Annotated in this window: 46 protein-coding genes (1 of these 46 running past the window's edge); 20 read left to right on the top strand and 26 right to left on the bottom strand. The window is 68.9% G+C overall.

Annotation, left to right across the window (positions count from 1 at the left end; translation table 11 throughout):
• From R5W23_RS08115 to R5W23_RS08085, 7 genes are all read right to left on the bottom strand, one after another.
• On the bottom strand, window positions 1-572 hold the 5' portion of the coding sequence (locus tag R5W23_RS08115; protein ID WP_320685896.1) for a phytanoyl-CoA dioxygenase family protein. It extends 241 nt beyond the left edge of the window; the window shows 572 of its 813 coding nt (coding positions 1-572); the start codon lies at window positions 570-572; its stop codon lies beyond the left edge, outside the window.
• A 31-nt stretch (window positions 573-603) separates the two neighbouring features.
• Complete coding sequence (locus R5W23_RS08110) at window positions 604-1,635, bottom strand: class I SAM-dependent methyltransferase (protein ID WP_320685895.1); 1,032 nt, start codon at window positions 1,633-1,635, stop codon at window positions 604-606.
• 34 nt (window positions 1,636-1,669) lie between these two features.
• Window positions 1,670-2,584, bottom strand: a complete 915-nt coding sequence (locus R5W23_RS08105; RefSeq protein WP_320685894.1) for a glycoside hydrolase family protein — start codon at window positions 2,582-2,584, stop codon at window positions 1,670-1,672.
• A gap of 109 nt (window positions 2,585-2,693) precedes the next feature.
• The gene (locus R5W23_RS08100) at window positions 2,694-3,380 is read right to left on the bottom strand and encodes an acetyltransferase (RefSeq protein ID WP_320685893.1); all 687 of its coding nucleotides are present in this window, start codon (window positions 3,378-3,380) and stop codon (window positions 2,694-2,696) included.
• A gap of 13 nt (window positions 3,381-3,393) precedes the next feature.
• Entirely contained in the window at window positions 3,394-4,140 is a 747-nt protein-coding gene (locus tag R5W23_RS08095; RefSeq protein WP_320685892.1) for a class I SAM-dependent methyltransferase, read from the bottom strand.
• Window positions 4,141-4,204: 64 nt separating this feature from the next.
• The gene (locus R5W23_RS08090; RefSeq protein ID WP_261187564.1) at window positions 4,205-5,215 is read right to left on the bottom strand and encodes an NAD-dependent epimerase/dehydratase family protein; all 1,011 of its coding nucleotides are present in this window, start codon (window positions 5,213-5,215) and stop codon (window positions 4,205-4,207) included.
• 746 nt (window positions 5,216-5,961) lie between these two features.
• A complete protein-coding gene (locus tag R5W23_RS08085; protein ID WP_320685891.1) occupies window positions 5,962-7,671 on the bottom strand; it encodes an amidase in 1,710 nt (569 codons plus the stop codon).
• A gap of 213 nt (window positions 7,672-7,884) precedes the next feature.
• Between R5W23_RS08085 and R5W23_RS08080 the strand changes: the two genes are divergently transcribed.
• Window positions 7,885-8,856: a hypothetical protein gene (locus R5W23_RS08080; RefSeq protein ID WP_320685890.1), complete on the top strand. Its 972-nt coding sequence runs from the start codon at window positions 7,885-7,887 to the stop codon at window positions 8,854-8,856.
• A 3-nt stretch (window positions 8,857-8,859) separates the two neighbouring features.
• Here the strand turns inward: R5W23_RS08080 and R5W23_RS08075 are convergent, their stop codons facing one another.
• The 3 genes from R5W23_RS08075 to R5W23_RS08065 form a co-directional block, all read right to left on the bottom strand.
• Window positions 8,860-9,831: a DUF1559 domain-containing protein gene (locus tag R5W23_RS08075; RefSeq protein ID WP_320685889.1), complete on the bottom strand. Its 972-nt coding sequence runs from the start codon at window positions 9,829-9,831 to the stop codon at window positions 8,860-8,862.
• A 92-nt stretch (window positions 9,832-9,923) separates the two neighbouring features.
• The gene (locus R5W23_RS08070) at window positions 9,924-10,946 is read right to left on the bottom strand and encodes an NAD-dependent epimerase/dehydratase family protein (RefSeq protein WP_261187568.1); all 1,023 of its coding nucleotides are present in this window, start codon (window positions 10,944-10,946) and stop codon (window positions 9,924-9,926) included.
• Between the two features lie 65 nt (window positions 10,947-11,011).
• The gene (locus R5W23_RS08065) at window positions 11,012-11,362 is read right to left on the bottom strand and encodes a c-type cytochrome (protein ID WP_261187569.1); all 351 of its coding nucleotides are present in this window, start codon (window positions 11,360-11,362) and stop codon (window positions 11,012-11,014) included.
• Window positions 11,363-11,908: 546 nt separating this feature from the next.
• On the opposite strand from R5W23_RS08065, the gene R5W23_RS08060 reads away from it, so the two are divergent.
• Window positions 11,909-12,262 carry a hypothetical protein gene (locus R5W23_RS08060; RefSeq protein WP_261187570.1) on the top strand — a complete coding sequence of 118 codons (354 nt, stop codon included), beginning with the start codon at window positions 11,909-11,911 and terminating at the stop codon, window positions 12,260-12,262.
• Between the two features lie 25 nt (window positions 12,263-12,287).
• On the opposite strand, the gene R5W23_RS08055 is transcribed toward R5W23_RS08060, so the two are convergent.
• The 3 genes from R5W23_RS08055 to R5W23_RS08045 all read right to left on the bottom strand — a co-directional run bounded on the left by R5W23_RS08055 (window position 12,288) and on the right by R5W23_RS08045 (window position 15,119).
• Window positions 12,288-12,566, bottom strand: a complete 279-nt coding sequence (locus R5W23_RS08055) for a hypothetical protein (protein WP_320685888.1) — start codon at window positions 12,564-12,566, stop codon at window positions 12,288-12,290.
• Window positions 12,563-12,832, bottom strand: coding sequence for a hypothetical protein (locus R5W23_RS08050; protein WP_320685887.1), 270 nt, complete (start codon window positions 12,830-12,832; stop codon window positions 12,563-12,565). The genes R5W23_RS08055 and R5W23_RS08050 overlap by 4 nt, the downstream gene beginning before the upstream one ends.
• Window positions 12,833-12,935: 103 nt before the next feature.
• Entirely contained in the window at window positions 12,936-15,119 is a 2,184-nt protein-coding gene (locus tag R5W23_RS08045) for a glutamine synthetase III family protein (RefSeq protein ID WP_261187573.1), read from the bottom strand.
• A 206-nt stretch (window positions 15,120-15,325) separates the two neighbouring features.
• Here R5W23_RS08045 and R5W23_RS08040 point away from each other — a divergent pair, with 206 nt between their 5' ends.
• Window positions 15,326-16,300 (top strand): ParA family protein, encoded by a 975-nt coding sequence (locus R5W23_RS08040; protein WP_320685886.1) that lies wholly within the window; start codon window positions 15,326-15,328, stop codon window positions 16,298-16,300.
• A gap of 92 nt (window positions 16,301-16,392) precedes the next feature.
• Here R5W23_RS08040 and R5W23_RS08035 read toward each other — a convergent pair whose 3' ends face one another.
• The gene (locus tag R5W23_RS08035) at window positions 16,393-16,698 is read right to left on the bottom strand and encodes a hypothetical protein (RefSeq protein ID WP_261187152.1); all 306 of its coding nucleotides are present in this window, start codon (window positions 16,696-16,698) and stop codon (window positions 16,393-16,395) included.
• A 60-nt stretch (window positions 16,699-16,758) separates the two neighbouring features.
• Complete coding sequence (ilvN, locus tag R5W23_RS08030; RefSeq protein WP_261187151.1) at window positions 16,759-17,265, bottom strand: acetolactate synthase small subunit; 507 nt, start codon at window positions 17,263-17,265, stop codon at window positions 16,759-16,761.
• Between the two features lie 502 nt (window positions 17,266-17,767).
• Between ilvN and R5W23_RS08025 the strand changes: the two genes are divergently transcribed.
• Window positions 17,768-20,002, top strand: coding sequence for a methyl-accepting chemotaxis protein (locus tag R5W23_RS08025; protein ID WP_320685885.1), 2,235 nt, complete (start codon window positions 17,768-17,770; stop codon window positions 20,000-20,002).
• A gap of 38 nt (window positions 20,003-20,040) precedes the next feature.
• On the opposite strand, the gene R5W23_RS08020 is transcribed toward R5W23_RS08025, so the two are convergent.
• From R5W23_RS08020 to R5W23_RS07990, 7 genes are all read right to left on the bottom strand, one after another.
• On the bottom strand, window positions 20,041-20,370 hold the full coding sequence (locus R5W23_RS08020) for a phage regulatory CII family protein (RefSeq protein WP_320685884.1): 330 nt from the start codon (window positions 20,368-20,370) through the stop codon (window positions 20,041-20,043).
• Between the two features lie 111 nt (window positions 20,371-20,481).
• A complete protein-coding gene (locus tag R5W23_RS08015; protein WP_320685883.1) occupies window positions 20,482-21,597 on the bottom strand; it encodes a hypothetical protein in 1,116 nt (371 codons plus the stop codon).
• Window positions 21,594-21,944, bottom strand: a complete 351-nt coding sequence (locus tag R5W23_RS08010) for a PadR family transcriptional regulator (RefSeq protein ID WP_261187148.1) — start codon at window positions 21,942-21,944, stop codon at window positions 21,594-21,596. Before R5W23_RS08010 ends, R5W23_RS08015 begins: the two co-directional genes overlap by 4 nt.
• A gap of 342 nt (window positions 21,945-22,286) precedes the next feature.
• On the bottom strand, window positions 22,287-23,030 hold the full coding sequence (locus R5W23_RS08005) for a DUF4058 family protein (RefSeq protein WP_320685882.1): 744 nt from the start codon (window positions 23,028-23,030) through the stop codon (window positions 22,287-22,289).
• 61 nt (window positions 23,031-23,091) lie between these two features.
• Window positions 23,092-26,442 (bottom strand): efflux RND transporter permease subunit, encoded by a 3,351-nt coding sequence (locus R5W23_RS08000; protein ID WP_320685881.1) that lies wholly within the window; start codon window positions 26,440-26,442, stop codon window positions 23,092-23,094.
• Window positions 26,443-26,666: 224 nt separating this feature from the next.
• Window positions 26,667-27,902, bottom strand: a complete 1,236-nt coding sequence (locus R5W23_RS07995) for an efflux RND transporter periplasmic adaptor subunit (RefSeq protein ID WP_320685880.1) — start codon at window positions 27,900-27,902, stop codon at window positions 26,667-26,669.
• A 242-nt stretch (window positions 27,903-28,144) separates the two neighbouring features.
• On the bottom strand, window positions 28,145-28,783 hold the full coding sequence (locus R5W23_RS07990; protein WP_320685879.1) for a TetR/AcrR family transcriptional regulator: 639 nt from the start codon (window positions 28,781-28,783) through the stop codon (window positions 28,145-28,147).
• Between the two features lie 235 nt (window positions 28,784-29,018).
• Between R5W23_RS07990 and R5W23_RS07985 the strand changes: the two genes are divergently transcribed.
• Both R5W23_RS07985 and R5W23_RS07980 read left to right on the top strand, forming a co-directional pair.
• Window positions 29,019-29,996, top strand: coding sequence for a DHH family phosphoesterase (locus tag R5W23_RS07985; RefSeq protein WP_320685878.1), 978 nt, complete (start codon window positions 29,019-29,021; stop codon window positions 29,994-29,996).
• A gap of 509 nt (window positions 29,997-30,505) precedes the next feature.
• Complete coding sequence (locus R5W23_RS07980; RefSeq protein WP_320685877.1) at window positions 30,506-32,269, top strand: MFS transporter; 1,764 nt, start codon at window positions 30,506-30,508, stop codon at window positions 32,267-32,269.
• A 22-nt stretch (window positions 32,270-32,291) separates the two neighbouring features.
• On the opposite strand, the gene R5W23_RS07975 is transcribed toward R5W23_RS07980, so the two are convergent.
• Window positions 32,292-34,712, bottom strand: a complete 2,421-nt coding sequence (locus R5W23_RS07975) for a serine/threonine-protein kinase (protein ID WP_320685876.1) — start codon at window positions 34,710-34,712, stop codon at window positions 32,292-32,294.
• A 36-nt stretch (window positions 34,713-34,748) separates the two neighbouring features.
• Window positions 34,749-35,447: a sigma-70 family RNA polymerase sigma factor gene (locus R5W23_RS07970; RefSeq protein WP_010043632.1), complete on the bottom strand. Its 699-nt coding sequence runs from the start codon at window positions 35,445-35,447 to the stop codon at window positions 34,749-34,751.
• A 125-nt stretch (window positions 35,448-35,572) separates the two neighbouring features.
• Between R5W23_RS07970 and R5W23_RS07965 the strand changes: the two genes are divergently transcribed.
• Complete coding sequence (locus R5W23_RS07965; protein WP_320685875.1) at window positions 35,573-36,376, top strand: hypothetical protein; 804 nt, start codon at window positions 35,573-35,575, stop codon at window positions 36,374-36,376.
• A 149-nt stretch (window positions 36,377-36,525) separates the two neighbouring features.
• Here R5W23_RS07965 and R5W23_RS07960 read toward each other — a convergent pair whose 3' ends face one another.
• Window positions 36,526-38,874, bottom strand: coding sequence for a serine hydrolase (locus R5W23_RS07960; RefSeq protein WP_320685874.1), 2,349 nt, complete (start codon window positions 38,872-38,874; stop codon window positions 36,526-36,528).
• Window positions 38,875-38,978: 104 nt separating this feature from the next.
• On the opposite strand from R5W23_RS07960, the gene R5W23_RS07955 reads away from it, so the two are divergent.
• The 4 genes from R5W23_RS07955 to R5W23_RS07940 all read left to right on the top strand — a co-directional run bounded on the left by R5W23_RS07955 (window position 38,979) and on the right by R5W23_RS07940 (window position 44,814).
• Window positions 38,979-41,492, top strand: coding sequence for a PSD1 and planctomycete cytochrome C domain-containing protein (locus tag R5W23_RS07955; RefSeq protein WP_320685873.1), 2,514 nt, complete (start codon window positions 38,979-38,981; stop codon window positions 41,490-41,492).
• A gap of 11 nt (window positions 41,493-41,503) precedes the next feature.
• Window positions 41,504-41,905, top strand: a complete 402-nt coding sequence (locus R5W23_RS07950) for a hypothetical protein (protein WP_320685872.1) — start codon at window positions 41,504-41,506, stop codon at window positions 41,903-41,905.
• Between the two features lie 217 nt (window positions 41,906-42,122).
• The gene (locus R5W23_RS07945) at window positions 42,123-43,553 is read left to right on the top strand and encodes a DUF1501 domain-containing protein (RefSeq protein ID WP_320685871.1); all 1,431 of its coding nucleotides are present in this window, start codon (window positions 42,123-42,125) and stop codon (window positions 43,551-43,553) included.
• A gap of 340 nt (window positions 43,554-43,893) precedes the next feature.
• Window positions 43,894-44,814 carry an HDOD domain-containing protein gene (locus R5W23_RS07940; RefSeq protein ID WP_261187134.1) on the top strand — a complete coding sequence of 307 codons (921 nt, stop codon included), beginning with the start codon at window positions 43,894-43,896 and terminating at the stop codon, window positions 44,812-44,814.
• Between the two features lie 46 nt (window positions 44,815-44,860).
• Here the strand turns inward: R5W23_RS07940 and R5W23_RS07935 are convergent, their stop codons facing one another.
• Complete coding sequence (locus R5W23_RS07935; protein WP_320685870.1) at window positions 44,861-46,102, bottom strand: TolC family protein; 1,242 nt, start codon at window positions 46,100-46,102, stop codon at window positions 44,861-44,863.
• A 290-nt stretch (window positions 46,103-46,392) separates the two neighbouring features.
• On the opposite strand from R5W23_RS07935, the gene R5W23_RS07930 reads away from it, so the two are divergent.
• From R5W23_RS07930 to R5W23_RS07890, 9 genes are all read left to right on the top strand, one after another.
• Window positions 46,393-47,106: a TetR/AcrR family transcriptional regulator gene (locus R5W23_RS07930; RefSeq protein WP_261187132.1), complete on the top strand. Its 714-nt coding sequence runs from the start codon at window positions 46,393-46,395 to the stop codon at window positions 47,104-47,106.
• Between the two features lie 3 nt (window positions 47,107-47,109).
• Window positions 47,110-48,477 (top strand): HlyD family secretion protein, encoded by a 1,368-nt coding sequence (locus R5W23_RS07925; RefSeq protein WP_320685869.1) that lies wholly within the window; start codon window positions 47,110-47,112, stop codon window positions 48,475-48,477.
• Between the two features lie 39 nt (window positions 48,478-48,516).
• Window positions 48,517-49,221, top strand: coding sequence for an ABC transporter ATP-binding protein (locus R5W23_RS07920; protein WP_261187130.1), 705 nt, complete (start codon window positions 48,517-48,519; stop codon window positions 49,219-49,221).
• An 85-nt stretch (window positions 49,222-49,306) separates the two neighbouring features.
• On the top strand, window positions 49,307-50,773 hold the full coding sequence (locus R5W23_RS07915) for an ABC transporter permease (RefSeq protein WP_320685868.1): 1,467 nt from the start codon (window positions 49,307-49,309) through the stop codon (window positions 50,771-50,773).
• Window positions 50,774-50,923: 150 nt separating this feature from the next.
• Window positions 50,924-53,071 (top strand): ABC transporter permease, encoded by a 2,148-nt coding sequence (locus tag R5W23_RS07910; RefSeq protein WP_261187128.1) that lies wholly within the window; start codon window positions 50,924-50,926, stop codon window positions 53,069-53,071.
• A gap of 291 nt (window positions 53,072-53,362) precedes the next feature.
• The gene (locus R5W23_RS07905; protein ID WP_320685867.1) at window positions 53,363-54,259 is read left to right on the top strand and encodes an EF-hand domain-containing protein; all 897 of its coding nucleotides are present in this window, start codon (window positions 53,363-53,365) and stop codon (window positions 54,257-54,259) included.
• A 619-nt stretch (window positions 54,260-54,878) separates the two neighbouring features.
• The gene (locus tag R5W23_RS07900; protein ID WP_320685866.1) at window positions 54,879-55,796 is read left to right on the top strand and encodes an aldo/keto reductase; all 918 of its coding nucleotides are present in this window, start codon (window positions 54,879-54,881) and stop codon (window positions 55,794-55,796) included.
• A 36-nt stretch (window positions 55,797-55,832) separates the two neighbouring features.
• The gene (locus R5W23_RS07895; RefSeq protein ID WP_261187125.1) at window positions 55,833-56,012 is read left to right on the top strand and encodes a type II toxin-antitoxin system HicB family antitoxin; all 180 of its coding nucleotides are present in this window, start codon (window positions 55,833-55,835) and stop codon (window positions 56,010-56,012) included.
• A gap of 505 nt (window positions 56,013-56,517) precedes the next feature.
• Window positions 56,518-57,021 (top strand): GNAT family N-acetyltransferase, encoded by a 504-nt coding sequence (locus R5W23_RS07890; protein ID WP_320685865.1) that lies wholly within the window; start codon window positions 56,518-56,520, stop codon window positions 57,019-57,021.
• Window positions 57,022-57,079 lie beyond the last annotated feature (58 nt).

Genomic DNA, 57,079 nt, shown 5'->3' with positions numbered 1-57,079 from the left:
ACGTCGCCCGGGTCGCCGACCGCCCCGCGCTCGTGGGCGCGGACGTAGTCCGCGGACGGGAACTGCTCGCTCTTGTGGGACCCCGGCAGCACGCACGTGCCGCCCGTCTCGGCGGTGAACGGGTCGATACACACCAGCGCGCTGAGCGCGAGCGGGCGCGACGACACGAAGTGCTGGTACGGCAGGTCCCGGTGCCAGGCGGCCTGGTAGTTGTCCCCGGCCGGCGGGTTGATGACGCCGTTCTGCTGCTGGAGCACGAAGTACTCGCCGAGCAGCGCGGCGGCGACGGCCAGCAGCCGCGGTTGGGTGACCAGCTCCAGGAACAGGTCGTCCTGGGCGAGCGGGCACCGGACGATGTTGGCGTCGTTGATGCGGGCCAGCCGGTCCGCGCCGCCGGCCGCGGCGGCCTGCTCCGCGTACAGCCGGTCTAGCCCGGCCCGCGCGGCGTCCAGGTGTTCCGCCCGCACCACCCCGCGCAGCACCGTGAAGCCGCACAGCCGGATCTCCTCGGCGTGCCGCTCCGCCTCGGTCCCGACCGCGGTCGTCTCCCGCACGCCGTACGATTTGATCATGCCCCCTCCGGCCCGTGTGGGCACCCGCGGCTCACGCCGCCTTCGTCTGAGCCGCCGCGGCCCGCACCGCCCGGTCCAGCCAGTCGTGGATCGACAGCCCGGCCCGCGCCGCCGCCTCCTCCGCCAGGTGCTTGGCCTCGACGGTCACGCCCTCCATCACGCCGTAGTAGCGCGAGCGGTGCGTGCCGCCCCGGCGGCCCCGGATCGGCAGGTCCAGGTCGAGGTACGGGGCGCCCTCTCCGACGCGGAAGTCGACCACGTAGTAGGCGCTGCCCAGGAGCCACCGCACCCCGGCGTCGCGGGCGGTCTCGGGCAGGCACTCGAGCGGCGGGGCGTAGCAGTACAGCTTGCTGGAGTTCATCAGCACCTTGCCGTGCGGCGTGCCGCGCAGCCACGGGGCCACGCCCTCGTCGCCGAACACGACCTTGCCGCCCACCCGCACCACCCGGGCCATCTCGGCGATGGCCTTCGTCTTGTCGGTGAACAGGTTCAGCCCGCCGAAGTGGAACGCCGCGTCGAAGTGCCCGTCCGGGAACGGCAGGTTGGCCGCGTTCCCGACCGAGAACTCGACCCGCGGGCCGTCGGGCCGGGCCGCCGCGGCCACCCGCTCGCGCCCCAGCTTGAGCATGTGCGAGGACAGGTCCTGGACGTAGAGCTCGCCCCCCGCCCCGAGCCGCTCGGCGATGTGGACCGAGTCGCGGCAGGTGCCGGCGCCGGTCTCGAGCACCTTCGAGCCCGGCTTCAACTCCAGCAGGTCCACCATCTTGCCGCGGACCGTCCGTTCGTCCTCGCGGAAGCTCTCGAACACCCAGTCCAGGACCGCGTCGTACCCCTGGTACGACGCCTGGTAGTAGGCGTTCTCCTGCTTCTCCTCCTCGCAGAACAGCTCGTCGTTGAGGTCGATCAGGTACGGGATGCCGCCCTCGACGGCGTAGGCGCGGCCGGAGCCGGACACGAGCCGGCCGGCCGCCACGTCCTCGCCCGCGGCCCCGCCCGTGGGGTCGAGCGCGAGGGGCTCCTTGGTGTACGGGCACCGATAGACCGCAGTCGCGCTCCGCCGCATGATCGCTCCCTCCCGTTGAGGCGCCCGCCCCGGTTCAGGCCGCGCCCAGGACCGCGTGGCCGAACCCGCTGCGGCCGTGGCCGTTGCCGTTGTAGAACATGAGCCACCGGCCCTTCCACGGGATCACGTTGGCGTAGCAGATGATCTCGCCGTCCCACCCGGCCGGGGAGCGCTCGATACCGTAATCCGGGTCGCGGGTCCAGGTCAGGCCGTCGGCCGAGCGGGCGTGGCTGATCGCGTACAACTGGCTGTGCGACCGGGACGAGTACCACATGTGGTACTCGCCGCCGAACCGCACCACCCAGGGGCGGCCGACCGAGTACTCGTCGGGCTGGAGCGGCTCCAGGCACGGGACCGGGTCGGCCGCCCAGCGGAGCCCGTCGGGCGAGGTGGCGTGGCGGATCACGTTGTTGTAATGGAGCTTGCCGCCGGTCTCGGACCAGTGGGTACACGACACGTACCACATCCGGTAGCCCCCGCCCTCGGCGAGCACGCACGGCGCGCCGCGCAGGAACGGCTCGTCCGGGGTGCGGTCGAGCAGCGGCACGCGGGACCGGCGGGCGAACGTTCCGCCGCCCGCGTCCCCGTCGGCCAGCCCGGTGAAGATCATGTACGGGATCCGCTCGGTGCGCTGGAACCCGTGGTAGTACAGCCGCAGCCCCTCGGGCGTTTCGACGACCGACGACGGCACCACCCCCGAGTCCTCGAACGAGCCCAGCTCGCCCAGGTCCAGCACCGGCTCCGCGGATTCGGCGAGCACCCGCGCCGGGTCGTCGCCGTCCAGGTCGACGTAGCCGATGCGCCCGAACTTGTTGTCGTCCAAGGCGGCGAAGTACACGCGGATCGACCCGTCGGGGCGCGGCAGGGCGGTCGGCAGGTGGGCGTAGCCCTTCGCCCACCAGCGGTCGCCGGCCGGGGCGTAGATCAGCCCCTTCTTCTCCCACCTCATGCCGCATCCGACCTTTCACAGTTTCGAAGCGCGCCCGCTCGGTTCAACGCCGGGCGCGCGGAACGGTCCCCGGCGAACGCCCCGAGCGCCTTCGTGCCGTGGGTCCAGGTTAGGCCGCCTCGGGCACCTTGGAGAACCGGCGCGCGCTGATGGGCTTGCTGAGGTCGCTCAGGGTGCCCCGCACCAGCGTGTCCGCGGGCACGTCTTTTACGACCGTAGCGCCGGCCCCGAGCAGGCAGTCCGCGCCGACGGTCACGTTGTTCCCGAGCGTTGCGTTGACGCCGAAAAAGCAGTGCGCCCCGACGGTGCAGAACCCGGACACCACGACGTGCGAGGAGATGAAGCAGTGCTCGGCGATGGCGGAGTGGTGGCCGATGTGGTTGCCGCTCCACAGCACCACGTTCGCCCCGATTTTGACGAACGGCTGGATCACGTTGTTCTCGAACACGAAGCAGTGCTCGCCCAGCTCGACGTTCCGCCACACGAATGCCCGCGGGCTGACGTACGATGCCGGCCGGTAGCCCATCTCCTTGGCGGCCCGGTACAGGCGCGCCCGCAGCCGGTTGAGTTGTGTGTACACGAGGGCGGCGTAGAACGAGTGGTCGGCCGGCGCGTACCGCTCGGGCAGCTCCTCCAGCGGCACCACCGGCTTGCCGAACAGCTCGGTGCGAGTCAGGAACGCCCGCTCCACCGCGAACGCCACCACCTCGTAAGGGGAGTCGTGGGTGAAGTACTCGTGGGCCACTTCCGCGAACGCACTGTCCCCGATGAGGATCAGCTTCCGGTCCTTCTGCATCGGTCCGTCCTCGTCAGGGGCGCACGATCAGGATGTCCTCGCGCCGGTTCGCCATCGGCAGCTCGGCCGCCTGCGGCACCACGTACGCGTCGAACCCGGCGGCCCGCGCCCGCGCGACCAGCGCGAGCACCGCCGCGTCGTCGATCTTGCCCCGGTCCGGCGCGTTGAACCGCACCTCGGGCGTTTCGTCCGTGCCGGTGAACGCGCGGTGGCACCGGACCCCGGCGTCCGAGGCGAAGAACCGCTTCCGCTTGCTCACGTTCGGCACGTCGCCGATGAGGAGCTGGCCGCCGGGGGCCAGCAGCGCCAGGCACGCGTCCAGGAAGTCGAACACGGACGCCTCGACGAACACGTACTGGAGCACCGAGTACACGAGGACGACGTCGACCCGGCCCGCGTGCGCCGCGAGGTCGCCGTCCTGCGGGAACCGCCCGGGAAACTTCCGCACCCGCGGGTCGTCCGGGATGTGCGCGAGCATCTCGGGCGAGTCGCACAGCAGCAGCTCGTGGCCCTGCTGGCGGCACGTCTCGAGTAGCAGGTGCGGGAGGTCGCTGCACCCCGGGCCGATGTCGAGCACCCGTTGGTCGCGCAGGTCGAGGTTGGTCAGCTTCCGCCGCACGTCCCGGTAGATGTTCGCCTCATGCCCCGCGCGGTAGGAGTCGGGGAACCCGATGCGCTCGTAGCGGCTGAGCCCGTCGGTCGCCGCGAGCGCGCGGAACCCGTCGAAGGTGAGCGCCGCGAACCGCTGGTGGTCGGTCATGGTGGAGGGCCTCCGTGCCGGCTCCGGGTGGTTCGGGTTCACGCGCGACGGGGCGGCCCGCGCCTCAGGCCGCGCGCCGCACGCCGGCGGGCTGCCAGTAGTGGTCGCGGTGCCGCGCGTAATAGTCCAGCGTCTGCCGCAGCCCGTCCTCGAGCGCGGTCCGCGGCTCCCAGCCGACGGTGGTGCGGATTTTGGTGATGTCCGAGTAGAAGTCCCCCGGCTCCTGGGCGGCGCGCTCGGGGGTGAACGGCGCGAACCCCCACACGCACCCGGGGCACAGCCGCTCCAGCGTCTGCGCCAGCTCCAGGAACGACGCGGGCCGGTCGCTGCCGACGTTGAACACCTCGCCCACCGCGGCCTCGCTCGTCGCGCACGCGAGCAGCGCGTCCACGCAGTCGTCCACGTACACGAAGTCGCGCAGGATGCGGCCGTCCCCGAACACCTTGATCGGCACCCCGTCGAGCGCCTGGCGGACGAACCAGTTCACCACCCCGTACTGGGAGTGCTTCATCTGGGCGCGCGGCCCGTAGATGTTGGTGAGCCGCAGCATCACGGCCCGCAGGCCGTGGATCTGGTGGTACACCTGGATGATCTTCTCGGCCGTCAGGTTCGAGATCTCGTAGATCGCCTTCGGGTTGGTGGGGGCGGTCTCGGCGACGGGCAGCCGCAGCGCCGGCCCGTACTGCCCGCGGGTGCCGGTGAACACCAGCTTCGCCGTCGGGTTGTGGTGCCGCAGCGCCTCCACCACCACCGCCGTGCCCTTGATGTTGAACTCGATGTCCGGGAACGGGTCGGTCATGCTCATGACGTGCGACACCTGCCCGGCGAGGTGGAACACATAGTCCTGCCCGCCCACCAGCCAGTTCATCGCCAGCCGGTCGCAGATGTCGCCGAAGTTGACCGTCACGCGGTCGCGGACGTGCTTGATGTTGAACAGGTTCCCGCCGTACTCGGGGATCACCGCGTCCACAATGGTGACCCGGGCGCCGGCCTCGGCGAGCCGGATCGCCAGGTTCGACCCGATGAACCCGAGCCCGCCGGTGATAAGCACTCGCTGGTCGGTCCAACCGCTCATGGGCGCCCCCGTCGTTCCACGACCCGCTCGCCCGGCGGTCCCGGGGCCAAGCGCCGGCGCGCACGCCCACCGGCCGCTTCACGTCACGTTCGGTTAATCTGCGGGGGTGTACCGTCGCGCGGCGCACCGGTCAAGCCGAGTTTCGACCCTTCGACCCCCGTGTCGTGCTCGCCGCTGCCCAACCGCGCGGCTCACCTGCCGCCGCGCTGACATCGAACCTGACGACCGGTCAGCCGTCGTCAGGTCCGCAAGTCATAACGTCACAAGGCTTTTTCCCTAATAAATTTGCGACGTTACGACTTTCGACGAGCGGCCTTGGGACCGGAAGCCCTTAGCGTCTGACGAGTTGGTCGGCCATGTCGATGGTGACACGGTAACGGACGTGGCCGTGGGCACCGGTGAGGGCGCCACGGCGTGGGTTAAGTGACAAAGTGGATATTGTGAATTTCGTTAGTAATGAATCGAGGTTGACTCTCCCCGCTCACGACGCATAATATGCTCATCGCGACAGGTCGTCTTCAAATGGCGAGTTCCCCTGTCAGCACAGTGGTGTAATCACCGACCGGCGAATCGCGCTGAGGGGAGAGGCGGCGCGAGCGAAACCGGGCGGACAGACACACCGCTGATCCCATCCGGGTGGGTTGCCAGTTCGGGAGGCTGGTAACTCATCCGGATGTGCGTTTTTGTAGCCCGACTCCAACCGTTCTGGTTCCCACTTCACGGCGGGGGAGCCGCGTAACGCGCCTTCAGCGAAGCGGGTGGACGGTTCCGGCGCTCTCGTCTTTCGTGTCACCCTTCTTCTCCGGCACCCACGCGTCTTGCGGCGGGCGCTTGCGGTGGCCGGTGGCGTCCTGGTACGCTTTCGCCACCGTTAGCAGCGCCCCCTCCCCGAACAGCTTGCCGGTGAACGTGAGCGCCGTCGGCGTGCCCGCCTTCGTGAACCCGTTCGGCAAACAGACGGTCGGGTGGCCGGTCAGGTTCGTGAGCGCGAGGTCGTTACCGTTGGCGTACAGGTCCACCTTCTCGAACACCTGCGTCATCTCGCGCATCAAACGGGTGCGGGCGCGCTGGGCGCGCAGGTAGTCCACCGCCGACACGAACCGGCCGCGGCGGAACGTGTTGGGCCACAGCCCGATGTTCTCCTTCACCCCCTCGCGGGTGATGTCGTCGAACGCCGCCGCCGACTCCACGTCCAGAATCATGCTCATGAGCGCGCCGGCCGGCCCGGCCGGGAGCGTGATCGGCACGAGCTTCACGCCAAGGCCGGCGAGCACCTTCCGGTCGTCGTCCGACAGCCCGCCGGACCGCCCCTCGACGAACCCGACCCGCAGCTCCTTCAGGTCCGTCTTCGCGGGCCAGTCGAACGGGCGGTCCTGGGCGGTCGGGTCCTTGCCGTCGAAGCCGTGAATCGCACCGAGCACCAGGGCGCAGTCTTCCGCGCTGCGGCACATCGGGCCGACCTTGTCGAGCGACCAGCACAGCGCCATGCACCCGTGCCGGCTGACGCGCCCGAACGTCGGCCGCAGCCCCGTCACCCCGCACCGCGTGGACGGCGACACGATGCTGCCGTGGGTCTCACTCCCGAGGCCGAACCCGACCAGCCCGGCCGCGACCGCCGACGCCGTGCCCGCCGACGACCCGCTGCTCCCCTGTTTGATGTTCCACGGGTTCCGCGTGGTGCCGCCGAACCACACGTCGCCCCACGCCAGCGCGCCGAGGGTGGTTTTGCACGCGAGCACCGCGCCGGCCGCGTCCAGCCGGGCCGCGACGGTCGCCCGCTCCTCGAACGTCTGCTCCTTGAAGTGCCCGGCGCCCCACGTCGTCGGGTGGCCCGGGTACGCGATCAGGTCTTTCGCGGCCCACGGGATGCCGTGCAGCGGGCCGCGGTACTTGCCGGCGGCGATCTCCTTATCGGCCTCGGCCGCCTGCTTGAGCGCCACCTCCTCGGTCAGAGAAACCACGCACAGCAGGGCCGGGTCGTACTTCTTGAGCCGGGCGAGGTAGAGCTTGGTGAGTTCGGTTGATGAGACGAGCTTGTGTCGCACCTGCTCGGCGAGGTCGGCTAGCGGGGCGAACGCGAGGTCGTCGCCGTCGAGCTTATTCACGCCCTCCGGTTTACGGTTCAGTTCCACCGTCCCGCGCCCGCCCTTCGACGGCGGCTCTCCTGGCACCGCAGTGAAGTGAACCGCCGGCCCGACGGCGTTGCTGATCGGGAGATTGTTGAGCGCGGCGACGGTCCGGAGCGTGTTCGTGAGCGCCGCCGCGACGGCCTTTCGCTCCGGCTCGGTGAGTGTGATCCCGGCGACCCACTCGGCGGACTGCACCATTTCCGGCGTCACCGCCTCGACCTTCGGCTGCGCCGCCGCGGCGACCGCCGCGCGCTGGAAGGCGGCCCCCCCGACCCCGACGGCCGCCACCGCGGCGAGCAGCTCCCGGCGCGAAACTTCAGCAGACATGTCAACGTCCTGTGAACCGGTTTCGGAAGTGTGAGTTCGGCACGCGGGGCAATTCTACCGGGCCGGGCGGCCCGGTTCAGGCCCGGCGAAAATCCGCCCCCGGATCGACGATCATTAACGGGGAGTGTGCCCGCCCCGTTCGCGAGCCCGACTACCGTGCGAAGCGTGAGCGAATTGACCGAACGATCACGGGCCGGGGGCCGGCTGGCCGCAATGACCAACTCATCCGAAGAGAGCTGGACCACCGCGACCAACCCGCGGCACCTGCTGCGCCTCTCGCGGGTGCAGCCGAACGGGGGGCGCAAGTACCTGCTCCTGACGTGCGCGGCGGTGCGGCACATGGTGCCGGGGCCGCGCACCGACCTCGGCGAGCGCGTCCTCGCGGCGCTCGAGCAGTTCGCCTTCCGCCCGTCTGCGGACAGCGAGACGACGCACCTGTGGCGCGAGGTGGTCCGGGCGCACGCCCCCGAGATCCCCGATCCGCTCCCGTTCGACTGGAGCTTCGGCGTGGACAGCGCGTGGGCGCGGCTGTTCGCGCACCGGCTCGGCGTGATGGCCCAGGTCCACACGGAAGAGGTGAAGCGGGTCTTCGACCTGGGGGCGGCGTCGGTGCGGTCCGCCGCGCGCCAGGAGGCGTACCAGGAGGCGCAGGCGCTGGCCGCGCGGATCGCGCTGGGCTCGCCGGCGGCGCCCGTGGGGTGGTTCGCGCAGATGCTGCGCCAGGTGAACCTGCCGGACGCCAAGAGCCGGCTCGACGGGGGGCGGTTCCGCGAGGAGATCATCGCCCGGCTGCCCGAGGCGAAGCGGGCGCGCGTGGAAACGGAGTGGCCGAGCGGGGCGGGCGGGTTCTCGCCCTGGCAGCGGGGGCTGACGTACCTGACGGCGGACCGCGAGGACCTGCGGTCCGCGGAGTCGAACCTGCGCGCGTGCGGGCTGGTCCGCGAGGTGTTCGGCAACCCGTTCCGCCCGCCCGGCGTCGACCCGGCGTGGCTCGATTGGAACCACGGCGCCGTGCCGTCGATCGCCACCCAGGTCGCCGCGACCGGGGACTTTTCGGCCCTGCCGATCCTGGCCGACGCGCTCGAGGAGGCGGGGTGCCAGGACGAGCACCTGCTCACGCACTGCCGCGAGCCGCACCTCCACATTCCGGGGTGCTGGGCGCTCGACGCCGTGCTCGGGCGGTGAGGCTCAAAACTCCCCGGCGATTACCTCGCCGGCGGCGCGGGTGCTGAGCGCCGCGAACGTCGCCAGCGGCACCGAGTCGCGGACGAACTGCACGTGCCCGTCCGCGAACACCACGTTCGCCCCGCCCGGGTGGAACGCGAACGGCTCGTTGTCGTTCTTGCGGTTCATCGCTTCCGTACACCCGCCCGCCGGCCCGCACCCCTCGGCCGAGCCGTCGGCCGCCGCGCCGTCGAAGCTGAACGGCCCCTCGCTGTCCGCCCACCCGATCCCCTGGTCGTTGCTCAGGTCCGCCCGGGCGGTGCGGTTGCGGTACACCCGCGGGCGCCCCGCGGCCTCGACCAGCATGATTGTCGTCGAGGTGCCGTCGGTCACGTCGGTGACCCGCACCCGCGAGTTCCGGTGCAGCACCGCGAACCGGTTGTTGGCGTCGTAGAGCGCGGCCGGCAGGTGCGGGTTGACCGCCGACGGCTGCACCCCCATCAGCGCCTCGTAGTCGGTCGGGGCCAGCGGGTTGGCGAACGTCACGGCCGGGCGCGGGGCCTTCGCCACCGCGCTGAGCACCTCCGCGCGGCCGGGCACCGACGGGCACTGGAACACCTTCACCGGCACCGCGGCGGCGGTCGGGTTCGTGCCCTCCCACCAGTTCGAGCCGAAGTCGTACAGCTTTTGCAGGTTCCCCTGTTCGATGTACGGGAGCGTGAGCGGGCGCCAGCCGACGTACTTGCCGCTCGGGTTCCCGGGGCCGCCGGTCGTCCACCCGGACGCGGGGAAGGCGTCGTTCGCGTCGTGGAAGTTGTGCAGCGCCAGCCCGAGCTGCTTGAGGTTGTTCTGGCAGCTCATGCGGGCCGCCGCCTCGCGGACCTTCTGCACGGCCGGCAGCAGGAGCCCGATCAGGATCGCGATGATGGCGATCACCACCAGCAGCTCGATCAGTGTGAAAGCGGAGCGGGCCGACAACGGTGGGGTGCTTTTCATCCCGCCATTGTCAGCCCGTTGGCACTTCGTCGGCCAGCGAAAAGGCGGGTCGTTTCGCCTGCCCGCGGTTGATTCGGTCCGGATGTGCGGCCTCAGGCGTACCGCTTCTTGATGCTCGGGATCAGGTACTCGCCGAACGCGGGGGCGAACCCGTACACCGGGCGGTGGCCCCAGTCGTTCCGGGCGGCGGAGTCGTCGACGTCCGCGGGCCACGAGTCCACGATCCCCTGGCGCTTCTCGTCCACCTGCGTGGCGATCTGCGCCCGCGGGAACGCGGCCCGCACCACCTGCTCGATCTCGGCGGCGCTGGGGGCGAACGCGCCGATGTTGTACACGGTGCGGGTCAGGCGCGCCCGCGGGGCCTCCATCAGCCGGAAGATCGCGTCCACGGCGTCGGGCATCGCCATGAACGGGATGCGGGTGTCCGGCCGCACGAAGCACGCGTACGGCTGCCCGGCGGCGGCGGCGTGGATCATCTCGGGGGCGTAGTCGCTGGTGCCGCCGCTGGGGACCGTTTCCGCCGAGATCAGCCCCGGGAACCGGATGCACCGGAAGTCCACCTTGCCGCTCATGACCTCGGCGGCGAGCTGCTTATAGTGCCGCGCGTAGTACCGGCCCAGGTGCTCGCAGTACAGCTTGTTGGCGCCGTACATGGTCGTGGGCACGTTGTAATCGTCTTCCTTCAGCCGGCCGGCGCGGGCCTTCGCGCCGAGGTCCGGGAGCCCGAACGCCGCGATGCTCGACGGGTAGAAGAACGCGACCGGGCGGCCGTGGCTCTCGCCCTGCTTCTGGGCGAACTCCAGGAGGTTGAGCGTCCCCTCCACGTTCACCTTGTGCGCCAGGGCGGGGCTGAACTCGCTCCGCGTGGAGAGCAGCGCCGCGAGGTGGTACACGTGGTCCACCTCGTACTGCGCCAGCAGCCCGTCGAGCAGCGCGGGGTCGAGGATCGACCCGGACACCGCCTGCCGGACCAGCTTCGCCGACTCGGGCGGGAGCGGGTTCAGGTCCAGGGTGACGATGGGCCGCTCGGGGTCGGTGCGGGACAGGCGCGAGATCAGCGCGTGCCCGATCTCGCCCGACGCGCCGGTGATGAGGACAGAAGGTTTGCGTGACATGAAGCGTGTTATACGCCCCCGCCGACCGGCGACAGCGGGCCGCGCCCGGGTGTGCGCGTTTCGGGCTACTTCTGGGCGGCGAGGTGTTCGGCCAGGGCCTGAATCTGCGCCTCGGTGAGCGTCCCCTCGAACGCGGGCATGAGCCGCGCGTCGGGCCGCACGCTCTTGGGGTTGCGGATGTAGTCGGCGAGCCACTTCGCGTCGTGCTCCCGGCCGGTCTTCGAGATGTCGGGGCCGCGCGAGCCGCCGATCCCCGGGCCGCCCGGCTGCCCGGCGCGGGCGTGGCACTTCGCGCAGTGCTGGTCGTACAGCGCCTGCGGAGAGGTCTCGTTGGGATCGGCCTTCGGCCCGCCGCAGCCGAGCAGGGCGTGGGCCGAAGCGAACACCAGGTACGCGACCACACACCGACGGAACATGCGCGAGCCCCTCCCGAACAAGAATCCGACGGTGCTAGTGTAGCGAAGCGAGGCCGCCGGCGCCGGTGGCCAACCCTTGAGGGCCAAGATCTTTAGGTGCCCGAATCGGCGCTGGATGAAACGCGGGCCGCGGACCGGGACCGCGGAAAACAGTGCGGCGCCGACCGCGGGGCGCGTCCCCGGTGGTGAACGCGGGTCCCGGCGCGTCGGGGCGTTCCGCTGCGATGAGGGTGTCGGGCGCCCGGTACGACACTCCCGGGAACGCGGGCGGCCGCGCGGCCCACTCGTCGGCATGTGCGTCCCGCAACTCGTTGTCGCGCATGAGAAGCGGGGCGTAGCCAGCCGGCGTACACGAGCTCGGCGAACGTGTCGTCCGGGTCCGCGGCCGTCGCGCGCAGCCGCGCGGCTTCTTCGCGGCCCACGGGCGCTTCTCGGTGACGGTCCCGGCCCGTCGATCGTAGCCGCTCCCCCGCGCAATTGACAAATTTTGCAGCGTTGTTATCGTCCACACGGGAGACGATCGGAACAACCGCCGTCGAGGCGCAAATGAGCACGATCACGATCGCCGGGCTGTGCGTTCTGTTCGGCGTGACGGGGCCACAGCCCAAACCCGATTACGTTCCGGTCCCACCGGGTCTCGTTGACCGGGAGGACGTTGCCCGCCGGATGGACACGTACCAGCGCCTGTTGCACCACTACCGCACGCAGCGAGAGCGCTACGAGCAACGGAACGACGGTGCCGATCACACCGAGCAGATCCAGAGGTTGAAGCGCGAAGAGTTAAGGGTTCAGGGGATGATCGCGAGCGCCGAAGAATCGCTGAAGCCGAAGCCCTGGATGCCCGTGATGCCGCCGGCACGACTGCCGGGCGCGCGACACCGGCCGAAAGTGTGGGACTGAGCGCGCTGAAGCCGAATCGCCCCGATTACAGCCGCTGCCGTGAGTCATACACGGCGTCGTAGATCAGCACCGTGCCGCGGTCCTCGAACACCTCAAACACGACGGGGAGCGGACGGACTATCAGCGCCCGTTCGGCGCCCCCGCGCGATTCGCCTTCGGTCGCTGGTTCGCCGCTCCGCCTTAACTCGATGTTGGCGACCGCCTGCGACAGCGCGCCCGCGTCCCCGCCCGTTTCGTAAGCGACGTGCGCCACGGTGTAAATGTTGTCCCTAACGGTCCGCCGCCAGACGACGCGGTAGCTCATCGGCGCGATTCCCATTCGCGCTTGATCGCATCCAGTCCGGCAAGCAGTTCGGCCGAAGTCACGCCACCGTGCGCGAGCATCTCCCGTCGCGCCGCGGCCAGTTCTTCTGACGATAACGGGGGCAACAGCCGGGCCATGATCCGTTCAAGAACCTCGTCCGGAACGTAACGTCCGACGACGTTGCCGGCTTCGTCTGCGACTTCAACGACCGCGGTCGCGCCGTTGAGTTTGGCGCGAAGTTCGGCGTCCAGAACGATACGACGCATAACCGCACCTCCGCAGGATGTGAACACGATACCACCGCGCCACGAAACGAAGTGGCCCGCGGGGTTTTCACCCCGCGGGCCACTTCGTTTCACTCACTCTTGCTTACTTGATGAACAGCATCTCGCGGTAGGTCGGGAGCGGCCACAGGTCGTCGGCGACCATCGTTTCGAGCTTGTCGCCCAGCTCGCGCAGCGCCACCATCTTCGGCAGCACGGCGTCGCGGGCCGTCTTGGCGTCGGCGTACGGGTCGCCCGAGTGCGGGTGATCCAGCGCGTGCTCCAGGTCGCGGATCGCGGCCTGGAACTGGCCCGTCGTGGTCACCAGCTCCTTCAGGTGGTCGAACTGGGCGCCCGCGTCCACCCCGGCGGCCTTGGTCGCGTTCACCGCGGCGGCCACTTCCGCCTGGTACCGCAGCGCCGCCGGCAGGATCATCGTCTTGGCCATGTTCACCATCGTTTTGGCCTCGATGGAGACTTCCTTGACGTACTTCTCGCTGAAGATGTTGTACCGGCTGGTCAGCTCGCGCTCGGTGAACACCTTGTACTTGGTGAACAGCTCCACCGAGTCCTTGCGGACGATCACCGGGAGCGAGTCCACGGTGTTCTTCAGGTTCGGCAGGCCGCGGCGCTCCGCCTCCTTGTGCCACTCCTCAGAGTACCCGTCGCCGTTGAAGATGACCTTCTTCGATTCCTTCAGGATACCCGGCAGCAGGTTCTGGATCGCGGTGTTCAGCGGGGTGCCGCCCTTCACGGCCGCCTCGAGCTGGGTGGCCACGAAGTCGAGCGACTCGGCCACGATGGTGTTGAGCGCCGTGTTCGGGCCGCCGATGCTGAAGCTCGACCCGACGGCGCGGAACTCGAACTTGTTGCCGGTGAAGGCGAACGGGCTGGTGCGGTTGCGGTCCCCGGCGTCGCGCGGCAGGTTCGGCAGCACGCTGGCGCCCACCTCCATGAACCCGCCCGGCAGGGTCTTCTCGGGCTTGCCCTTCTCGAGCTGGTCCATGATGTCCTGGAGCTGGTCGCCCAGGAAGATCGAGATGATGGCCGGCGGGGCCTCGTTGGCGCCGAGCCGGTGGTCGTTGCCCGCGCTGGCGACCGTGACGCGGAGCAGCTCGGGGTACTTGGCCACGGCGCGGATCACGGCGACGCAGAACACCAGGAACTGCGCGTTGTCGTGCGGGGTCTGGCCCGGCTCGAGCAGGTTCTCGCCCAGGTCGGTGGACATGGACCAGTTGTTGTGCTTGCCCGACCCGTTGATGCCGGCGAACGGCTTCTCGTGCAGCAGGCACACGAGGCCGTACTTCTCGGCGGTGCGCCGCATCACGTCCATCGTGAGCTGGTTGTGGTCGGTCGCGAGGTTCGAGTCCTCGAAGATCGGGGCGATCTCGTACTGGCTCGGGGCCACCTCGTTGTGCCGGGTCTTCACCGGGATGCCGAGCTTGAACATCTCGGCCTCGCACTCGGCCATGCACGCGATGACCCGCTCCGGGATGGTGCCGAAGTACTGGTCCTCGAGCTCCTGGCCCTTCGGCGGCTTGGCGCCGAACAGGGTGCGGCCGCAGTTCAGCAGGTCCGGGCGGGCGTACAGGAAGTTCTTGTCGATGAGGAAGTATTCCTGCTCCGGGCCGACGGTGGTGAACACCCGCTTGGCTTCGGTGTTCCCGAACAGCCGCACGATGCGGAGCGCCTGGTGGCTCAGGGCCTCCATGCTGCGGAGCAGCGGGGTCTTCTTGTCGAGCGCCTCACCGGTCCACGACACGAACACGGTCGGGATGACGAGGGTGGCGCCGTTGGGGGTCTCGCGGATGTACGCCGGCGAGGTCGGGTCCCACCCGGTGTACCCGCGGGCCTCGAACGTGGCGCGGATGCCGCCGCTCGGGAAGCTGCTCGCGTCCGGCTCGCCCTTCACCAGCTCTTTGCCGCTGAACTCGGACACCGCGCTGCCGGTGCCGGTGGGGGCCAGGAAGCTGTCGTGCTTCTCGGCGGTCAGCCCGGTCATGGGCTGGAACAGGTGGGTGAAGTGCGTGGCCCCGTGCTCGATGGCCCAGTCCTTCATGGCGCTGGCGACGGCGTCGGCGACGGCCGGGTCGGTGAGCTGCGCGCCCTGCTTGATGGTCTTCTGGAGGGCCTTGAACACCGGCTTCGGGAGCCGCTGCTTCTGCACCTCTTCGCTGAACACCAGCGTGCCGAACAGTTCCTTCAGGTGCGCGGTGCGGAAGTCGATCTGGTTCAGGTCGTACTCGGTCGTCGCGATGGCTTGAATCGCGGCCTGACGGGGGTTCGACATCGGGAGGAGGCTCCTGTTCCGCGCCGCGCCGCGGCGCACGTCGGTGAAGGTGGTGGGCCGCACGCCGCGGGCGGCCCGTGTGCCGATTACGGGCCGCGCGGTTGGGCTGGTCGGGGAGAGGTTACTCAGGTTATAAGCGTGATAAGAGTTGCGGCAAGAAGCACGTTCCGCGCCGGCGGGCGAATGCCGCGTCAGGAGGACACACCATGCGGACCATCGCGGTCATCAATCAAAAGGGCGGGGTCGGGAAGACGACCACCACCGCGAACCTCGCGGCGGCGCTGGCGCTGGCGGGCAAGCGGGTGTGCGTGATCGACCTGGACCCGCAGGCGCACGCCAGCACCCACCTCGGGGCCGAGCCGGACGGCACGCTGCCGTCCCTGTACGACGTGCTGGTGTCCAACAAGCCGGTCGCCGAGGTGCGCCGCACGGTGGGCGACAACCTGAGCCTGATCCCGTCGGACATCAACTTGGCGGCGGCCGAGGTGGAACTCGCGGGCATCGTGGGCCGCGAGGTGATCCTCCGCGAGGCGCTGGCGGCGGACGCGACCGCGTTCGACTACGTGCTGATGGACTGCGGCCCGTCGCTGGGGGTGCTGACGCTCAACGCGCTGGCCGCCGCGGACGAGGTGTTCATCCCGCTCCAGCCGCACTTCCTCGCGCTGCACGGGCTCAGCAAGCTGCTCGAAACGACGGCGCTCGTGGCCCGGCGCATCAACCCCAAGCTCACGGTCACCGGGGTTGTGGTGTGCCTCTACGACGCCGCCACGAAGCTCGCCCAGGAGGTGGTCACGGACCTGACCACGTTCCTCGCGCAGAGCCGCGGGGCGAACGTGCCGTGGGCCAACGCCAAGGTGTTCGGCACCCGCATCCGGCGCAACATCAAGTTGGCGGAGTGCCCGAGCTTCGGCAAGAGCGTGTTCGCCTACGCGCCGAAGAGCAGCGGCGCGGCCGACTACGCCGCCCTCGCGAACGAGGTGATGGGCGTGGCCGCCCCGGTGGTCGTGGGGCCGCTGAAGCTGACGGTCGAGGTGCCGGCGGTTGCGGTTGCGGCTCCCGCGCCCGTGGCGCCGGTGGTGACCGAGGTGGCGGCAATCGAACTCCCGGTCATCGAAACCCCGGTCCTTGAGGCGCCGGCCCGCCAAACGACCGTCGAGGTGCCGGAACCCACCGCGGCGTGACCGCGGCGCGGGTTCCGCGCGTGAACGCAACGAGGGCCGGGCGGGACAGACACGTCTGTCCCGCCCGGCCCTCGTTGCGTTCACCCCGCCCGTCAGGCGCGCTCGATCTTGGTGTTCTCGTCGATGCTGATGGACGCGAGCTCGCCGTTCGGCTTGGTGAACCGCACCACCGGCACCACGAGGTCGTCGTCCTTCACGCGCTCGGTGGTGACGCCGGTTTGCAGGTACGCCAGCCCGCGGAACGCGCCGCCGGACTCCGCGGGCCACGTCTTCGCGCCGACGCGGACGGTCTGCGTCACCTTGATCGTGTCGCCCGGCTTCAGCGCGCGGAGCAGCTCGACCACGGCCGGGGCGAGCCGGCGGGTCGGGAGGACGATCTTCTCGGGGGCGGTGCTCATGTCGTGCGGGTCCCAAGTCAGAAAGTCACAGGTCGTAAGCGACGCGGGCGCGGGCCGGGCTCAGGTCCCTTCCGCCGCGACGGGCGGCTTCGCCTCGCCCCGGACCAGGGCGATCCGCCCGGTGCGGGCCAGCTCGAGGATGCCGTAGGGGCGCATCAGCTCGATGAACGCCTCGACCTTCCCCTCGGTGCCGCTGATCTCGATCAGCACGTTGTTGTGCTGGATGTCCACCACCCGGCCGCGGAAGCTCTCGGCGAGCTGGAACACCTCGGGGCGCTGCGGGGACGCGCACGTCACCTTGATCAGCATCAGGTCGCGCTCGACGAAGTTCTCCGAGCTGATGTCGTCGACGCGGACGACGGTGACGATCTTGTCGAGCTGCTTCCGCACCTGGTCGAGCACCTGGTCGTCGCCGTGAACGACGAACGTCATGCGCGACAGGTTGTGCGTCTCGGTCTCGCCGACGGCGAGGCTGTCGATGTTAAACCCGCGCGAGTGGAGCATCCCGGCGACGGTCGCCAGAACGCCCGGTTGGTTCTGCACCAGAGCGGAAAGCACGTGCCGCATGGATCAAACGCCCCCCGGAGAGAGAAACCGTTGCGGAGGTGATGATACGGAGCGGGCGGGCCGGAACCTACCCCCCACTTCGACGAGCCGCGTCCGGCGGCCCGAACGCGGCCCGCTCTCGTCGCCCGAACGTCGGGCGGCACCGGGCCGGACGCGCCCGCTGGCTGATGAATTAAACATGTGTCTAAATGATGTTTGCGGCCGCACGAAAATTTGCCAGATGTTAATCGATAAGAGTGATGCGGCGGCACTCGAAAAGTCCAACGTGTGGGCTGAAGCGGGACAGAGCGTGTCAGGTATTCTCCGCATTCTGCTCCGTTTTCCGCCTCTCCCCTCCCGCGCTTCTAGTTGTTCGGGTGCTGAGTTTGCTCGCCGGCGATGCGATGAGCCGGCTGGCCGCATCGAAGTTGGGGTGCCGCCGGCGCGGTAGCCCCGCGGCTCCGACGAAACGACTCGTCACGCACCGCATTTGCTCGACGCGAAAGGCCCAGAGGCTCCGCCCATGTCCAACTCTCACCGTGGGATGCTCAACAGCATCAGCATCAGCCACCTGCTCGCCGGCGGGTTCCTGTTGCTCGCTGCCATCTGCCTCGTGGAAGTCGTGTGCGGCCTGACCGTCGCGAGCGACATCAACAAATCGCAGGAGAGTTCCAACAACGACCTGATACCGTCGATCTGCGCGCTGACCGACGCGCGGGGCAAAGGGGTCAACAACATTCAACGGGCCCAGCGGACCCTGATCATGGCGACGCGGAGCAAGAACGAGTCCGTGCAGCGCCAGGCCCGCGAGGACCTGGCGCGCGCGTGGAAGGAACTCCAGACCGCCATGACGTGGTACGAGTTGCTCCCGATGAGTGACCGGGAGCGGCAGCTCTGGGGCGACTTCCGCGCCGGGCTGGAGGAGTTCCGCCAGCACTACACCGCCACCACGGGCGCGCTGGACGCCGGCGACGTGGACCGAGCGGAGGGCCTGTGCCTCGACCCCGCCCCCGGGGTGCGGTTGAACAACTCGCTGAACGAGTTAATTGACGTTCACTACAGCGCCGCCAAGGAGCACACCGTCCGGGCGCGCGAGCAGTACCAGGCGGCCCGGAGCCGGCTTGTCGCCGCCGCCGCCGTCGCGGTCCTCGCGGCGCTCGGGCTGGCGGCCTTTTTCTACTACCAGATCGTTCCCCCGCTGGCCGCCAACGTGCGCGTCTTGCAGGCCGTCGCCGCGGGCGACTACGGCCAGCGGGTCTCAGTTACGACGGCCAACGAGTTCGGCCAGATGGCCGCCGCCCTGAACGTCGCCTGCGACACCCTGCAAGCGAACATGACGCGGATGGCCCAGCTCGGCGCGCTGGTGGAGCAGTCGCCGCTCAACGTGATGTTCGCCGACCGGGACTGCACGATCCGCTACGCGAACCGGGCCACGGTGCAGACGCTCCGGCGGCTGGAGCAGTACCTGCCGGTCAAGGCCGACGGGCTGGTCGGGAAGTCGATCGACATCTTCCACAAGCGCCCGGAGCACCAGCGGCGGCTGCTGGCCGACCCGAGCACGGTCCCGCCGAAGACGCTCATCCAGGTCGGCCCCGAAACGCTCGAACTCTGCGTCAGCCCGGTCTTCGACCAGGAACGAGCGCACCTGGGGACGATGGTCTCCTGGTCGATCGTGACCGAGCGGATCGCGCTGGAAAAGCAGGTGAAAGAGAGCACCGAGCGGGAGCGCGCCGCGGCGGCCGAGTTGGAGCACAAAATGAGTTCGATCATGGCCGTCGTCAGCGCGCTGGCGGACGGCAACTTCACCTCGTCGGTACCGGACCTGGGGACCGACGACGTGGGCCGGATGGCTCAGGAACTGAACAAGGCGATCGTGTCCGTGCGGACCGCCCTGCAGGGGGTGCGGGAGGTGGCCGAGCAACTCGCCGACGCCTCCGGGCAGTTGTCCGCGGCGAGCGAAGAGATCTCCACCGGCGCGCAGCAGCAGGCGGGCAGCCTCGAGGAGACGGCGTCCACCCTGCAAGAGATCACGTCCACCGTGCGCCGGAGCGCGGACAGCGCGCAGCAGGCGCGGCAGTTGGCGAGCGGGTCCAAGGAGGTGGCCGAGAAGGGCGGGAGCGTGGTGAGCTCCGCGGTGGGGGCGATGGGCGAGATCAACGAGTCGAGCAAGAAGATCGCGGAGATCATTACCACCATCGACGAGATCGCGTTCCAGACCAACCTGCTGGCCCTGAACGCGGCGGTGGAGGCGGCCCGGGCCGGCGAGCAGGGCCGCGGGTTCGCCGTGGTCGCCACCGAGGTCCGCAACTTGGCCCAGCGCAGTGCCACCGCGGCCAAGGAGATCAAGAGCCTGATCCAGGACTCGGTCAAGAAGGTGGACACGGGCACCGAACTGGTGAACAAGTCCGGCGACACGCTGGCCGAAATCGTCACCAGCGTCAAGCGAGTCACCGACATCGTGACCGAGATCGCGGCGGCGAGCCGCGAGCAGTCAACGGGCATCGAGCAGGTGAACAAGGCGGTCGCCCAGATGGACACCGTCACCCAGCGCAACGCCTCCCAGACCGAGGAGATGAGCGCCACCGCCCAGACCCTCACCGACCAAGCGGCCCAGCTCCGCGATCTGGTGGGCCGGTTCACGCTCGACGGTGCCGCGCCGGGTGCGGGCCGGTCTTCGGCCCCCGCCGCGCGGTCCCGGACGGCACCGGCGCGCAAGAGCGGGGGCGCGAATGGCCGCGCGGCGGTTCACAGCCGTTAGAGCGGCCCCGGCGGGTGGCCGAGGCCTGGTGCGGGCCGCTACGGTGCGTTCGCGGCCCACGCCACGTAAATCGCTTGCGCGTCGGCCACCACCGCCCGGATCTCGTCCGGCGGGACGTTCGCTTCCTCTAGCACCGTGCGCGCGGCCTGCGAGATTTGCGCCGCCTCTCTCGGCGTAATAACGCCATCAGCGGCGGCGGCCTGTGTGGCGGTCACAAGCGCCTCCACGGACGCCCGGGACGGGGCGGTGGTTCCTTCGGCGAGCGTCCGCACGTCGGCGGCGAGGGCTTGCCACAGCTCGGGCGGGACGCGCGTGGTGAACGTGGACGGGTTGGCGCGGCCTTCGAGGCACTCGAGATTGAGTCGCATGATTTCGGCTCCGGGTCGTTGTCAGGTGAGTGCCAGCGCTGGTACCCACACAACCCGCCCCCGCGCCGCCCGTTACAGCGCGGCCGAATTTCGTTCGCCCTGTGGGGCCGCTCACACCAGCGCCGCGACGAACTCGCGCACCGCGGCGAGCCAGGGGAGCAGGAGCACGAAGCACATGACCGCCAGCCACGTCCCGTGATGCGCCTCGAACCGGTTGCACAGCGGGAAGAACGTCGCCCGCACCGCGTCCGGGAAGCGAGCGCCCACCGCGCCCAGGATCATCCACCACAGCGCGACCGCGCCGAACCCGACGAACGCGGACGCAACGAGCGGCGCCCACCGCGGCCCCACGGGTATCGCGGCGAGCAGCGCGCGGTCCTTCTCCACCTGTGCGGCCATGCGCTCCTTCATCTTCCGGGCGTGCTCCGCCTGTTGGTCCATGAGTTCCTTCTGTGCTTCCGGAGTCAGCACGGGCTGAAGCGCTTGCAGGGTTCTCGGGTTGACTAGCAGTTTCTGCTGCGCGTCCAGCGTCAGCACGGGTTGAAAGGGCGTTGACGCGCCAGGGTGCGATTCGGCGTATTCGAACGACCGGACCCGAGAAGCCGCTTGCGACACTTCCACCTCGGGCGGTATGCACGCCACCAGCGGCCACGTCACCGTCGCGAGCAGCAGCGGCGCGCTCACCAGCACCACCGGCGGGTACAGCAGCCACTTGCGCCCGGCGCCGAGGTCGATGCCGCGCTCGCGGGCGTGTGCGACCCCGGCGCGCGAGAGCACGTAGCTCACGAGCAGCGCCAGCGGGAACACGACCATCGTGACCAGCCCGACCGCGAGCACCCCGAACGACAGGTACGCGAGGCGCCAGTCCTCCGGCCCGTTCCACAGCGTGAGCCGCACCCGCCGGGCGCCCGCGGCGGCGGCCGTTCGCGCCCCCCGGAGGTGCTCGCGGAGCAGGTGCCGGACCCCGCGGAACGCCGCCGGGTCCGGGGCCGCGCCCCATTGCGCCGGCGGGCCGAGCTGTTCGAGGACCGCGCTCAGCGCCGCGAGCGGGACCGGCCTCGGGGCCGCGCTCAGTTCGTTCGCGACGTGCTCGCGGAGGTCGGACTCGATGTCGCCGGCGCTCACGTCCGGCGACCCGGCCAGCGCCGCGCGGACCTGTCCGAGATACTCTTCCAACCGCGCCGCGGCGGGCGGCGACAGCTCCAGATCGGTCGGCGTGAAGGTCATGGCTGTGGCTCCGCTGCGGTCACCGTGTCGATCCCGGTTCGGACCTCGGCCCACGCCGCCAGCATCCGGGTTAGCATCTCCTGGCCGTGGGCGGTGAGCCGGTAGTACTTGCGCGCCGGCCCCTCGGGCGACTCGGCCAGCGTCGCGTCCACCAGCCCTTCCTTCTTGAACCGGCTCAGGATCGGGTAAATGGTCCCCTCGCCGATCACGAGCCCGTCCACCGCGGACAGCCGCTTGACGATGTCGTACCCGTACACCCGGTCGCCTTTGAGGGTGGCCAGAACGCACAGTTCCAGCAGCCCCTTGCGCATTTGCGTGGTCCAGTTGGCCAGAAAGCCCGCGTCCATGCGACCACTATAATGCCACGCAAGGTACCTGTCAATGAGGTGAGCCGGTCCGAGCCAGGAAGGCTCTTTTTCCGCTGTATTATCATACGGATCTAGTAGTTTCAGTTAGTGTGGTGGACCCATCTACATACCTTTGGGTGTGGTCCGCTCACTCCGTGAGCGTTCGCTCCGGGTATCGGATTCGCGTGGCGCATAATAACCGGGTCGGTACGCCTGCGGAGCGAATCGGACGCGCGGGCCGACTGCTCACGGAGTGAACGGACCACACTCCAAAACCAGAACCGCGCTGCGCGAACTGGAAACGACTGGATTCGGTATCACGGCACTCGGCGGACCGGTTCGTCACCGCGGTTCCAGCTTCGCACGGTCTTGCGGGAGCACGTCGGCGTAAGCCGCTTGGTACGCGCGCTCGAGCGGCGCGTAAACGTACTCGTCCGGCCGCAGGAACAGGGGCATGTCCGGGAGCGGGTCACCGGCCGCGAGCGGCTGAACGTAGCACCGGTGCGGGCTGCCCGCGGCGTCGCCGGACTCATACGAGGCGACCGCCAGCGGCTTGTCGTCCGGTCGCGTGTACGGGGCGCCGCCGAGCCGCGGCCAGATCACCCCGTGGAGCCCGTTCGGGTCTCGCTTGCCCGGCGGGAACGGGTCGATCACCAGCGCGTGAATGCCCGCGTCCACGGCCGTCACCACCTTCTTCACGAACTCGCGCAGCGGTTGGGCCGACGACGTGTTGCCCGGCGAAACCAGCTCGACGATGGCGACGAGCCGGTCGTCGCTGGAGTGGCGGATCGCGAGCCGCTTCTGCGCGAACGCGGGCACACGCGGCGCGCCGGTGGCCGCAATGGCGACGTGTGGTGGGGCCGCGGGGACCGTTAGCACGGTCCCGCCGGGGCGCGTGGTGTCCGGCTCTTTCGACTGAAGGGTGAGTACGTCCGGCCCCATTGTGCGGAGCGTCTGCTCGGCGCGGGCGTAGTAGCCGGGCGGGAGGACGCCGTCGTTCAGTACGCGGCGGATCGCGACCAGCCAACCGATGCGGAAGTCGTGATATGCGTAGGCTTCGACGCGGGGCCAGTCGTGCAGCGGCATCCCTCTCCTCCGGGCAGACGATCCAGTCTACTGCCCGGGGAAAGCAGACACCAACGCCGGGTTACGACCCGGTCGGGGCGGCGTCCGATCCGGCCTCCCGGAACACCGGCACCTCCTGAACCGTTTCGGCCGCCGCGTGCTCCGCGGCCGGTTCCGCCATCGCGATTGCCACCGGGGCCGGTCGCGTGCGCCGCCGGTCGATCCACGCCGCCACCCGCTTCCCGCGGTTCATCATGTCGTCCCAGATCGAGTACGCCACCGGCGTCACCAGGAGCGACAGCAGCAGCGACAGGAGTTGGCCGCCGAGGATCACCTTCGCCATGCTCGCCCGGGCGCCGGCCCCGGGGCCGCTCCCGGTCGCGATGGGGATCATCGCCGCCACCAGCATCACGGTCGTCATGAGGATCGGCCGGAACCGGGCCTCGTTCGCCCGAAGGATGGCCTCGTCGCGCGGCAGGCCCTTCGCGATTAGCACGTTCGTGTAGTCCACCTGCAAGATGCCGTTCTTCTTCACGATGCCGAACAGCATGAACAGCCCGATCATCGCGTAGATGTCCAGCGGCGTGCGCAGCAGCATGAGCGAGATCAGCGCGAACGGCAGCGTCAGCGGCACCGCCATCAGGATCGTGATCGGGTGGACGAGGCTCTCGAACTGCGCCGCCAGGATCATGTACATGAACACGAACGCCAGGAAGAACGCGAGCAGGAAGTTGGCGTTCGAGTCGGCCATCAGCTTGGCCTCGCCGAGGAACTCGTACCGGTACTCCGGCGGCAGGTCCAGCTCCTTCACGTACCCCTCCACCTCCGGCAGCACGTTGCCGAGCGCCACCCCGGGCGCGAAGTTGCACTGCACGCCGATCTGCCGCTGCCGGTTGTACCGCTCGATGGTCGCCGGGCCGCGCTCGTCGGTCAGCCGCGCCAGGGTGCGCAGCTCCACCATCTGCCCCTTGGTGTCGGGCACGAGCAACTGGTCGATCGTGGCGGACCGGTCGCGGCTCGGGAGCGCGGCGCGGAGCCACACGTCGTACTGGTCGGAGCCCTCCTTGTACTTCGTGACCGGCTCGCCGCCCACCAGCAGGCTGAGCGCGGTGGCCACGCCCTGCACGTTCACCTTCTGGTCCGCCGCCCGCTGGCGGTCGATGCGCACCTGGAGCTCCGGGCTGCGGGCCGCGGCGTTGGTGTCCACGTCGGTGAACTTCGGGTTCGCCTTCATCTTCTTCATGATCTCGGCCGCGTACCGGTCCAGCTTGTCGCCGTCGGGGCCGCGGATGCTGAGGTCCAGTTGCGCGTTCTTGAACGCGCTCGAGCTGATCAGCTTCACGTCCTGCACGGAGGTGCGCAGGTCCGGGTACTCGGCCATCACGACGCGGGCGTCGGCCATCGCGTCGCGCTGGTGGAAGGTGCGGGTCGTCAGGTCGGTCATGCGGCAGTAGATGTTGACCTGCGTCACGTCCCCCTGCCCCTTCGGCGCGCGCCCGTCGGTGGGGCCGATCACGGTGAACACGTTGGTCACCCCGCGCACCGTCTTGAGCTTCGCCTCGATCTCGGCGCACTGCGCCTCGGCCGTCTTGAGCGTGGCGCCTTCCTTGAGCGTGATGGCGACCTCGAACTCGCTCTGGTCGTCCTTGGGCACGAAGTCGGTGCCGACGATCATGAACAGCACCGGGGTGCTGAGGAACGTGAGGACCGTGGCGAGCACGATCACCCACCGGTGCCGCAGCGACCACGCCAGCGTGCCGACGTACCACCGCGTGAGCCAGCCGGCGTGGGCGTGGGACGAGTCGCCGGCAGACCCCACCCCCCGGCCCCCGCCCTGCAGGGCGGGGGAGGAAGCGGCAGCGTCGGGCGCGTGCGATTCTTCAGTTCCTTCGCCCCCCCGCCCTGCAGGGCGGGGGCCGGGGGGTGGGGTCTGTCCCTTCAGCAGCCGGGCGCACAGCATCGGGGTGAGCGTGAAGCTCACCGCCATGCTCATCAGGATCGCGAACGCGACCACGAACCCGAAGCTGTTGAAGAACCGCCCCACCTGGCCGGACATGAACGCGATCGGCGCGAAGATCACCACCAAGGACAGCGTCGTCGCCACCACCGCCAGCGCGATTTCCTGGGTTGCCTTGCTCGCAGCGTCCCACCCGCTGAGCCCGTACTCCTCCGTGTACCGGAACACGTTCTCCAGCACCACCACCGCGTCGTCGATCACGATGCCCACCGCCAGGATCAGCCCGAGCAGGGTCATGTTGTTGAGCGAGAACCCCATCACGTCCATGAACGCGAACGTGCCCACGATGCTGGTCGGCACGGCGGTCGCGGCGATCAGGGTGGCGCGCCAGTCGCGGAGGAAGATGAAGATGGTCGCGATCACCAGCACCGCGGCCAGCACGAGGTGGAACTTCACCTCCTCGATGGACCCCTTGATGAACTTGCTCTGGTCGCGGATGATCTCGGTCTTGATGTCGGCCGGGAGCCCCGACTGGATCTTGGCGAGCCGCTCCTTCACCCGGTCCGCGACCGCCACCGTGTTCCCGCCGGACTGCTTCTGGATGACGAGGCTGACCGCGACGTTGCCGTCCAGGCGCGACTTCCCGCGGGGCTCCTCGATGTCGTCGGTGACGTCCGCCACGTCCTTCACGCGGACCGCGTACTTGAGCCCGTTCTCGTCGGTGCGGGTCTCGATGATGACGTTCTCGAAGTCCACCGGGGTCTGGATGCGGCCCACCACCCGCAGCCCGCGCTCCTGGGCGCCGCCGTCCACCTTCCCGCCCGGCAGCTCGATGTTCTGCGCCGCCAGCGCCCGCCGCACGTCCTCGGGGGACAGGGGCGGGCTCAGCGCGCGGAGCCGCTCGGGCCGCAGCGTCACGTTCACCGCCCGCTGCTCGCCGCCGACCAGCACCACGGACCCGACCCCGGTCACCCCTTCCAGGTCTTCCTTGATCTGCTTCTTGGCGATCTCGGTGACCTCGCGCAGCTTGCGCCCCGGCCCGCCGGACACCACCACCGTCACGACCGGGGCCGCGTCCAGGTTGAACTTCTCGACCACCGGCGCGTCGGTGCCGAACGGGAGCCGCGGGAGCAGCGTGGAGATGCGGTCGCGCACGTCCTGGGCCGCGATGTCGCCGTTGCGCTCCAGCTTGAACCCGATGACGACGCTGGACACGCCCTCCTTGGTGGTGGACCGCAGCTCGTCGATCCCGGAGACGGTGTTCACCGCCTCCTCGACCGGGCGGGTGACGCTCGACTCCATCTCGTCGACGCTGGCCCCGCGGAGCGTGGTGGTGACCACCACGACGGGCACGTCCACGTTGGGGAACAGCTCGACCCCGAGCCGCCCGTAGGACGCCATCCCGAGCACCACCGGCCCGAGCACGAGCATGGTGGTGAACACCGGGCGGCGGATGCAGATGTCCCAGATGGCCATTGCAAAGGTCCCAGAGGTCAGAGGTCAGAAGGCAGTTTCACCGCAGAGGGCACGAGAGGGCGCAGAGAAGGCACAGAAGCAGTGAGAGAAATTGAGAGGGGAGCAACCGCCACCGTTCCGGTCGCACGCCTGAAAATAAGCCCGCTCCGGCTCCATTTCTCCGCTTTCTCTCTGCGCCCTCTCGTGCCCTCTGCGGTGAAACTGCCTTTTGCTTTTTGCTGCTCTCAACGAATCCGGATGGGGGCGCCGTCCACCAGTTGCGACTGCCCGCTCGTGACCACCTTCGCGCCCGCGGGCACGCCGGCCACCTCCAGCCACGCCTTATCGCGGGTGCCCACCGTCACCTCGACCGCCCGGGCCGTGTCGCCCTCGACCACGAACACCTTGTTCACCCCGGCGAACGACACCAGCGCCTCCGGCGGCACCGTGGTCACCGCGTCGGAGCCGACCACCACCTCGCCGGTGGCGAACCCGCCGGCCTTCAGCTTGCCGTCCCCGTTGCGCACCCCGATCACCACCCCGAAGGTGCGGCTGGTCGGGTCGATGGTGGGGCTGATCCGGGCCACGAACCCGTTGAACAGGTGCCCCGGGTGGGCCAGCACGCTCAGCTCCACCTGCTGGTTCACCAGCACGTCCGGCGCGTGCTTCTCGGGCACCGCGACCCCGAACTTCAGCGCGTGGTCGATCACCAGCCGGAAGCAGTTGGTCAGCGGCATCGACTCGACCGACGAGCCGGGCGTCACCATCCGCTGGGCCACCGCGTAGGACAGCGGGGTCGCGGTCTTGCCGAGCTGCTGCACCCAGTCGTTCCACTCGGGCGGGTTTGGGGCGCACAGCTTCGTGTCCGCGAGCCGGCGCTCGGCGTCCTCGAGCGCGGCCTTGAGCCGCCGGGCGTTGGCGAGCGTCACCCGGGCGTCGGTCTCCGCCACCAGCACCCGGGTCCGCGCGACCGCCACGCGGTTGATCGCGGAGTCGAGCGCCTGGCGCGACCCGACCCCGCCCGCGACCTCCTTCTCGACCCGCTTCAGCTCGGAGTCCGCGAAGTCGGCGTTGGCCTTCGCCTCGGCCACCGCGTCCACCTTGGCGATCAGCGGCTCGAACTCGGCGTCGGAGCCGGGCAGCGCGGCCAGCTTCAGCTTGCGCAGCTCGGCCTCGAACGCCGGGCGGGCCTGCGCCACCGCGAGCCGGAACTCCGTGGGGTCGAGTTCCATGAGCAGCTCGCCGGGGCGGACCCGCGCGCCCACGTCGTGGTACGCGCGCAGCACCCGCCCGCCGACCTTCGGCGCGAGCATCACGTCCTCGTAGGGGTACAGCGTGCCGGACACCGGGACCGTGCGCCGCAGCTTCATCGCCTTCGCCTCGGCGACCGTCACCGGGACCGCCTTCGGGGCGGCGTCCGCGGTGGTCGCGGGCGGCTTCGGCGCGCACGCGGGGAGCAGGAGGGCGAGGAGCAGCAGCAACCCCCCCCCCCAAGTGCCGAAGGGGAGGACGGCAGACCCACCCCCCGGCCCCCTCCCTGCAGGGAGGGGGAGTTCGGCGGCCGCGCCCCGCGAACTCGTTTCGCGAGGCGTTCCGGGAGTGCCTCCTCTCCCCCTCCCTGCCCGCCGGCCCGCGGAAGCTCCGCTGACAGGGCCGGCGAGCGCGGCGCGGGGGCCGGGGGGTGGGTTGCTTTGGGTGCCTTCGAGGGGTGTCGGTTCTGCCCTCATCGCGTCTCCTTTGCCGCCAGAACACCGTTCAGCACCACGTCGAGCATGTCTGCGGCCTGCGCGTCCGGGTCGCTCGGGCGGCCGGTCAGCAGGTTGGTGAGGATGGTGCCGTACAGCAGATCGCCCAGCACGTTAAAGAACCGCTCCCGCGGCACCGCCCGGATCGCGCCGGCGCTCACGAGGTGGTTGAAGAACGCCTCGTGCTTGCACTCGGCCTCGGCGTTCTTGGTGACGAAGTACAGCGGCCGGTGGTGGTGCGGGAACGCGGCCCGCTCCTGGATGAACAGCTCCGCCATCTCGGGCCGCCGGTGGAAGAACCCGAGGTACGCCCGCACCGCGGCGCGGATCAGGTCGGCCCCCTGGTGGGGCTGCGCCAGCACGCCGTCCATCTCGGTCTCCAGCTCCTTCAGCCCGCGCTCGACGGCGCTGAGGAACAGTTGCTCCTTGGTCGGGAAGTACCGGTATACGGTCCCGTTCCCGACCCCGAGGTGGTTCGCGATGGTTTGCACCTGCGTGTTCGCGAACCCGAAGGTGGCGAACACGCGGGCGGCGGTGTCCAGGATCTGGGCCTTGCGCCGCGCCTCCAGATCGGGGTCGCGCGGGCGCCCGGGCTTCCGGTTCTCAGTGACACTCATACGGCGTTTCACTGATTTTAGATATTTAACGGATTGGTCCGTCCGGTAAATAGTACCCGCTTGTGAAATAGGCGACAAGCCCAACTTTCCCTCGGTTCGGAAAGAATGGCGAATTTCGGGGCGGCGTCCCGTTCCGGCTCGCGCGGCCACTTCCGCCGGCGCGGCGTCCGAATTCTCGTTTCCGGATGAGGTGAGCCGGTTACAATTCACCTATCTCGCCATTGGAACGCATTACATGCCGCTCGACTGGTCCCCGCTGGTTGACCTCCTGCGCCGTCACGAACGCCCGCTCCTGATGACCCACGTGCGCCCGGACGCCGACGGGATGGGCGCGCAGTTGGCGCTCCACGACGCGCTCGCTGCCATCGGAAAGTACCCCCGCGTGGCGATCGCCAGCAAGCTGCCCCCGCGGTACGAGTTCCTCGACCCCAAGCGGACGGTCATCGAGGACTTCAAGCCGGCCGCGTTCACGGACCGGGACTGCGTGGTGATCCTCGACACCGGGACGTGGAACCAGCTCGGCGATTTCGGCGACTGGCTGCGGAAGTCGCCGCTGCCGCGTGCGGTGGTGGACCACCACCGCACGCAGGACGATCTGGGCGGGCTCCAACTGGTGGACACCACCGCGGAGGCGGCCGGTCGGCTCGCCTACGAGCTGATCCGCGCCCTGGGCGCCCCGCTGAGCGCGGCGGCGGCGAATCATTTGTTCATGGCGGTGGCGACCGACACGGGCTGGTTCCGGCACCCCAACGCGACGGCGCAGACCTTCGCGCTGTGCGGCGAGTTGGTCGCGGCCGGGGCGAACCCGACGGCCCTGTACGAGCAGTTGTACGAGGCCGCCTCGCTGGCCCGGTTCAAGCTCACCGCGGTCGCCCTGGAGCGGCTCGGGGTGCGGGCGAACGGGAAGATCGGGTTCACCGAGATCGCGCTGGCCGACTACGAGAAAACCGGGTCCGTCCCGGGCGACACGGAAGACCTGATCAACTACCCGCGCTCGGTGGAGGGCGTGGAGCTGGCGCTGGTGTTCATCGAGCAGCCCGGCGGCGGGACGAAGGTGAGCTTCCGGTCGCGGGCCGCCGACGTGTCCAAGCTCGCCGAGAAGTGGGGCGGCGGGGGGCACAAGCTCGCGAGCGGCGCCCGGCTCGGGAAGCCGCTCGCGGAGGCCCGCGAGGAGGTGCTCGCCGCGGCCGAAGCGGTCCTGGCGGGCCAGTAAAGTTCCGATCCGGTTGCCGGCGGCGGTCCAAATGCCCGAGATCGCTCGCTCTGCGCTGTAACGGGGGTTACAGTTCGGCCCGCCGGTCGTCGCTGGGGCCGCAACGGGACATCCGCTGGTCGAGGACTACCCCATTCGCTGACGGTTCGCTGGGTGGTCACTACCACGCGATTCGCGTGTTCTGAGCACCGCGGCCGGGGCGAATGCGACCGGGAGCGGGTCCGGCCGCACGCCGAATAGCGACTGCAAGTATTTGCAACGGCAGCGTTTGCAACGCAGTTAATCAACGCCAACGAGCGTGCTTCGCGGTTCGGTGCCCGTTGCCAATGCTCCGCCCGGCGCGGATGCGGGAAGCGAGAACTTCTGGAAGTGCCGAATCGGGAGATGAGGGGTGGGAAATGCCGGGTGTGCCGATCGGCCGGTTGGTGGTTCCCGCTCCGACCGGACTCCTGTTGCGGCCGGGTGACGCGCGATAACGAGACCTACCACAACTCCTTCTGGAGTTCCCAATGAGTTACACGCTCCGTGACCTGCCGCTGCCCGTCAAGGTGGTGGTGACCGTGTTCCTGCTCGCGGTGGGCGCCGGGTACTCGTCGGCGATGCTGCAACTGCACATCCAGGACTCGAAGTCCGGCAAGCCGATGCCCACGCCCGAGGACGTGGTGCTAAAATTCACCGGCAAGAAGAAGTTCGACCCCAACGCGCCGCCGCCGGAGGCGCCGGCGTCCCGGCTCGAAGCGCTGATCGTTGCCCAGACGGAAGAGATCAACGGCAACACGATGGCCGGCGCGTTCACCGCGCACGACCGCGGGCCGAAGCACCTCAAGTTCTCGGAGCACATCAAGGCGCGCCCGGAGGCCGAGGTGCGGGCCGAGCGCAAGGGCGAGCAGCGGGTGCTCGTGCAGTGGATCCACACGCCGGACGCGGAACGTAAGGCGGCCTACGAGGCCGACAAGTTCGTGCCGCCCGCCGGCAAGATGCCGAAGGCGCTGACCGCGGGGTTGAAGGACGGCGACGCGGTCAAGATCAAGACGCTGATCGACTCCCGGTGCGTGACGTGCCACTCGAAGGGCGGCGAGAAGGAAGAGCCGGCGCTCGACAACTACGCCGGGCTGATGAAGTTCGTGCCGCCCCCGCCGCCCCCGCCGCAGCCCGACAAGTACGGCTACATCAAGGTCGAGGAGCCGATCAGCATCAGCAAGCTGACGCAATCGACCCACGCCCACCTGCTGAGCTTCGCGGTGCTGTTCTCGCTCACGGGGCTCGTCTTCGCGCTGAGCAGTTGGCCGGCGTGGATGCGCGTGATCGGCGGGCCGTGGGTCGTGGTCATGGTGTTCGCGGACGTGTCGATGTGGTGGCTCGCCCGGCTGTGCGACGAGTACGGGCCGTTCTTCGCGATGGCCGTGATCCTCACCGGGTTCCTCGCCGCCGTCGGGTTGTTCGGCCACATCGCCGGCAGCCTGTTCACCATGTACGGGCTCAAGGGGCGGGTGGTGATCGGGCTGCTGTTCGTGCTGGGCGCGGTCGCGGGCGGGGCGTTCGTGACGAAGCTGCTCGTGCCCGCGCTGCCGAAACCGAAGGTCGAGGAGAAGCAGGCTGCGGACCCGGAACCGGACGGGGGCAAGCCCGAGGTGAAGAAGCCCGAAGACAAGAAGCCCGAGATCAAGAAGACGGAGGACAAGAAGGAACCTGTTGTTCCGGTGGTGGCCACGCCCAAGAAGCCGATCAACGAAATCGACCGCCTGTTGACGTGGCCGCTCGATCCCGCGGGCAAGCCGGTTCCGCTGGCCGAACTGAAGTTCGCCGGGGGCGAGAACGGCGGCATGATCCGGGCGTTCTTCGACAAGGAAAAGAAGTACGCGGACGCGATGAAGAGCGGCTCGCCGGCCGAGCAGGACAAGCTCAAGGCCCAGCGCCAGAGCGACCTTAACGCGCTGGTCGCGTGGGCGCGCAGCCCGGACGCGGTGCGCAAGAGCAGCTACGAGGCCGACACGTTCGAGTTCCCGGGAGGGGGCGACAAGGCCGTCACGCCGGACTTCGCGAAAGACGGCAAGGTGAAGATCAAGACGCTGATCGACAACCGGTGCGCGACGTGCCACGCGCCGGGCAAGAAGCAGGAGGACTACCCGCTCGACAGCTACAAGGGCTTCTCGGCGTACCTAGCTGCGCTCGACGCGCCGGCCCCGAAGGACGAGAAGGCCGAAACGCCCGCGCCGGTCGAACCGAAGGCGGTGAAGCCGGTCGATCCGATCCCGCCCGCGAAGGACGATTGACGCGGCTCGGTGCTGAGGGCGGCTAGTTTTTCTTGAGCGGCTGCCAGTCCTTCTTGCCGTCCTTTTTGCCCCGCATTCCGCCGAAGCCGCCGAACTCGCCGTACTGCATGGCTTTCTCGGCGGCGTGCCAGGACGCGCGGGTGTCGTTCAGTCGGGTGCAGACCTCGGCCAGCGCGCCGTAGGTCACGGCCAGCAGCTCGCGCTCGGCCCGCAGGCGCGGTCCCTCGCTCGGGCGCTCGCCCGGGGGGGCGACCAGCGGTGCGAGCGCGTCCACCGACTCTTCGAGCGTCTTGCGCGCCGGGGACAACTTCCCTTGCGCCGACAGCACGCTCGCGAGTCGATAGCGTGTGAACCCCAGTTCGAGGTGCCCGTGCGCCGGCGGGACCACCTCGGGGTCCGTGAACGACGCCAGTGCGGCCGTGTAATCCGCCGCGGCCGCCGCCCGGTTGCCCGCCTGCTCCGCGTTCCAGCCGGCCCGCACCTTCACCGACCCGCTCAGCCAGTCGCGGCCTTCGGCCAGTTCGGCGGCGCGGCGCAGGGGCCGGTCGTGGTCCTGCGGGAACACACCCGGCGTCGCGGTCAGGTACGCCATCACCAGTTCGGTCCGCATCCCCTCGTTGTCGGGGAACTTCTCGACGAGCGGCTCCAGGAGCGCGACCGCGCGGTCGAACGCCGCCGCCGCCTTCTCGGGCCGCTTCAGCCACACGTGGGCCTCGCACACCCGGCGGGACGCCTTCGCGGCCTCGAACTGGAGCCGCGGGGTCGGCGGGTTCTGCTCCACGAACCGGTCGTAGAACGCGAGCACCGCTTCGAGGATCGCGGCCTTGTCGGCAGCGAGGTCGGTGTGCGGTCCGCCCGGGCCGCCGTCCGGGCCGTCTTTGGGTCCGTCCTTCGGGCTGCCGAACGGTCCATCTTTCGGCCCATCTTTGGGGCCGTCCTTCGGCCCGAACCCGCCGAACGGCCCGCGGTGCTCGGGGCCGCGCCCGCCGATCGGCCCGCGCGGGATGGGCAGCCACGGCCCGGGCTGGCCGCTCGCGCTGGCCACCTCGAACACCTTCTCGAACGTGTCCAGCGACAGCTTCAGGTTCGCCTCGAGCCGCGCCGACAGCGCGACCGCCTCGGCGGTCGCGCGGTCGGCTTTGGCCCTCGCCTCTTCGGCCTCCTTGCGCCGGTCCTCCTCGCGCGCGAACCAGACCCACCCGGTCACCGCGGCCAGCGCCAGGGCCGCGACCGTGGTGGTCGTCAGCGCGGCCACGGCCGGGTTCCGCCGGCACACGCGCCACACGCGCGCCGGGAGCGACAGCCGCCGGGCCTTGATGGGCCGGTCGTTGAGGAAGGCGTCGAGGTCGTCGGCCAGCTCGCGCGCGCTGGCGTACCGGGCCGACGGCTCGCGGGCCATCGCCTTCAACACGATGGTTTCCAGGTCCCGAGGGATGTCGGGGTTGAGCGTCCGGGGAGGCGGCGGGTCCGTGTCGGTCACTTGCTTGACGAGGCGCGCGGGAGAGTCCGCGGAGTAGGGCGGTTCGAGCGTCAGCAGCTCGTACAGGGTGGCCCCGAGGCCGTACACGTCGCTGCGGTCGTCGGACCGGCCGCTCAGCCCTTCGGGCGGCACGTACTGGAGCGTGCCCAGGATGTCGCCGGTCGCGGTGAGGCCGTCGGCGTTCATCAGCTTCGCGAGGCCGAAGTCCGCGACCCACACGCTCGCCCCGTCGAACAGCAGGTTCGCGGGCTTCACGTCGCGGTGCAGCACGCCGTGCTGGTGGGCGTAATCGAGCGCCTCGGCCGCCTGGAGCCCGGCCCCGGCGACGAACCGCCAGTCGCCGTAACCCGGGCCGTCCGGCTCCGGCTCGACGATCTCGTAAGGTGGAGCCGCGGCGGGCTTCGTCCCGGGGCCGAGCGCGAGCGTTTCGCGGACCGCTTCGGTGGTCTTGTCGAGCTGTCGCCGCCACCGGCGGACGAGCGCGTGCAGCCCGCACCCGGGGATCAGTTGCATGACGTAGTACGGCAGCCCGTCCTGCTCCCCGACGCCGAACACCGGCACGATGTTCGTGTGGTGCAGTTTGGCCGCGGCCTGCGCCTCGCGCACGAACCGCTCGCGCCGGGTCCGGTCGAGCTGGGCGTGCCGGGCGAGCACCTTCAGCGCGACGGGCCGCCCGAGCGATTCTTGAACCGCCTCGAACACCACCCCCATGCCGCCGCGGCCGAGTTCGCGCACGATGCGGAAGTCGCCCAGGCGGTCCGGGAGCGACGGCTCCGCGCCGGGGGTGCGGAACCGCTTGAGCAGTTCCATCTGTGCGACCGCGGGTAGCAGCTCGCGCAACTGCTCCGCGTGGTCGGGGTGGGCCGCCGCGTAGGCGCTCACGGACGGGTGCTCGCCCCGCCGGAGCCGGTCGGCGAACTCCTCGGCCAGCACGTCCACGGGGTCGCGGTCGTCGGAGAGCATGGGGCACCTGTCTCGGGCGGGCCGGAGCGGGGCGCGTCACCCGGTGAACCCGGGGATCGTTTCCAGAATCTGTTTGAGCCGGGCCAGCGCCCGGACGTACCGCTTGCTGGCGGCCGCGGGCTGCACCCCCAGTAGGGAGGCCGTTTCGGTGTTGCTCAGCTCCTCGAAGTGCCGCAGCGCCAGCACCTCGCGGTCGAGCGGGTCCATCGCCGCGAGGGCCTGCTCGAGCCGCGCGAACGACTCGGTGCGGGCGGCGGCGTGGCTCGGGCTGCTCCCGTTGCCGAGCAGGCACGCGGCCAGGCACGCCGAGTCGGCGGCGGTCGCGCCGCGGTCGATCGAGACCTCCTGACCGATGTCGCGTTTCTGAGCCAGGTGCTCGCGGTGGACATCGGCCAGCCGCTGCCCCACGACCAACCGCAGCCAGCCGAAAAACGGCTGGTCCGGCTTCTCGAAGTAGTGGTCGATGCGCTTCAGCGCGTCGATGTACGCCTCTTGCAGCACGTCCGACGGCGAAACGCGGCCCGTGAGCCGGGGGTCCAGCCGCAGTTGCACCATCCGGCGCAGCTTGTCGCGGTGCTTGGCGAACAGCTCGGCCAGCGCCGGCTGGTCGCCGCCGCGCACCCGGCCCAGCAGGTCCGCAATATCCTTTTCGGCTTCCACGGCCATCAGCACGCCCTCGTCGGTCTCATGAATTAAACGCCGCCGGCCGAGGGCCGCGACCGCGGGCCGGCCCATGAAAAGGTTCTGAGCACGGGTCGCGACGCCGAACGCCCACCGTTTGTCATTATGCCAGGGAACGCGATCCGTTGGGCGACCGTTTCGCCCCGGATCAGACCTCTCCCGCGCTGCGGAGAACGTACATGTTTTGGCTCTCGAAGGTGTTCGCCCCGGCGGTCCTGGTGATCGGGATCGCGGGATCGGCGGTGGTGGTGATGGCGCAACAGGACGGCGCGGACGACAATCAGCCCCCGTTCGGCAAGGGCGGTCCGGCGTTCGGTAAGGGGCAACCGCCGTTCGGCAAAGGTAAAGGTGAAGACAAGAAGGGCGACAAGAAAGGCGACCGGAAGGGCGAGGAGAGGAAATTCGAGGAGAAGAAATTCGAGAAGAAAGGTGACGAGAGAGGCGCGTCCGGTCCGAAGGGGCCGGCACCGAAGTCCGACGCGGTGGTAGACGCGTGGGTGGCAACGCTGTTGAGCAAGATTACCGATCCGCATGACACGGTGCGTGACAGCGCCCGCGGGGCACTGGTGGCGGTCGGGCCGGCGGCCCTGCCGGCGCTGCAGAAGCTGGCCGACGGGGACGATCCGGCGAAGGCGGTCGCCGCGCGGAAGCTGATCGGGGCGATCCACGGCCGCGGTCCGGGTGGCCCGGCCGCGGGACCGAGTGGGCGCGGCGGGCGCGGCGGCTTCGGACCAGGCGAGCCGGGTGGGCGAGGCGGGTTCTCCGGCCCGGCGGGTCCGGGCGGGCGCGGCGGGTTCGGCTTCGGAGCCCCAGGCGGGTTCGGCCCGGGTGGGCGTGGGCCGGGCGGCCCCGGCGGGCAACCGGGTATGAGGCCCGGCGGGCGCGGTCCCGGTGGGCCGGGCGGTGAGCGCCGCCCCGGCCGCGAGGAAGAGGAGCAGGAGTTCGAAATCGCGCCGCAACCGCGCGTCCTTGCGATCCACTGACCGAATCGGCGGGCGCCAGCCCGCTGACTCGCCGCGGCCCCGGGATCCCCTCCCGGGGCCGTGTCGTTTGCGGCCGCACGATCGTTGGGGCGGCCGGAGCAACCTCGAACGGTCGTCCGCGGTCGGCTCGTACCGCTCCGCGAGCGCGATCAGCGCGTCAGCTCCTCGAACGTCTTGTTCAGGATGGGGTACTTCTTCCAGTCCTTGTAGTCGAAGTGCCACCATTCCTCTTCGTACACCGTGAACCCCTCGGCCTCCATCGCTCGCCGCAACAGGTCGCGGTGCCAGCGCTGCTTTGAAGTGCCGCCCATGTAGTCCGGGAACGCGCGGTCGGAGAACTCGTCGTACCCGCTCACCACCTCGATCGGCTTGCCGGTCTTCAGGTCGTACAGGGCAAGATCGACCGCGCACCCGCGGTTGTGGCGCGAGCCCTTCGACGGGTCGGCGACGAAGCCATGAAACTTCTCGGGCGTCGCGTCCCAGAACATCTTCGTGACGTGCCACGGCCGATACGCGTCGAACACCAGAAGCCCGTACCCCTGCTCCTTCAGCTTCGTGTGAACGCGCGCGAGCGCCGCGGCGGCCGGCTTCTGCATGAACGCCTTCGCCGACGTGTAGAACGGGGCGCTGAGGAAGTTGTTGTCGGTCGCGTACCGGATGTCGAACTTCACGCCCTCGATCGTGGCGAGGTCGACCAGATCGGGCTTGAGGAACTCGCCCTTTTCGACGGGCGGTGTCGCGGCCAGTGCGCCCTTGCGAACCTCCGCGAGCGGCTTGGTCGGCTTCACCTTGAACGTCTCGCCGTTCTCGCCGTCCAGTTTGCGGCGGTCCATGACCACGGTCGCGCACGTCACCTTCGTCGCCCGACCGCTCTTGTCGCGCGAGAACACGAGCTTCTCGCCGTAGTACATCCCGCGGTCCGGAGGGAACGCGAACACGTCGTCCGATTCCTGGGTCAACGGGTCGATCTCGGTCAGCTCGATGAGCGCGTGGAGCTGGCCGTCTTTCTCGTAGATGATGAGCGGCAGGTGATCCCAGCCGTACTCGCCGATCAGCCCCGCGAACTTCCCGGGGGCGTCCGCGGGAGCCGCGGCGCGGGGCTTCTCTTTCTCGAACGTAAACTTCCCGATCGCGAGCTTGCCATCAGTAAGGGTGTACCGGGCGCCCCACGCGGTCACGTCATCGGCGACGAGACCGCCGGGCGCTTTCCGGAGTTCGATGCGGGAGCCGCCGCGGCCCGATTCCACGAACAGCCGGCCGAAGGACTCGGACAGGTCGAGCCACCGGTCGCCGCTGCGGTAGCGGCCGACCAGCGCCCGGGTCTCTTCGGGCTTCAGCGGTTCGCTGGTTTCGATCGCCGGTAGCGGTTTGCCGGCCTTGGCCGCGACCGCGAGCCGCAGCAGGTCGTTCGCGATCCGGGTGACGACCGCGTTGGACGAGTCGCGCGACGACACCACGACCACCCCGAGCTTCTCACCCGGGAGCAGCGCGAACTCGGTCGCGAAACCGTAAATGGCGCCACCATGCCCCACACGCTTCTTACCGTCGAGTTCGCCGAGCACGAACCCCAGGCCGAACTGCCGCAGGGCGTCGTTCTCGGAAAACTGCGGGCTCAGCATCTCCTTGATGCTCTCGGGCTTCAGGAACGCCTTATCGGCCACTTTTCCGTCCGCGAACAGGCACGACTGGAACTTCGCGAGGTCCAGAACGGTCGAGTACATGCACCCCGCGGGGGCCGCGCCCAGCTCGAAGGTCGGCGCCGGGAACTCCTTTCCGTGGTACGTCCACATCACCGCGTCCGCGAGCCCTTTTTTGACCCCGGCGGTGGGAAGGAACGAACTCGCGTTCATCCCCAGCGGGTCGATCACGCGCCGCTGAACGTACTTCTCGAACTGCTCCTTTTGCGACTGCTGGAGCGTGTACCCGACCACCCCGATGGCCGCGTTCGAGTACTTCATGCGCGACGACGGCGGGTACACCAGTCCGATGCCGTTCATGCTCAGTACCGTCTTCTCGAGGCTCGGCTCCGAAGGGTCGAAGTAGTTCCCGGTTGGTGGTTCGCGGATCAGACCCGACCGGTGCGACATCAGCATCCGCAGCGTGATCGGCTTTTCGCCGTCCCTGTAAGACGGCTTGAACTTGGGGACATACTTCGCCACCGGCGCGTCGATGTCGAGCTTGCCGTCTTCCACCAACTGCATCACCGCGACATCGGTGAACAGCTTCGACACCGACCCCACTCGGTACACGGTTTCCGCGGTGGCCGGGGTTTTACGCCCGCGGTCCTGAAACCCGTACCCGGCGGCCCAAACCACCTTCTGATCGTCCACCAGCGCGACCGACAGCGCCGGGAGCTTCTTGTCCCCGACCTCGTGCTTGATCAGCTTCTCGACCTCCGCCACGGCGGCCTTGTACGGCTCCGCGGCCGGGACCGACGGCTGGGCGTGCGCGCGGGGCGCGAGCGCGCAGCCGACGACAAGAGCAACGAGGCAGCGCATGTGTGCTCCAATCAAAAGGCGGACCGATGGTATTTGCAATCGTCCGGTTCGTCCCGGTATACTACCAACTCACCGACCGGCCCCACCCGCCCCGACGAAATCCCATGCGACCGCTTCTCCTTCTCGCATGCGCCCTTTGCCCAGCAACCGCCCGCGCCGCCCCAGAGCCGCCGGTCGATTTTGCCCGCGACGTTCGCCCCATCCTGTCGAACCAGTGCTTTCAGTGCCACGGGCCGGACGAGAAGACCCGCAAAGCGAACTTGCGCCTTGATGTCCGCGAGGCGGCGCTGAAGGCCGGGGCGTTCGTGCCCGGGAAACCGGACGCGAGCGAGATCATCACGCGCATCTGCACGACCGAAGACGAACTGCGGATGCCGCCGGCGAAGCTGAAGAAGCCGCCGCTCACCGGACGGCAGATCGCCACGCTGAAGCGGTGGATCGCGGAGGGTGCGAAGTACTCCGGTCACTGGGCGTTTGCACAACTGACCCGCCCGGCGGTGCCGGACGTTGGCCCCGCGGCACGAAACGTGATCGACAAGTTCATCCTCGCGCGCCTCGCGGCGGAACAGGTGGCGCCTGCCAAAGAGGCGGACCGCGTCACGCTGATCCGGCGCCTCTCGTTCGACCTCACCGGGCTCCCGCCCGCTCCCGAAGAGGTGCGAGCTTTCGTGAACGATGAGGCGCCTGACGCTTACGAGAAACTGGTCGACAAGCTGCTCGCGTCCCCTCACTTCGGCGAGCGCATGGCGGTGTGGTGGCTCGACCTCGTGCGGTACGCCGACAGCATCGGCTACCACAGCGACAACCCGATGAACGTGTCGCCGTACCGCGACTACGTGATCCGCAGTTTCAACGAGAACAAGCCGTTCAACCAGTTCACCGTTGAGCAACTCGCGGGAGACCTGTTGCCGAACGCGACGCTGCAACAAAAGGTCGCCAGCGCGTACAACCGGCTGCTGCAAACGACCGAAGAGGGCGGGGCGCAGGCGAAGGAGTATATCGCCAAGTACTCCGCCGACCGCGTCCGCAACTACGGGCAGGTGTGGCTCGGCGGCACGCTCATGTGCGCCGAGTGCCACAACCACAAGTTCGACCCGTACACGCAGGCCGATTTTTACTCCGTGGCGGCGTTCTTCGCCGACATCCAGGAGCCGGCGGTGGGCGGGCGCGGCCCCGGGACGCCCATCATGACCGCGGAGCAGGAAAGCGAACTGAATCGCCTCGTGCGGAACGTCCGGATCGCGTCCGCGAAGCTCGAAGCCGCAGCAAAGGCGTTTGCGGCTGATGACGACGCGTTCGCTGACGTGGAGAAATGGCCGAACCCCGCGACCGCGAAGAAGGAACCCGCGCGGGTGGTCGTTTCGGCAGACGTGAGGGCGATTCTGGCAAAGTCGCCCGATAAGCGCTCGTCCGCGGAAGTCGGGCGGCTCGCGGTGTTCGCTCGCGACAACGCGCCCGACTTCAAGGCCGATCGCGACGCGCTCGACGGCGCGACCGCCGCGCGAGCGGCGTTCGACAAGACCATTCCGCGCGTGCTGATGACCCAGAGCGGACCGCCCCGGACGGTGCGCGTACTGCCGCGCGGCAACTGGCTCGACGACAGCGGCCCGGAGGTGAAGCCGAACACGCCCGCGTTCCTGCCACCGCTCCCGCCGCTCCCCGCGGGCCGGGCGCGGTACACGCGGCTCGACCTCGCGCGCTGGACCGTGTCGCCCGAGAACCCGCTCACCGCCCGCGCGACTGCGAACCGGCTGTGGCGTGTGTTCTTCGGGTACGGCCTCGCGCGGTCGCTCGAAGAAACCGGCGTGCAGGGCGAGTTGCCGACGCATCCGGAACTGCTCGACTGGCTCGCAACCGAGTTCGCGGCCAAATGGGACGTGAAGGGGCTGGTTCGGATCATGGTTCTCTCCTCCACCTACCGCCAGTCGTCGGCGGAGACGCCGGCCATGCGCGAGCGCGACCCCATGAACAAGCTGTTCGCGCGCCAGACCCGCCAGCGCCTCGACGCCGAGTTCATCCGCGATACGGCGCTGCGCGTGAGCGGGTTGCTGAACCCGCAGGTCGGCGGCGCGAGTGTGAAACCGTACCAGCCTGCGGGGTACTGGGCGGCGCTCAACTTCCCGGCACGCGAGTGGCAGAAGGACGCCGGCGACAAGGTGTACCGCCGCGGCATGTACACGCACTGGCAGCGGTCCTTCCCGCACCCGGCGATGGTCGCGTTCGACGCTCCTAGCCGCGAAGAGTGTACCTGCGACCGCCCGAAATCGAACATCCCGCAGCAGGCGCTCGTGCTGCTCAACGACCCGGAGTTCGTGGAAGCGGCGAACGCCTTCGCGGCGAAGACGCTTCAAGAAGGCGGGGCCGGCGATGGGGCGCGAACGGCGTGGGCGTTCGAGCGGGCCACCGGACGGGTACCGAAGCCTGAAGAGGTTCAGGTGCTGACGGGCGTACTGAACAAGCACCGCCGACAGTTCGCCGCGAAGCCCGACGAGGCGAAGAAGCTGCTCGCGGTCGGCGACGCGGCCCCGCCGAAGGACGTCAAGCCCGAAGAACTGGCCGCGTGGGTGAGCGTATGTCGTGTCGTCCTGAACCTGCACGAGACGATCACGAGGCCGTGAAGGAGTCAGCGATGAGCGCGTCATACGCACCGCCGCCGCGCGGGTTCGGCACCTCGGCCTGGGGCGTCGCACTGCACGCGGCGCTTCTGTTCGGGCTGTTCGTCCTTTACGTCATTTACGTGCCGCCGGCGGCGCAGGTCTTCGACCGGTACGCCCTCACGCTGCCCAAGGCCACCCGGTTCGTTGTGAGCCTTTCGGCTCTCGTAGCGGACTACTGGTGGGCGCTGGGGCTCGCCGCCGGAGCGGCACTGGCCGCGGATTTCGCTGCGATCTGGGCGCTGCGGCGAACCGGTGCGGCTCAAGCCGTCGTGTTGATCGCGACCGTCGCGCTGTTGCTCGTCGCTTATGGTGCGCTGACCGTCTACGCCGTCGAGTACCCGAAAGAGAAGTTGCGCGAAGGTCTCTCGCGCTGAACCGCCGGTTTGCCGCTCGTCGCTAGTTTGCTGCTGCACCTCGGCCAGGCCGGGGCGGGCGGGGTTCAGGCCGGTTTGCCGCTCGTCGCTGGTTTGCTGCTCTCACTCGGCAAGGCCGGGGCGGGCGGGGTTCAGACTGAACCGCCGGTTTGCCGCTCGTCGCTGGTTTGCTGCTCTCACTCGGGGGGCTTACGCCCCTCGCTCGCCAGGACCACCCATGAACGCCGACCCGCTCTCCGCGATCCGGTTGCACCAGCGCCGCACGTTCCTCACGCAATCGTGCCGCGGAGTCGGCGCGCTCGCGCTCTCCGCGCTGCTACCGCGGGCGGTTACCGGCGCGGAGGTCCACGCGCCGCGCGGTGTGATCGCGAAGCCGCACGTCCCGCCGAAGGCCAAGCGGGTCATCTTCATGGTGATGGCCGGCGGCGCCAGTCACCTCGAACTGTTCGACCACAAGCCCGAACTCGCCAAGCGGCACGGCCAGCCGATGCCCGAGAGCGTGACCAAGGGCCAGCCGATCGCGCAGCTCCAGGGGGCGAAACTGACCTGCTTCGGCCCGCAGTGGGGCTTCAAGAAGCACGGCCAGAGCGGACAGGAGATGAACGAGCTGTTCAAGTTCCTGCCCGAGGTCGCGGACGACCTGTGCGTCGTCCGCTCGTGCAAAACGGAGGCGATCAACCACGACCCGGCGCACACGTTCATGAACAGCGGCTCCAGCGTCTCGGGCCGCCCGAGCATGGGGAGCTGGCTCACCTACGGCATCGGGAGCGAGTCGGCCGACCTGCCCGGGTTCGTGGTGATGACCTCGAACGGTCGGGGCGGGCAGAACCAGCCGATCGCGTCGCGCCAGTGGTCCGCGGGGTTCCTCCCGGGCAAGTTTCAGGGCGTGCAACTGCGGGGTAAGGGCGACCCGGTGCTGTACCTGACCAACCCGCCCGGCGTCGGCGCGGAGCAGCAGAAGGACGTGATCGACGCGGTCGCGCGCCTGAACCAAATGCAGAACGCGGCGGTGGACGACCCCGAGATCGCCACCCGTATCGGGCAGTACGAGCTGGCGTTCCGGATGCAGACGAGTGTTCCCGAACTGATGGACCTGTCGAAGGAGCCGGCGAAGGTGCTCGAGAGCTACGGCACGAAAGGCGCGGACGGGTCGTTCGCGGCCAACTGCCTGCTCGCGCGCCGGATGGCTCAGAAGGGCGTGCGGTTCATCCAGCTCTACCACCGCGACTGGGACCACCACGGCGGGGTCAAGGACGGCATCAAACTGAAAATCGAGGAGATCGACGCGCCGCTGGCCGCGCTCATTAAGGACCTGAAGCGGCTCGGGATGTTCGAGGACACGCTCATCGTGCTGACGGGCGAGTTCGGGCGCACGCCGATGTCGCAGGGCGGGAACGGCCGCGACCACCACATGAAGGGGTTCAGCGTGCTGCTCGCGGGTGGCGGGATCAAGGGCGGCGTCAGCCACGGCGCGACGGACAAGTTCGGGTACAACGCCGAGGAGAAGGTCTTCCCGGTCCATGACCTTCACGCAACGATGTTGCACTTGCTCGGGATCGACCACGAGCGACTCACGTACAAGTTCCAGGGACGCGATTACCGCCTCACCGATGTCCACGGCCACGTGGTGAAGGAGATTTTGGCGTAGCCCACCGGGCACGTGTATGAGAGCAAAAGCCGGACGGAGGGGGCGCTCACCCGCCGGATGTGAGACGGGCACGTGTGTCGGGGACGGCCGTTTGTTTCGTGTCGGTGGGGCGCGTGTGGAGCGGCGTTCGCCCCACCTCCGCACGTGGCGGCGGTTGTCCGCGGCGGGCGGGCGGTGGGCGCACGTTTCAGCCGCATCGCAAATCGGCCGAACGGCGTTTTGCCGACAGTCGCACTTTTACACCCCGCGGCGTATCCGGCTTGTGCGCGGTTGCCTCAAATCTATTCGCGTCCTACGACTGAGCGTTCCACCCGCCCGAGCACCACAGAAGCCCTTCCCTATGCCCGGTTTGCTGCTTCGGCCGCTGAACGAGCGCCCCTCTCAGGTCGCGCTTCGCAAAGTCGTCGTCACCAACCTCGATCGCCCCGACACGTACCCCACGCTGTCCGAGACGACGGTTCGGGTGATGGGGATGGCGAACCGGCCCGACGCCTCGGTGGCGGAGATCTCGGCGCTCGTGCGGCGCGACGGGATGCTCGCGGCGGGCGTGCTGCGGGCGGCCAACAGTTGCGCGGTCCGCGGCGCGAAGGAAATCGAGGACGTGCGGGCCGCGGTCCTGCGGATGGGGCTGCAAGAGTGCTGTAACCTGCTCAGCGTGATGGGGGTGAAAACCGTCTACAACCGGTGCTCGCCCGCGGTTCAGGAGCGGTGCGACACCATCCTGAAGCACTCGCTGTTCGTCGCCCGACTCGCGTCCGGGATCAGCTCGGAGCTGGGGATCGGCCAGCCCGGGTCGGTGTTCACCGCCGGACTGCTGCACGACCTGGGCCGGTTGGTGGCCTGTGTGAAGTGCCCCGAGAACAGCACCGCCGCGGCGCTGGTGTCGGCCGACGAGACCGACGAAGTGATACGGTCCGAGCGAGAAGCGTGGGGCCTCGACCACTGCGAGATCGGGCACCAGTTCGCGACCGCGAACCGGCTCCCGGAGGCGATGGCCCAGGCGATGCTGAATCACCACCGACCGGCGGGGGAAGAGAAGCACCGCGAGCTGGTGGCACTGATCGCGGTGACGGAGCGGATGGTCGCACACGTGCAGCGGAAGCACAACATCGTGGGGTACAACTTGGTCGCGTGCCCGCACTTCCCCGTGCTCGCCCGGGGCTGGCCCCCGAGCCGGGCGTCCGAGTTCCACAAGGCGCTGCCGGAAATCGTGGTGCAGGCGATGCGCGACACCCGCACCATGCTCAAGTCATGCGGGTAACTTATGTGCCATTCGTTCTGAACGGCGGCTGATGGCGCCTGACGTTTCACCGCCCCTCGCCGAGGCACTCCCAGGCGAGCCAGCCCTTCGCGGCCTTCAAGCGCACACGGGCGGTGTGCCACGCCATCACTTCCCCGACCACGTCCGCGCGGGCCTTGAGCCATTCGAGGGTGACCTGTGCGTCGAGCAACTCGGCCCCGGGCTGGTTCGCTTCGCGCTTCTTGACGGCGTCTGTTCGCTGCGCGGCCCAGAGGTCGAGCCGGTCACGCGCCAGTTGCACTTTCCGCGCCTGTGCCGTCAGTGACACCACCGCGGCCCGCGTCTCGTCCGCGACCGCCCGCTCCCGCGCTTCGATCAGGTCCGCGAGCTGTTTCTTGCGCACCTCAAGTTCAGATAAGCCATCGGCGCTCACGTTGCGGCGCAGCAATCTGGCCAGCCCCCGGGGCGGGGGAGGGGCAGAACCGAGCAAGGGGTTGGTTCCCCGCAAGTGCTCTCGCGCGAGTGGGAGGGCGTCCGGCACCAGGCCCGCATGAAGCGCGCGGAGCCCGCGCAGCTCCGGCCGATCGGCGAGCGCGGCGGCCACTTCCTCTTTTACCTGGGGCGTCTCGGTTTCGATGCCGAAGTCCCCGCTCGGCCACAGCCGCTCGCTCACCGCCGACAGCCCCAAGCGGCGCTTCAGGTCGATGTTGAGGAGCGCGCTGCCGGCTTCCGCCTGCTCGAGCTGGGTCAGCATTTGGGCGCGCTGCCGCTCCAAATCGGACAGATCGAGGGGGAACCGCACGCTCGCGGCTTTTGCGGCCGTTGCCTTGTCGAGCAACTCGTCGAGACGGGGAAAGGCGTCTCGGAGAAAGTCCGTCTGGCCCTCCACGGCCGCGAGCTGAAAGAACCGCTCCGCGGCATCGGTCGCCGACCGGTTCCGCAGCTCGAGCGCCGCACAGAACCGCAACACGCGCTTCAATTCGTCCGTCCGGCTGTCGCACGCGACGGGGGCGCGCCCCTCTTCGTCCAACACGTTCGCGGCCGGTGTGTGTTGCGCCGCGAGCGTCTGACACGCCGGCCCGGTGAGCCGCCGGTAGGCGGTTTCGGCGCTCGCGCCGGTCGGCTTGACGGGAGTCCGGGCGAGCTGGCTGACATCCGGCTCAACTCGGGTGGGGGCGACGAGTGGCAGTTCTGGAGCGTTCGCGGCGACAGTCGGACGCAGCGCGAGTGCATTCCGGGCTGGCGCGGGGGCGCGGCACCCGGCGGCAACGCCGAACGCGAGCGCACACACTCCGAGCACCACACGCATACCGCCTCCCAACCGAGTCCCTTCCCCTTTACATCGGACGAATCAATGGCGCCGTTTGAGCTGATCGCCCCAATCGTGCCGACGATCCCGGCGGGCGGCCCCAATGACTGCACGGCACGGGATTCCAGTAAATTCGTCCCATCTGCCCGAGTCCCTCTTGACGCTCTAGTCTGGTCAGTCTATTATCACGCCAATGTATATAGACCACTCGGTCTACATCTGCCTCATTCGACGGAACGTCCGTCCTCAATATCACTTACAGGGCGGCTATTTTTCTGATGGATGATGTGGTGCGAGAAACGAATGCTTGTGAAGAGCGGCACAAGCACCCGATCCGTGGGTTGAGTGACCCGGCGGTGGGGTTGTCGGAGATCGCGGTCACGCGGCGCGAGCAAATCCTGGACGCGGCAGAAGCGATCATCGCGGGGCACGGGATTCAGCACCTGTCGCTCGGGCGGATCGAAGAGCGTGCCGGAATGAGTCGGGGGCAACTGACGTACTACTTCCCGACCAAGGAATCGATCCTGCTCGCGGTCCACGACCGGATGCTGCGGCGGATGATTCGCGAGTTCCAGAGCGAGGACGGGCCGAAGCCGCAGACCGGCCGCGCCGGGGAGTGCTTCCGGTTCGCCTTGGAGCGGCACCTCGCCCCGGCGTGGCCGACGCCGCCGGCGCAGAGCCTCCTCAGCATCCTGTTCACGTTTCTCGCGCAGACCGGGCACCGCGAGGAGTACCGCAAGCGGCTCGCCCAGTGGTACGCCGAGTGGCGGTCGTTCATCGCCGACGACGTGGCGGGGAGCGTGCCCGAGCCGCGGTTCGCGCCGCCGCGGGTGGCGGCAGCGCTCGTTCAGGCTCTGATTCACGGGCTGGACGTGCAGCTCATGATGGACCCGGAGGCGTTCGACCGGACGGAGATGCTCGGCGCGGTGACGAAACTGCTCGCACCACTGTTCGCGCCGGTGCCCGATTCACCCACCCCCGGCGCGCCGGGGAGCGAGGGCTAACGTATGGCTGTTTCGACCGAACCCGGGCCGAGCGCCTCGATGAACGGCGACCTCGTGAACCGGGTCCAGCAGCTCCGACTCGACAACCAGATCGGCAAGGGCGGCGCGGGCGTCCGCGGCGGCTCGTGGCTCCCGTGGGTGCTGTGCGGGCTGCTCGCGTCGGCGTGGGCCGGCGTCGGCGTGCGGTCGTACCAGAAGGGCGGGCAGCGGGCCGACGACGCGCCCGCCGGCGCGGCCCCCACAACCGCACCGGCCGCCGGCACCGCGGCGCCGGCCGGGCCGTCCCGCGGCCCGGCCGCGCCGGAGGTCGAGGCCGGCGCCCTGGTGACCCAACTGAAGGGCAACGTGATCCCGTCCCTTCAGATCACGGTCAGCCCCCGGGACGTGGCCGCGGAAATCACCGAGGTGTACTTCGTCGAAGGCAAGCGGGTCAAAAAGGGCGACCGGCTCGCCACCCTGCTCGACCACCTGTACGCGAACCGGCACAACACGGAGGTGGCGTCGGTCGCCGCCGCCGAGGCCCAGGTGAAGCGCGCCGAGGCGGGCCAGATCGGTGCCGCGGCCAAGGTGGCGAAGGTGAAGTCCGCACTGGCCTCGGCTGAGGCCCGGTTGACCCGCGCGATCGCCCTCCAGGTGCGCGCCACCAAGGACTTCGAGCAGGCGAAGCAGCAGCGCGTGGGCGGCGGCATCTCCCTCCAGGATTACCAGAAGTTCGACGCCGACAAGCAGGCCGCGGACGCGGACCGCGTGGCCGCCGAGGCGGACATCCAGGCCGCGAAGCGCGAGATCGAGGCCGCCGAGGCCGACGCCAAGACCGCCGACGCGACGGCCCGGGCCGCCGCCGCCGACCTGAGCGCCGCGAAGGCCCGGTGCGACGAGGCCAAGCGCCTGGTCGAGAACTGCGTGGTTACGGCGCCCATTGACGGCACCATCCTGACGAAGTCCGCGGACAAGGGCGCGCTGGTGAGCCCGAACTCGTTCAACGTCGCGGCCGGCATCTGCCTCATCGCGGACCTCGCGAAGCTGGAGGTGGAGATCGACGTGCCCGAGCGCCAGGTGACCAAAATCAAACCGGGCCAGCGGTGCAAGCTCCAGGCGGACGCGGACCCGAACCGGGAGTACCGCGGCGTCGTGGACCGGGTCATGCCGATCGCGGACGACACCAAGAACGTGGTGAAGGTGCGTATCCGGGCGTACCTGGCGAAGGACGAACTCGACAACGACCGGGACGCGTTCCTGAAGCCCAAGATGAGCGTCACCGCGACCGTGTACGAGAGCCTGTTCGAGCCCTCGCCCGCGACCGACCTCCAGTGGGGCGACGAGGCGCAGCGGGCCGCGGCCTGGGGCAAGGCGTGGCCCGGGAAAAAGTGACGCCGGACGAGTGACGCTGCAACCGCACACGAGGAGCCGATGACCACTTCCCGCGCCATCGTGCAGGTGCGCGACCTGCACAAATCGTTCACCCGCGGCACCGAGTCGATCCACGTGCTCCGGGACCTCACGCTCGACGTGGGCGAGGCCGAGTTCTTGGCCCTGATGGGGCCGTCGGGGAGCGGCAAGACGACGCTCCTGAACCTCATCGCCGGGCTCGACACGCCGACGGACGGCAGCATCACCGTCGGCGAGAACGTCATCTCCGCGATGTCGGAGAGCGAGCTGGCGCGGTGGCGCACCCGGCACGTCGGGTTCGTGTTCCAGTTCTATTACCTGCTCCCGGTGCTGACGGCCTATGAGAACGTCGAGCTGCCGCTGCTGCTGCTCAACCTTACGAAGGAGCAGCGGCGCAAGCAGGTGGAGACGGCCCTCGGCCTGGTGGGGCTCACGAACCGCATGGACCACCGCCCCGGGCAGCTCTCGGGCGGCCAGCAGCAGCGGGTCGGCATCGCCCGCGCGATGGTCACCGACCCGACGCTGATCGTCGCGGACGAGCCGACCGGCGACCTCGACACCAAGAGCGCCGACGAGATCCTCCAGTTGATGGAGATCCTGCGTTCTCAGTTGGGCAAGACGATCATCATGGTCACGCACGATCCGAAGGCCGCCGGCCGGGCGCAGCGCACGCTGCACCTGGAGAAGGGGCAACTGGTCCACGACACCGCGGCGGCGCACGCGTAGCACCCGCACGGGACCGCGCCGCGGTCGCTCGCGCCCCGCGGCCCCGCTCGACACCCAATTCAAACGACAAAGGTACCAGAACACCATGATCGGCATGCCGATGGAAACGGGCGGGTTCGGGTACGATACGTCCATGCTCCAGCTCGCCGCCTACATGTTCGGCGCGCTGGTCGGGCTGATCGGCGGCGGGATCGCCCTGGGCACGATCACGCTCCCGGCGTTCTTCGCGGTCCTGTACGTGTGCGACAAGCTGGCCGGTGCCGCCGCGTCGGCCACCGGGGCCTTCCCGCTCAAAGTGGTGGTCATCATGTTCCGCGGGCTGCGCCGCAGCATGCTCCGGACCTCGCTCACGTACCTCGCGCTGTTCGTGCTCACACTGGTGCTGTGCCTGATCTATGCGGTGCTGTACATGATCGGGAACGCCACCACCGAGAAGGAGGCGAACTTCAAGGCCATCGTCACCCACAAGACGATCATCCCGAGCCAGATGCCGCCGGGGTACTACGAGGAGTTCAAGCGGGTGTGCCTGGAGGAGCTGCCGCCGGAGATGCGCCCGGCGAACGGCGACAAGGACATCATGAGCTGGTCGTTCATCCTCGGCACCACCGACAAGGTGAACATGCGCAAGGACAACATGGTGTTCCTGTTCGCGCTGGAGCCGAACAAGGTCACCACCATGATGGACGGCCTGGACGAACTGACCGGTCAGGAGAAGGAGTTGCTGGACCGGGCGTGCCAGGCGATGACCGATAACAAGCAGGCCATCGTGATGAGCAAGAGCCGGCTCAAGGCGCTGAACAAGAAGGTGGGCGAGAACCTCAAGCTGAGCGGGGTGAACTTCCCGAACTTGGTGTTCGACTTCACCATCATCGGCGAGCTGCCCGACGGCAAGTACGAGGGCGTCTCGTTCATGAACAAGGACTATTTGCTCCAGCAGATCGACGCCTACGAGCGGGACCGGACGGTCAACCCGAAGGGCGAAAAGCACCCGATGGCCGAGAAGTCCATCAACCTCATCTGGGTGCGGCTCCCGACGAAGGAGGCGTTCGAGGTGCTGAGCCAGAAGGTGAACGACCCGGCCAAGTTTAACAAGGTGCCGATCAAGCTCGAAACGGCGTCCAGCGGCATCGGCACCTGGCTGGGGGCGTTCAAGGACATCTTCTGGGGCATCAAGTTCATCCTGGTGCCCGCGATGATCGGCATCATGAGCCTCGTGGTCGCCAACGCGCTGAGCATCTCGGTGCGCGAGCGCCGCACCGAAATGGCGGTGCTGAAGGTGCTCGGGTTCGCCCCGCGGCACGTCCTGCTGATCGTGCTGGGCGAGGCGCTGCTGGTGGGGTTCCTGGGCGGCGGGATGAGCGCGTTGATGGCCTACGGGCTCTTGGGGAACGTGAAGTTCCAGATCATGTTCTTTGGTGCGTTCTTCGTGCCCGCCAACGCACTCGTCTACGGCCCGGCCCTGGGAATGGCGGTGTCGTTCGCGGGGTGCATCGGCCCGGCGCTGGCCGCCAAGAACGTGAAAGTGGCCGAGGTGTTCGCGCGCGTGGCGTGAGGTCCGTGGGGCGCGCACGGCTCTTGTCCCGTGCCCCGGGCGCTCACAGTAAAAGGTACTGCACCGATTTCGGCGCCCGGTACGGGCGCGGTCCGCGTCGCGCGGGGCGCGAGCCCTGCGTCACCGACAGAATTTCAGGAACCCGCACCGATGACCGACGCCCCTGCGACGCCTGAGCCGACCGAGGCCCGAAAGGGCCGCGCCCGCCTCGCCGGCGAGAACCTCAGCCTCGACCGGGGGGGCGACGGGTTCGGCCTGCGGCTGGTTAAAACGGTGGCCCGGTTCTTTCGTACCGTTTTCAGCCTGATCGGAACGCTGTTCGTTATCGGGTTCTCGCTGCTGCCGCTCTCGGCGCTGCTGATCGCACTGCCCGCCGTGGCGCCCAACGAGGCCGTGCTCACCGACTCCATTCGTCCGGCGCGGTCCCGGCTCGCGCGCACCTTCCGGCGCGCGTTCGCGCTGGCCGCGGGGTTCGTGGTGCTGATCGCGCTCACGGCGTTCGCCATTGAGGTGGTGTCCCGCCTCCCGCTGCCGGCCGGGGGGCAGATGGGCACGCTGGCGAAGAAGGTGCTCGGCTTCGCGGTCACGGACTTCGTCCCGGACGACCCGCAGCCGGCCGAACTGCCCGAGGGCAAAACGTGGCTCACCACGCCCGAACTGCTCGACAAGGTGAGGTCGCTGCAACAGGCGGCGAACCGCCAGAACCTTAACCCGCGCGACAAAAAGGACGCGAGCGACAAACTGGCCGAGACCGAAGCCGAGTTGGAGGAACGCGCCCCGAAGTCCCCGAAGCTCCAACTGCTCCGGAACCCGCGCCTCGCCCCGGTGCTGGGCGTGCCCCTGTGGAAGCTGCTGCCGCTCGCCCTGGTGGAGCAGTGGCCGTTCGTCCTGCTCGTCGTATACGGCACCGACCTGCTCCTGCTGTTGCTCATCGGCAAGGTGCCGCTGGCGTACAACTTCCGCTACCTGTGGGTGCGCCGCCGGGACACCGCGCTCACCGCGGTGGCGTTCACGGTCGTGGTCGCGCTCGTGGTCGTGCTGCTGGCGTTCGTCAACGGGATGTACAAGCTGAACGAGACCACGGGCGTGCCCGGGAACGTGCTGGTGATGTCCGAGGGGTCCACGGACGAGTTGTTCAGCAACCTCGCGCGCGGCGGCGAGATCGACAACGCCATGCGCACCAACCTGACGGCCGACGAAAAGGGGCGGCCGATCGGCGGCGGGAAGGGCGTCGGCGTCGCCCGCGGCACGTTCGGCCCGAGCGGAGCGTTCGACCGGTTGCCGGCGGACGCCCCGCGCGACCTGCCGGGGGCCACGTACCTGCACAGCTACGAATCGTACATCGTAATGAACCAGGCGATCCCGCCCAAGCCGGGCGAAACGCCGAAGCGGCGGTTCGTGCAGCTGCGGGCCTTTCAGGACGTGCGGCTCGGCGGCGCCGTTCACAACATCGACCTGGAGCCGGGCGGCCAGTGGGTTTCCGGGACGGGCGTGGAGCCCGGGTCGAAGGCGCCGGACGGGCGCGAGTACCTCCAGTGCTGCATCGGCGAGGGCGCCGCGGCCACGCTCGGCGAGGACGCGGGTAAGGCGCGTCTCGCGGTGGGCGACACGTTCGAACTGGGCGACCGCTGGTGGAAGGTGGTCGGGCTGATGCGCACCCGCGGCACCACCTACGGCTCGGAGGTGTGGGCCGGGATCGAGAACCCCGTCGTGCGCGCCACCGGGAAGGGGGACAAGTACACCACGCTCGTGCTCCGGATGGCCGACGACTCCGCCGCCTCGGCCCGGGCGATGGCGTACTTCCTGAACGAGGTGTACGACCAGGCCAAGCTCAAGGCGTTCTCGGAGCCCGACTACTACAAGGAGCTGACGAAGACCAACGAGCAGTTCCTCACCGCGATCGTGATGATGGCGGTCATCATGGCGGTGGGCGGCATCTTCGGGGTGATGAACACCATGTTCGCCTCGATCGCCGCCCGCATCAAAGAAGTGGGGGTGCTGCGCATCCTCGGGTTCAAGCGGTGGCAGATCCTCATTTCGTTCATGATCGAGTCGCTGGCGATCGCGTTCGCGGGCGGACTCCTGGGCTGCCTGTTGGGGCTGTTCGCGAACGGGTTCGAGGCCGCCAGCACCCTGTCCGGTGGCCAGGGGGGCGGGAAGAGCGTGACCCTCACGATGCAAGTGGACGTCCCCATCCTCGCGACCGGAATGTTGTTCACGCTGGTCATGGGGCGGCTCGGCGGGCTGGTGCCCGCGCTGTCCGCGATGCGGATGGAGATCCTGGACTCGCTCCGTTAAGCTGCGCTATTGCGTCCGGGGATCGTCCCGGACGCAACGAAGTCATTGCGATTATGTAACGGGTTGGCGGTTGTTGTCGTTTGGGCGTACTCATCGCGCGTGCCGGACTCTCGCCGGCTGACACACCGCCACCCGGAACCGGTCACGCCGTCGGCGCGTGGCGAGCGAAACGCCGCACGCGACATATTCTCGGCCCCATCGTTTCACCTCGTGACAAGTCCGTGAACGCGCGGTAAGCTTCTCATCACCCGCCGCCACGCCTCACCACGCTCACGTTTCAAGGTCGGACCCATGCGCCACGCTGCCCGCGGTCGCTCGCGCCCGCTCCTGCTCGCCGTATTGGTCGCGGTGATTGACCCCGCGTCGGTCGGCGCGGCCGAGGAGCAAGATAAGTACGAGGAGCAGGTGCTCGCCCGGTGCGCGGAGCGGACGCACAAGAACGCTGTGGGCGAACGCGCCCAGTGGATCAAAGCGCTCGAAGCCGCGTTTCCGGACAAGGTCGTTCACGCGGCCACGGAAGAGGAGTACGCGACGTGGTACGCGCTGCTGGCGGGCAAAAACGAGGACTGGCGCCGCGACGACGTTCCGGGTTTCGCCGAGTTGTTCGACAAAGTCGTGCAGCGGCTCGAACTCGGTCCGGTTCCCTCGATCAAGCGGGACGAGTTCGCCCGGTACACCAAGAAGATGATGCGCGACGGCCCGGGGCGCGACGCCCCGGAGCCGAACGAGGACGCCGACCGGGTGTTCCGCGTGCTGGACCGCAACGCCGACGGCGAACTGGCTCCCGAGGAGTTCACCGCCGGGTTGAAGGACGACAAGCTCGCGGCCGACGCCGACGGCAACGGGCGCCTGTCGAAGGCCGAGTACCGCGGCTACTTCCACAAGCGGGTGCAGGTGCGGGCGGACACGCTGTCCGCCGGGCGCGCTCCCGGCGGCGACCCGCTGGCGCGCGGGAAAGAGGGGAAGGCGGTTCCGGGCGCCGGGCTGCCGGAGTGGTTCGCAACGCTCGACACCGACAAGGACGGCCAGATCGCGCTGTTCGAGTGGCGCAAGGCGGGACGGTCGATCGCGGCGTTCACCGAGATGGACCTGAACGCCGACGGGCTGCTGACCCGCGACGAGTACCAGCGGTTCATGAAACAGTCCGAGGACAAGCGGAAGCAGCAAAAGCGCGAGGAGCAAGACTGAAAACGTCCGCCCGCGGGGCCACTTTCTCGCCGGACCGCGCAAACACCCCGCCTCACACACCGGGGTGTTGCGACGGGCACTAACTTCGTAGGGCCGAGACCACCCACGGCGTAACGCCGCAGTTCGTGGCGCTGACCCCGCGGACGAACGGGGACGAATGTTTCGTGGCGCGGCGTCACGCGCCCAGCTTGGTTTCGTTCGGTAAAGGTGTCGGCCCGCGGCGACCACTTTCCCGCCGAACGGCGAAAACTCTCCGGGTCCCTCCACGGGAGGGCGGACCCGGAAGTTCGGCGGTCACTCAGCTCGGTGGGCGTTAACCGTCCGCGGCGTAACGCCGCAGTTCGTGGCGCTGACCGCCGCGGACCAACACCCGCAGTGTAAGCCCCCACGCTCCGGATGCAACCTCAGTGGCGGTTGTGGTCCCAACGCGCGTGCGACTCCACCAAACGGAATACCCAATCCGGATTCTCCGTTCGGTACCAGTTTCAAAGCACACGCTAACGTTGGCGGGTGCCGTGCAGCGTCCACCGGTCCGAAACGGCCGAACTCCGCGGTTGCCCCACGCGGCGGGCGCGGTATGGTGCCGGGAGTGACTTCACCGCTCCCGGAGGTGCTCTCCATGTCGATCCCCACCCGCCCGCTCGGCAAGACCGGCGTCAACGTGTCCGCCATCTGTCTCGGCGGATGGCACATCGGGCAGCCCGCCATCGGCGACGCCGAGGCCGAGCGCATCATGCACGCCGCCATCGACGAGGGCGTCACGTTCTTCGACAACGCCTGGGACTACCACGAGGGGCGGTCCGAAGAGATCATGGGGAACGCGCTCCGCACCGGCGGCCGGCGCCAAAAAGTGTTCCTCATGACCAAGAACTGCGGGCGCGACGCCGAGCACTCCCGCCAGCACCTCGACGACAGCCTCCGGCGCCTCAAGACCGACGTCATCGACCTGTGGCAGTTCCACGAGATCAACTACGACAACGACCCCGAGTGGATCGTCGAGCGCGGCGCGCTGGCCCACGCCCTGGAGGCCCAGCAGGCCGGCAAGGTGCGGTTCATCGGCTTCACCGGGCACAAGGCCCCGCACATCCTGCTGAAGATGCTCGGGACGCACAACAACTGGGACACGTGCCAGCTCCCGGTGAACGTGTGCGACTACTTCTACCGCAGCAGCATCCACGACGTGATCCCCGAGCTGAAGAAGCGGAACGTGGCCGCCATCGGGATGAAGTCGCTCGGCGGCGGGAACCTGGAGGCCGGCGGGCAGATCCCCGGCGGCGGGGTCGCCACGGCGGACGAGTGCATCCGGTTCGCGCTGTCGCAGGACATCGCGTCGCTGGTGGTCGGCATCGACTCGATGAAGGTGCTGATGCAGGACGTTGAGATCGCCCGCAACTTCCGCCCGATGCCCAAGGACGAGAGCGACGCGCTGCTGGCGCGGGTGAAGACCGTGGCGGGCGACGGGCGGTTCGAGCCGTCGAAGTCCACGCAACTGTTCGACGGCCCCTACCACCGCCGCCAGCACGGGTTCGCGGGATAGAGACTATCATGAGCGGTGTCCCTTTGGAGGAACGCGATGCGCCGCGAATTCACGCTCGAATACTGGAAAGACGGCGAGTGGTTCGTCGGTCGGCTGGTTGAGGTGCCGGGCGTGCTCAGTCAGGGCGAAACGCTCGACGAGCTGCGCGCGAACATTCAAGACGCCTACGAGCTGCTGACAGTCGATGAGCGCGAGGGGGCACGCGAAAGTGTCTGAACATGGGGCCGGGGATATTGCCGCTTCTTGACGAACTGCGACCGCCCGGGAGCAGGGCACGAACGCTCGAGCGGGACATGAAAGCAGTTTTTGACAGGATTAACGGGATAAACAGGATTTAAGATCAGTCTGTCTTCATCCGGTTCATCCTGTCGATCCTGTCAAAAGCTCCCTTCAAAAGCGTGCGGCCCGCACGGGTGGCAACGAAGCTTCCACCGCCCGGGAGCAGGATACGTGGCACTACTCCCGAGCGGTCGCAGTTCGTCAACAAAAGCGACACCGCCGGTGGGTTCATGTATGAGCATGGGGCCAGGGATGTTTATAACGTTTTGACGAGCCGCGCGGGCGGCTTTTGTCTTTCGTGGCGCAGACATTCCTGTCTGTGCTCGATCACCGCGCCGCACAGACAGGAATGTCTGTGCCACAAAAACAGAGACCACCAACCGAATCAGCCAAGCGGCGATTCGCAAGCAACTCGGTTTGAGCGGAGGTTCGTAAGCGACCGATGTCCGACTTCACTATCCGGTTGGCGACCGCGGACGACCTGGACGCGATCCGCGCCATTTACAACTACTACGTCGAGCGCTCGACCTGCACCTACCAGATCGAGCCCGACACCGCCGCGGAGCGGGCGGCGTGGTTCCGCGACCGCTCGGCCAAGTACCCGGCGACGGTCGCGGAGCGCGACGGGGTCGTCATCGGGTGGGGGGCGCTGTCGCCGTGGAAGTCGCGGTGCGGGTACGCGTGGTCCGCGGAGGCGTCCGTGTACATCCACCACGAGCACCACCGCCGCGGGCTCGGCAAGGCGCTGCTGCTCGACCTGATCGCGCGGGGCCGCGCCGCCGGGCTGCACACCATCATCGGCGCCACCAGCAGCGACCAGACGGCGAGCCTCGCCCTTCAGGTGTCGGTGGGGTTCGAGGTGATCGGCACGCACCGCGAGGTGGGCCGCAAGTTCGACCGCTGGCTGGATGTCACGTACACGCAACTGATGCTCGCCGAGCGATAGGGCAAGCAAGGTTCACGACGCGCGAACTCTTGCGCGGCGGGCGGGCCGTGGCTCACGC

The organism is Gemmata algarum, assembly GCF_034097035.1.
GTDB classification, from domain to species: domain Bacteria; phylum Planctomycetota; class Planctomycetia; order Gemmatales; family Gemmataceae; genus Gemmata; species Gemmata algarum.
The sequence above is the reverse complement of the archived record's forward strand: the minus strand, read 5'-3'. Positions and strand labels throughout refer to the sequence as shown.

Excerpts from the sequence above, each read along its gene's own strand:
- R5W23_RS08110 (WP_320685895.1), bottom strand. The coding sequence starts at position 1,635 with ATGCGGCGGAGCGCGACTGCGGTCTATCGGTGCCCGTACACCAAGGAG.
- R5W23_RS08105 (WP_320685894.1), bottom strand. The coding sequence starts at position 2,584 with ATGAGGTGGGAGAAGAAGGGGCTGATCTACGCCCCGGCCGGCGACCGC.
- R5W23_RS08100 (WP_320685893.1), bottom strand. The coding sequence starts at position 3,380 with ATGCAGAAGGACCGGAAGCTGATCCTCATCGGGGACAGTGCGTTCGCG.
- R5W23_RS08095 (WP_320685892.1), bottom strand. The coding sequence starts at position 4,140 with ATGACCGACCACCAGCGGTTCGCGGCGCTCACCTTCGACGGGTTCCGC.
- R5W23_RS08090 (WP_261187564.1), bottom strand. The coding sequence starts at position 5,215 with ATGAGCGGTTGGACCGACCAGCGAGTGCTTATCACCGGCGGGCTCGGG.
- R5W23_RS08085 (WP_320685891.1), bottom strand. The coding sequence starts at position 7,671 with ATGTCTGCTGAAGTTTCGCGCCGGGAGCTGCTCGCCGCGGTGGCGGCC.
- R5W23_RS08080 (WP_320685890.1), top strand. The coding sequence starts at position 7,885 with ATGACCAACTCATCCGAAGAGAGCTGGACCACCGCGACCAACCCGCGG.
- R5W23_RS08075 (WP_320685889.1), bottom strand. The coding sequence starts at position 9,831 with ATGAAAAGCACCCCACCGTTGTCGGCCCGCTCCGCTTTCACACTGATC.
- R5W23_RS08070 (WP_261187568.1), bottom strand. The coding sequence starts at position 10,946 with ATGTCACGCAAACCTTCTGTCCTCATCACCGGCGCGTCGGGCGAGATC.
- R5W23_RS08065 (WP_261187569.1), bottom strand. The coding sequence starts at position 11,362 with ATGTTCCGTCGGTGTGTGGTCGCGTACCTGGTGTTCGCTTCGGCCCAC.
- R5W23_RS08060 (WP_261187570.1), top strand. The coding sequence starts at position 11,909 with ATGAGCACGATCACGATCGCCGGGCTGTGCGTTCTGTTCGGCGTGACG.
- R5W23_RS08055 (WP_320685888.1), bottom strand. The coding sequence starts at position 12,566 with ATGAGCTACCGCGTCGTCTGGCGGCGGACCGTTAGGGACAACATTTAC.
- R5W23_RS08050 (WP_320685887.1), bottom strand. The coding sequence starts at position 12,832 with ATGCGTCGTATCGTTCTGGACGCCGAACTTCGCGCCAAACTCAACGGC.
- R5W23_RS08045 (WP_261187573.1), bottom strand. The coding sequence starts at position 15,119 with ATGTCGAACCCCCGTCAGGCCGCGATTCAAGCCATCGCGACGACCGAG.
- R5W23_RS08040 (WP_320685886.1), top strand. The coding sequence starts at position 15,326 with ATGCGGACCATCGCGGTCATCAATCAAAAGGGCGGGGTCGGGAAGACG.
- R5W23_RS08035 (WP_261187152.1), bottom strand. The coding sequence starts at position 16,698 with ATGAGCACCGCCCCCGAGAAGATCGTCCTCCCGACCCGCCGGCTCGCC.
- ilvN (WP_261187151.1), bottom strand. The coding sequence starts at position 17,265 with ATGCGGCACGTGCTTTCCGCTCTGGTGCAGAACCAACCGGGCGTTCTG.
- R5W23_RS08025 (WP_320685885.1), top strand. The coding sequence starts at position 17,768 with ATGTCCAACTCTCACCGTGGGATGCTCAACAGCATCAGCATCAGCCAC.
- R5W23_RS08020 (WP_320685884.1), bottom strand. The coding sequence starts at position 20,370 with ATGCGACTCAATCTCGAGTGCCTCGAAGGCCGCGCCAACCCGTCCACG.
- R5W23_RS08015 (WP_320685883.1), bottom strand. The coding sequence starts at position 21,597 with ATGACCTTCACGCCGACCGATCTGGAGCTGTCGCCGCCCGCCGCGGCG.
- R5W23_RS08010 (WP_261187148.1), bottom strand. The coding sequence starts at position 21,944 with ATGGACGCGGGCTTTCTGGCCAACTGGACCACGCAAATGCGCAAGGGG.
- R5W23_RS08005 (WP_320685882.1), bottom strand. The coding sequence starts at position 23,030 with ATGCCGCTGCACGACTGGCCCCGCGTCGAAGCCTACGCATATCACGAC.
- R5W23_RS08000 (WP_320685881.1), bottom strand. The coding sequence starts at position 26,442 with ATGGCCATCTGGGACATCTGCATCCGCCGCCCGGTGTTCACCACCATG.
- R5W23_RS07990 (WP_320685879.1), bottom strand. The coding sequence starts at position 28,783 with ATGAGTGTCACTGAGAACCGGAAGCCCGGGCGCCCGCGCGACCCCGAT.
- R5W23_RS07985 (WP_320685878.1), top strand. The coding sequence starts at position 29,019 with ATGCCGCTCGACTGGTCCCCGCTGGTTGACCTCCTGCGCCGTCACGAA.
- R5W23_RS07980 (WP_320685877.1), top strand. The coding sequence starts at position 30,506 with ATGAGTTACACGCTCCGTGACCTGCCGCTGCCCGTCAAGGTGGTGGTG.
- R5W23_RS07975 (WP_320685876.1), bottom strand. The coding sequence starts at position 34,712 with ATGCTCTCCGACGACCGCGACCCCGTGGACGTGCTGGCCGAGGAGTTC.
- R5W23_RS07970 (WP_010043632.1), bottom strand. The coding sequence starts at position 35,447 with ATGGGCCGGCCCGCGGTCGCGGCCCTCGGCCGGCGGCGTTTAATTCAT.
- R5W23_RS07965 (WP_320685875.1), top strand. The coding sequence starts at position 35,573 with ATGTTTTGGCTCTCGAAGGTGTTCGCCCCGGCGGTCCTGGTGATCGGG.
- R5W23_RS07960 (WP_320685874.1), bottom strand. The coding sequence starts at position 38,874 with ATGCGCTGCCTCGTTGCTCTTGTCGTCGGCTGCGCGCTCGCGCCCCGC.
- R5W23_RS07955 (WP_320685873.1), top strand. The coding sequence starts at position 38,979 with ATGCGACCGCTTCTCCTTCTCGCATGCGCCCTTTGCCCAGCAACCGCC.
- R5W23_RS07950 (WP_320685872.1), top strand. The coding sequence starts at position 41,504 with ATGAGCGCGTCATACGCACCGCCGCCGCGCGGGTTCGGCACCTCGGCC.
- R5W23_RS07945 (WP_320685871.1), top strand. The coding sequence starts at position 42,123 with ATGAACGCCGACCCGCTCTCCGCGATCCGGTTGCACCAGCGCCGCACG.
- R5W23_RS07940 (WP_261187134.1), top strand. The coding sequence starts at position 43,894 with ATGCCCGGTTTGCTGCTTCGGCCGCTGAACGAGCGCCCCTCTCAGGTC.
- R5W23_RS07935 (WP_320685870.1), bottom strand. The coding sequence starts at position 46,102 with ATGCGTGTGGTGCTCGGAGTGTGTGCGCTCGCGTTCGGCGTTGCCGCC.
- R5W23_RS07925 (WP_320685869.1), top strand. The coding sequence starts at position 47,110 with ATGGCTGTTTCGACCGAACCCGGGCCGAGCGCCTCGATGAACGGCGAC.
- R5W23_RS07920 (WP_261187130.1), top strand. The coding sequence starts at position 48,517 with ATGACCACTTCCCGCGCCATCGTGCAGGTGCGCGACCTGCACAAATCG.
- R5W23_RS07915 (WP_320685868.1), top strand. The coding sequence starts at position 49,307 with ATGATCGGCATGCCGATGGAAACGGGCGGGTTCGGGTACGATACGTCC.
- R5W23_RS07910 (WP_261187128.1), top strand. The coding sequence starts at position 50,924 with ATGACCGACGCCCCTGCGACGCCTGAGCCGACCGAGGCCCGAAAGGGC.
- R5W23_RS07905 (WP_320685867.1), top strand. The coding sequence starts at position 53,363 with ATGCGCCACGCTGCCCGCGGTCGCTCGCGCCCGCTCCTGCTCGCCGTA.
- R5W23_RS07900 (WP_320685866.1), top strand. The coding sequence starts at position 54,879 with ATGTCGATCCCCACCCGCCCGCTCGGCAAGACCGGCGTCAACGTGTCC.
- R5W23_RS07895 (WP_261187125.1), top strand. The coding sequence starts at position 55,833 with ATGCGCCGCGAATTCACGCTCGAATACTGGAAAGACGGCGAGTGGTTC.
- R5W23_RS07890 (WP_320685865.1), top strand. The coding sequence starts at position 56,518 with ATGTCCGACTTCACTATCCGGTTGGCGACCGCGGACGACCTGGACGCG.